Here is a 57,671-nt window from a genome sequence, read left to right as displayed (position 1 = left end):
AATACCTTGACTTGTCCAATAACCGGCGGTCGCGTTCTTCCTGCCGATTGAGTTGATACGCCTCGACCTGTTCGGCCACCCATTCCTCGAGCAGCCGGTCCTGCAGCGCGAACATCTCGCGTTCCTCGGCGGGTTCGCCGTGGTCGTAGCCGAGCAGGTGCAGCACGCCGTGAATGGTGAGCAGCGCCAGTTCGTGTCCGAGACTGTGGCCCGCAGCGGCCGCCTGCTTGGCTGCGAATTCCGGGCACAACACGATGTCACCGAGCATGGCCGGTCCCGGGTCGGGCGCGTCGGGCCGTCCACCCGGTTCGAGCTCGTCCATCGGGAAGCTCATCACGTCGGTTGGCCCGGGCAGATCCATCCAGCGCATGTGCAGGTCGGCCATGGCCGCGGTGTCCAGCAGCACCATGGACAGTTCGGCGGCCGGGTGGACGTCCATCTGCGCGATGACGAACCGCGCGACGCTGACCAGCTCGACTTCCGAGACGTCGATGCCGGACTCGTTGGAGACTTCGATGCTCATATGACGTTCACGCACTCATCATCGACGATTGCGACCGCCGGATGCCCGCCGAGCCGCCCGGTTCATGCCGTTTCCAGGCTCCTCGTACCGCGCGTAGGCGTCGACGATTTCCCCGACGAGCCGATGGCGGACCACATCCTGGCTGGTCAACTCGGCGATGTGGATGTCGTCGATGTCGTCGAGGATGTCGACCGCCGCCCGCAGGCCTGATCGCGCGCCGCCGGGCAGGTCGACCTGGGTGACGTCACCGGTGACCACGACCTTGGACCCGAAGCCGAGCCGGGTGAGGAACATCTTCATCTGCTCGGCGGTGGTGTTCTGCGCCTCGTCGAGGACGATGAACGCGTCGTTCAACGTGTTATGGGTGAGCAGGAAATCCTCGGTCACGTACAACGAGTCCGCCGCCGCGACCTGGATGCACACTGCTTCTTCAGTTCCGGCTGGCTCGATGCTGTCCACGAATCGCATCGGATGACCGCCGCTGTCGGCTTCGTACTTGACCGCTTTCCGAGTCGACCGGAACGGAACGAGGCCGGCAGGCAGACGAATGCTCACAGTGTTGGCGTCCGATCGGTAATAGACCGCTCGGCCTCCAGCGAGTCCTGGTTTCCGTCCCCCGGCAGGCCGGGTGCGCTGGTAAACGACACCGCCGAGTGACTGAACAAGGAAGGTCACGTCATCGCGCAACCGGTCGGAGACCGTCGTCATCTGAATACGACACCTGCGGCCCTGCTGACTGACGAGACCTCCGTCACTGTCGAGCAAACCCTGCAGGACCGCCAGCCGTACATCAGGCGAGTTGAGCAGGTAATCCTTCGGAATGAACTTGGTATCCGATGTCGTGCCCGCCAGGTTGAGCTGGCGCAGTGCAACCGTGACCGGGTTCGGCATCGACCCGCGGGGACGACCGGCGCGGTTGAGCTCGTACTCCAATTCTGACGTTTGCCGCATCTCGATGCCGGGAATCAGCCGGGCCAACGCTGCGGCCAGTTCGGGATCGGCGGTCGAAAAGGTTGGTGTCGTCGCACATGTGATGCACCCGTCGCCCAGCAGCAAGCCCAGCGCGTACGGATCGAGCGGGACTGGCCGCGGCGCAAAGCTGACCGGCGCACTCAGTAGCGGCAGTTCGTAGCGGTGGTAGTGCGCCGCCCGCAGGTTGCCGATCATCTCTTTGGTCTGCAGCACACGAGCGGGCTTGCCCCGACGCCGATCAGATCGCGTGTAGACCGACCAGAGGTGATCCCCGGACGCCAATGTCGACGAGCCGTCCTGGGTCGAGACGCGATAGATTTCCTTGAAACCTTGCGGATAGACCCCTAATACCTTCGTCGGGTGGCCGTCCGAGCCGATGACGAAGTCTCCGACTTCGAGGTCGCCGATCGGCCGGAACCCTTCCGGCGTAAGGACTTTCGTGGACAACGGCTGCGCCCTACCACGCATGTACGCCAGCGGCGCCACTTCGATCACCCCGGCCGACATCAGCTTCGGGATCAGCTCGGAATCCATCATGTCGTAGAGCGCGTCGTACAGCGGCCGCAGATAGGGGTCGATCTTCTCGCTGAGCGTGCCGGGCAGAAAGCCAAGGCGCTCACCGGCTTCCACCGCCGGGCGGGTCAGGATGATCCGGGTCACCTGCTTGGTCTGCAACGCGTGCACGGCCTTAGCCATGGCCAGATACGTCTTGCCGGTGCCGGCCGGGCCGATCCCGAACACGATGGTGTGGTTGTCGATCGCGTCCACGTAGTGCTTCTGGTTGAGCGTCTTGGGCCGGATCGTCTTGCCGCGCCGCGACAGGATGTCCAACGTGAGGACCTCGGCCGGCGATTCGTTGCCGGTGCCGACGAGCATGGCGACGCTGCGACGCACCACTTCCGGTGTCAGCGACTGGCCGCGACCGGCAATGGCCACCAACTCGGCAACCGCGCGTTCGGCGAGCGCCACGTCGGCGGGCTCGCCGGAGATGCTGACGGTATTGCCGCGCACATGCAGCCCCGCACTGAGGTCGCGCTCGAGAGCACGCAGATTCTCGTCGGCCGAGCCGAGCAGGCCCACGACGAGGTCGGGCGGAACGTCGATGCTGCTGCGCACTTGAGAGTTGGGCTGACGAGCAGCCTCAGCAGCGCGGGTCTCGCGGGGCGTCACGTGGTCTCTGCTACCTGATTTCTGGCCTGTCGGACGGGGCACCTCAGTCTAGCGAAGCCGCACTGCCGCTTCCCAATGATTCAACGCCCGCCAGCAAGATCTGCAGACCACGTTCGAAGTCCTGTGCCGCCGTCGATTTGCGGCTGACCTGCGCCAGAGCGGCGATGTGCGGATGCTGGATGCCGGCGAGCGCGCCCATCCGCGCCGCCACGTCACCCTGTTCGCGGTCCCGCCCGGCGCCGGCCAGCGGTCCGGCCAGCTCCGCCTGCGCGGTGCCCATTACCAGTCCGAGCACGGCCCGGAAGCCGGCCAACAGGTCGACGTCGGTGAGCCCGGCGCGCGCGAGGGCGCCGATCAGCCGATCCGCCGCCAGATAGCTCGAGGCCGACACGGTGCGCCGGGTCAGCACCAGCGGGACGGCGTTGGGGTGTCGACGCACCGTCTCCCACATCGCGATCGCGATCGCGCGCACATCCGCACTCCAATCCTCGGTGGGCGCCGGGATGACGATTTCCGCGATGACCGCCTCGGCGACCAGCTCCTCGAGTTCACCCCGGTCCTTGACGTAGTTATAGAGCGTCATCGGGCCGGTGCCCAGGGACCCGGCCAACGACCGCATGCTCAGCCCGCCCAGTCCGTCGCGGTCGACGATGTCCAGCGCGGCCCTGGCGATCTCGGAGACGGTGAAGCGCGCCCGCACGAACTTCTCCTTCCGGTTGACACGTACAACGTACGCATAGTACAACACGTACACCGTACTTATCAGGAGGAGCTCATGACCACCCGCACCGCATTCGTTTCGCACGGCACTCATTGCGCCGCCTGGCTCACCCGACCGGACGGCGCCGGACCGCACCCCTGCGTGGTCCTTGCGCACGGCCTGGGCGCCAACCACACCATGGCGCTGGCCCGCTACGAACGGCACTTCGCCGCCGCCGGCCTGGCCACCCTGGCTTTCGACTACCGCAACCTCGGCGACTCCGAGGGCACCCCGCGGCAGCGACTCAGCCTGCGCCGCCATCGCCAGGACATCGTGGCCGCGGTGCGGCACGTGCGCGCACTGCCCGAGGTCGACGCCACCCGCGTCGCCCTGTGGGGCACCAGCTTGGGCGCCATGCATGTGCTGCGGGTCGCCGCGGCAGACACCGGGCTGGCCGCCGTGGTGGTGCAGTGCCCCATCGTCGACGGGCCCGCCGTCCTCGCCAGGTTGGGTCCGTCGGCGGTGCTGCGGATCGGGCCGGCCATTGTCGCCGATGCCGGCCGCGCGGCCCTGCGACGGCGCCGCCACTACGTCCCGATCGTCGGGCAGCCGGGCACCCTGGCAGCGGTCACCGTAGCGGGCGCCGCAGACGGGTGGGACTCGACAGTGGATCCGGGCGGCACCTTCGACAACCGCATCGCCGCCTGCAACGTGGTCGAGATCGCCGTCACCAGCGCCAAGCGAGCGGCCCGCCGGATCGCCGCACCATTGCTGGTGTGCGTGTCGGACCGGGAGACGCTGATGGATCCGCGCCACGCCGAAGACGTGGCCCGGCAGGCACCGCGCGGAGTCGCACGCCACTACGACGGCGACCATTTCCAGATCTACCACCCGCCGCTGCTGGCCGACCTGCTCGCCGACCAGACCGAATTCCTGCGGGAGCACCTCCGTGTTGCGTAACCTGTTGCATACCAACGATATTCGTTTCGTCCAGTTCGCCAAGAGCCGGACGGACGCGGACTGGGCCCAGCCCAGCCTGTGCGCCGAATGGACCAACCACGAGGTGCTGGCTCACCTCGTCATCGGCTACGGATCGTCGCCGGTCACCGTGGCCGTGGCCATGGCTGCCCACCGCGGCTCGTTCGACCGCGCCAACACCGCGCTGGCCGTTGACTGTGCGCAGCGGCGCAGCCCCGTCGAACTCGTCGACGATTTCGCAGCCCTGACCGAGCGGCCCCGTGGCCTCGGCCGCCTCTTTCCGCGCCGACTCCTGTTGGGCGATCACGTGATTCACGAGCTCGACATCGCTTTCGCACTCGGCCGGCAACCAGAGGTGGCACCGGAATGCTTGGTCGCAGTGCTCGACACCCAGGTGCGAGTGCCCAATCCGTTCGTGCCGGCCGCCGCGCGGGCACGCGGCCTGAATCTGCATGCCACCGACACAGATTGGACGCACGGGAGCGGCGAACTGCGGGTCAGCGGTGGGGCCGCGCAACTCGCCTCGGTGCTGGCCGGACGCCCGTGGGCGCTCGATCAGCTCAGCGGCGACGGCGTCGGCGAGCTACGCGCCCGCATCTGAGCGTTCACTGTGGATCCTGCGACGGGTCATCGGCGTGTCCCGTCGTCAACTTCACAGTCGGCCGGCGAATCCCAGCGCGGGGTGAGCACGCCCAGCGCGCCCAACGCCACGGCCGCCGCGGTGGAGGTGCGCAGCACGGTCGGGCCGAGCCGCACACTGATCGCCCCGGCGCCGGTCAGCGCCTGGATCTCGTCGGGCGTGATGCCGCCCTCCGGGCCGATCACGAGCAGCACCGAATCAGCTTGCGCCACAACAACATCAGCAAGACGATCGGACGCCGACTCGTGCAACACGAGCACCAGGGTGCCGGCGGCTCGATCGCGCACTCTCGCGACCAGCGCCTTAGTGGACAACACCCCCTCGACCTGCGGGATGTATGCCCGACGGGACTGACGGGCCGCCGCACGCGTCACCGCGCGCCACCGCCGCAACCCCTTCTCCACCCGCGCCCCCTCCCAGGAGGCGACACACCGCGCCGACTGCCAGGCCAGAAAAGCATCGGCACCGGCTTCGGTGGCCAGTTCGACGGCCAACTCGGAGCGCTCGGATTTGGGCAGCGCCTGCACCACCGTCACCGCCGGCGCCGCGGCGGCGGCGGTCCAGCGCTGCAGCACCCGGGCCCGCAACCCGTCGCGTCCGGCGTGTTCCACCACGCTGTGGGCCAGCCCGCCGCAACCGTCGCCAAGCACCAACTCCTCGCCGGGGCGGATCCGTCGCACGGTGGCGGCGTGGAAGCCCTCGTCACCGTCCACGACCACCAGCGAACCGGCGTCGGGCAGCGCGTCGACGTAGAACAGCGTGGCCACCATATGAGCCCCGGAAAGCTAGCGGCCGGTGAACGTCTCGCGCAGCCTGCTGAACAGGCCGCCACCACCGGCGTGCGCCGAGCGAACCTCTGCGACGTCCCGGTTGCGGCGGCTCTTCAACTCACGCAGCAATTCGGTGTCATGGTGGTCCAGGCGGGTGGGTACCACCACCTCGACGTGCACGTGCAGATCCCCGCGGGCGCCGGATCGCAACTGCGGCATCCCTTTGCCGCGCAGCGTGATGGTGGACCCCGGCTGGGTGCCCGGCGGGATCACGATCTCGCTGGGGCCGTCCAGAATGGCATCCAGCGTCACCGTGGCGCCGAGGGCGGCGTCGACCATCGGCACCGAGACCGAGCAGTGCAGGTCGTCGCCCTCCCGGGCGAAGATGTCGTGAGCCTGCTCGTGGACCTCGACGTACAGGTCGCCGGCCGGCCCACCGCCCGGGCCCACCTCGCCCTGCGCGGCGAGCCGCACCCGCATCCCCTCGGCGACGCCGGCCGGGATCTTGACGGTGATGTCGCGCCGGGCGCGCACCCGGCCGTCGCCCATGCACTGGTAGCAGGGATCGGGGATGACGACGCCCACGCCGCGGCAGGTGGGGCACGGCCGCGAGGTCAACATCTGGCCCAGCAGCGAGCGCTGCACGCTCTGCACCTCCCCGCGACCAGCGCAGGTGTCGCAGGGAACCGGCGCCGAATCGCCGTTGGTGCCCTTGCCCTGGCAGCGGTCACACAACACCGCGGTGTCGACGGCGACCTGCTTGGTGACGCCGTTCGCGCACTCCTCGAGATCAAGGCGCATCCGCAACAGCGAGTCCGAACCGGGCCGTACCCGGCCGACCGGTCCGCGGGAGCCGCCACCGCTGAAACCTCCGCCGAAGAACGCCTCGAAGACATCGCCCAGCCCACCGAAGCCGCCGAAGCCGTTACCGGCACCGGCGCTTTCCAGCGGGTCACCGCCCAGGTCGACGATCCGGCGCTTCTCCGGGTCGCTCAGCACCTCGTAGGCGGCACTGATCTCCTGGAATTTCGCTTGCGCCGCCTGGTCTGGGTTGACGTCGGGGTGCAGCTCGCGCGCCAGCTTTCGATAGGCGCGTTTGATCTCGGCGTCGTTGGCGCCTTTGTTCACGCCGAGCAACCCGTAGTAATCGCGTGCCACGATCAGCCCTTTCTAGGCCCCCTCGCGGGGGCGGTTCACAAACTCCGGAGCCGGGTCAACGAGCACCCAGCACTTCGCCGATATACATGGCAACCGCTGCGACACTCGCCATGGTTCCCGGATAGTCCATCCGGGTGGGACCCAACACGCCCATGCCGCCGTAGACGGTGTCGTGGCTGCCGTAGACGGTGGACACCATCGAGGTGCCGGCTATCTGCTCGGCTTCGGTCTCGTGGCCGATGCGCACCGTGACCTTGCCCGCTTCCTGCTGCGCGGCCAGCAGCCGCAGCACCACCACCTGTTCCTCGAGGGCTTCCAGGATGGGCCGCAGCGAACCGCCGAAATCCGCCGCGTTACGGGTCAAATTGGCGGTGCCGCCCAACAACAGGCGCTCCTCGGTGTGCTCGACGAGCGATTCCAGCAACACCGTCGCCGAGCGGCCGACCGCATCGCCCAGTCCGTCGCCGCCGTGCAGCCGGCCGGCGAGGTCGGCCACCGCCACCGAGGCCGCGGACAGCCGCTTGCCGATCAATGCCTGGCCCAGCATCTCGCGCAACTGGGTGAGCTGGTGGTCGTCGATGACGTCACCGAGTTCGACGATGCGCTGGTCCACCCGGCCGGAGTCGGTGATGACCACCATCAGCAGCCGGGCCGGGGTCAGCGCAATCACTTCCAGGTGGCGCACGGTCGACGTGGACAGCGTCGGATACTGCACCACGGCCACCTGCCGGGTCAGCTGAGCCAGCAGGCGCACCGCCCGCCGCAGCACGTCGTCGAGGTCGACACCGGATTCCAGGAAAGCCTGGATGGCGCGGCGTTCGGCCGAGGACAGCGGCTTGACGTCGTCGAGGCGATCGACGAATTCGCGGTAACCCTTTTCCGTAGGCACCCGCCCGGAACTGGTGTGCGGCTGGGTGATGTACCCCTCGGCCTCGAGCACCGCCATGTCGTTGCGGACGGTGGCACTGGAGACGCCGAGATTGTGCCGTTCCACCAGAGACTTCGAGCCGATCGGTTCGTGGGTGGCGACGAAGTCGGCAACGATGGCGTGCAACACCTGAAAGCGACGTTCGTCCGCGCTGGCCATTGACTCTTCACCTCCTGGGTACCTGAAACAGGCTTCATTTTACGGTCTCAGCTGCAGCGCACCCGACAACCGGGCGATCCGTGGCCAACGCCTCATCGGCGCGGTGCGGCGACTAGCCTTTGGCGGGTGATCTTCAAAGGCGTGCGCGAGGGCAAGCCCTACCCCGAACACGGGTTGACCTACCGGGACTGGTCCCAGATCCCACCGCAGCAGATCCGCCTCGACGAGTTGGTCACCACGACCAGGGTCCTGGAGCTGGACCGCCTGCTCTCGGAGGACTCCACCTTCTACGGCGATCTGTTTCCGCACGCGGTCAAGTGGCGGGGCGTCGTCTACCTGGAGGACGGCCTGCACCGAGCGGTGCGGGCGGCGCTGCGGAACCGCACCGTCCTGCATGCCCGGGTCTATGACATGGACATGGCTTCGCCGTAGCCGGGCCGAGCAGACGCAAAAGCACCCTTTTCACGTGGGAAAAGGGTGCTTTTGCGTCTGCTCGCGCCCGATCAGCGTGAGGCGGCCTTGAGCAGTTCCATCGCCGAGCTGCGCGCCAGCACCCAACCGCCCTGGTTGACGAATGTGACGCTCTGGGTGACCGGCGGGGAGAGCTTGGGACCGGAGACCGAGACGTCAGCAGTCGCTGATCCGCCGGGGGCGGGCGCGATGTTGGCAATGCTGAACGACAGGGGCAGCTGTCCGTTCTTTTCGGCCTTCTTCAGCTGGTGGTCGGCGAGGTGCGCCTCAGTCCCGCCGATTCCGCCTTCGACCAGGTTGCTCTTGTTGGTGAAGGACACGCTCGGGTCGGCAAGGCTGGTGAGGATGCCGTTGAGCTGCGCTGCGGTCGGGACCGCGGCGGTGGGCGCCGGGTCCTGCGGCAGCGGCGCACCGAAGGCGGCGGGCTGAACCTGGTAGCCGGGCTGCGCCGTGACCGAGGTGACACCGGCTGCGGCGCCGATGGTCGCCACCGCCGCCGCTCCGACGACGATGGATGTGATGAACTGCATGGAGGTCCCCCTGTTCGCACCCGGTCGGGTGTGGTCAATGTGACTGTTGTTTCGCTTGTGAGTCAAGTTGCGTTACATCACGCTAGCGCGCAACGGTCCGGCGAGGCTGTGGCTGAGCTGTGTAACCGGCATGAGTAGCTGAGTAGCCACTGCGCTGCGCCGGAAACTGTGGCAACGCCCACTCAGCCTTCGGCAAGCACCTCTTCGTCGGACAACGCCGCGACGTCGAGGTAGTGCCGCGCGATGACGCTCAACCGACCCGGTGTGCCGCGCTGCGCCTCCCGCTGCTGCAGCCGGTCGGCCAGCCCGGCGACGCTGCGGGTGGCGAACAGGTCGGAGACCACTGCGTGATCCACGTCGAGCCATTCGCGGATGCGGGCGACGACTGTGGTGGCCAGCACCGAGTCACCCCCCTGCGCGAAGAAATCGTCGTGCACCCCGACCGACTCGACGCCGAGTACCTCGGCGAAGATCTCGACGAGGGCGGCATCCAGATCGGTGCGCGGCTCGCTGGCGGGAATGCCCGAGGCCGCGACCGGTTCGAGTAGTGCCAGCACCGCGCGCCGGTCCAATTTGCCGTTGGAGGTCAACGGAATTCGATCCAGGTAGACGACCCGGGTCGGCACCATGTAACCGGGCAGCAGGTCGGCGACCGCCGCACTGACGACGTCGGTGTCAACCGGGTCGCCGGAGACCGCGGCGACGAGCTTGGGCGCGTTGGCCCCGACGACGGTTGCGACGGCGTGGCGCACGCCCGGCACCGTGCGAAGCGCGCTCTCGACCTCGCCGAGTTCGACTCGGTACCCGCGGATCTGCACCTGATGGTCGGCCCGGCCGAGGAACTCGATGGTGCCGTCCGGCCAGTACCGGGCCATGTCCCCCGTCTTGTACCAACGCAGACCGTCGTGCTCGACGAAGCGCTGCGCGGTGCGCTCGGCGTCGTTGCGATAGCCGGCGGCGACGTTGGCGCCACCCACCCAGAATTCACCGGGCACCCAGTCCAGGCAGTCGCGACCCGACGGCGACACCACCCGGCAGCGCACGTTGCGCAACGGCACACCGAACGGCACCGTGGTCCAGTGCGCCGGCGGTTCGCCCACCACTTCGCAGATGGTGTTGTGGATGGCGGTCTCCGTGGCTCCGCCCAGGCCGGAGAAACGGCAGCCCGGCACCTGCTTGGCCAACCTGCGCGCCAGGTCGGCTCCCACCCAGTCTCCGCCGAGGGTGACCGCGCGCAACGAGTCACCCAGCCGGTCGCCGCCGAGCTCCAGAATCATGTCGAGCATGCTCGGCACACAATTGAGGATCGAAACCCGGTGCCGGCGCAGCAATTCCACCCAGATGGTGGCCGCGGCCTTCTCCTGCGCGTCGACGGCTACCAGCGAACCGCCCACCGAGAACATGCCGAAGATGTCGTACACGGAGGCGTCGAACTCGAGTGCGGACAGCGCCAGCACCCGGTCGGCGCTGCCGACATCGAACCATTCGTTGACCGCGTCGATGGTGTTCATCGCCGCGCTGTGCGGGACGTCGACCCCCTTCGGCATTCCCGTCGAGCCGGAGGTGAAGATCACGTACGCGATTGCGGCGGTATCCGGAAATACGGGTTCCGGCAACGGTTTTGGAAACCGGCGTGCGGCAGCCATGGACAGACAGGTGATGCCCGGTCCGATATCGGTCCCGTCGGCGGTGAGCGCCGCCACGATATCGGCGGTCTGCAGGATCTTCGCACGGCGCACGTCCGGTTGATCGGATCCGATCGGCACATAGGTGGCTCCGGCGGCCAACACCCCGAGCACGGCAGGAATTTGATCGCGGCCCTTGGGCAACTGGACCGCAACGGTGTCACCCGGTCGGACGCCCTGCGCCCGGAGCGCCCCGGCCACCGAAAGCGCCTGCCGCGCGAGGTCACCGTAGGTCCAGCCGCCGGTTGACCCGTGCACCCCCCACACCACCGCTTGGGTGTCCGGTTCGGCCGCGGCGTGGTCGAAGAAACCCTGGTGCAGGCACCGTCCGCTGACCGGTCCGTCAGTCGCGTTGATCGCGGCGCGCACCGTCGCCTGTGTGCTGGGCAACCGCACCGCCGCTTCGGCGTCCCAGGCCGCTTCGCACTGGGCGAGGCGTTGCACCGTTTTGGTGAACCTGGTGAACATGGCGTCGATCAGGCCCGGTGGAAATGCCGATTGCCGGACATCCCAGTTGATCAGCAGTCCGCCTCGCAACTCGGTGATCTGGGCGTCGAGCAGCACCTGGGGACCTTGCGAGATGATCCATTCCGGCTCACCGAAAGTCTCGATCACCGTGTCGGCGAACAGTTCGCCGAGATCCAGCGCGCTGGTGAAGACCACGGGTGCCAGCACCGGCTCACCACGGTGCCGGCCCAGGTCTCTGAGCACCTCGAGGCCCGAATACGCCGAGTGCGCGCCACTTTCGTACATGCGGCGCTGAAGGTCGCGGGCCCGCTCGGCCACCGACACGTTATCGCTGACGTCGACCTCCAGCATGATCGACGAGGTGAAGTCGCCCACCACGCGGTCGATGTCGGGATGCACCGACTCACGTTGGAACAGTGGCACATTGAGCAGGAATCTATCCTGGGCGGACCAGCCGCCGATGGTGTCCGCGAAGACCGCCGCCAACACATTGGCCGGGGTGACCCCGCGCGCGTGGGCACCGGCCACCAAACGGGCCTTGGCTTCCGGCGCGAGCCAGTGGTCGTAACGGACAGTGCGTTGCGACGCAACGCGATCCGCCACCGCGACCGTGGGCAGTTCCGGTGCGCCCGGCAGCTCGGGCAGTCGCTGTTGCCACCATTGCCGATCCCGGTCCCGCGCCGCGGTGTCCGTCTGCCGCTCGGTGCGGTATCGCCGATAGGTGTAACCCGGGGCGGACGGCGTTGCGCCCTGGTACAACTCGGCCAGATCCGAGACCAGGATCCGGTAGCTCATCGCGTCGCCGGCCAGCATGTCGATGTCGAGGTGCAATCGGCTGCGGTCGCCGTCACGCAGGCTCAGCGTGACGTCGAGGACCTGGCCTTCCTCGATGGACAGCCGCTGGTGCGTGTTGCGCTCGCGTAGTTGCTCCAGCGCGGCTCGGCTGCTGCCGGGATCGTGTCCGCGAAGGTCGACCACGGTAAAGACCGGTTTGCCCGGCTGCGGCATGGTCTGCTGCGTCCCGTCCGGCAGGAACCGGGTACGCAGCATCGGGTGCGCCGCAACCAGATCGGCCACCGCCCGCTCGAGTCGTTGCGGATCTACTGCGGGACCGTCGAATTCGACGTAGAGGTGGGCCGCGACCCCGCCGAGCTCCTGTTCGTCGGACCGGCCGATCCAGTACGCATGCTGCATGGGCGCCAACGGGAACGGCTCGTCCACTGCGACGGTCTCGTCAACAGGTTCGGCGGTTGGGGCCGGCGTCGTTGCAGCGTGACCTGCGCTGAGCAGACCGTGCCAGGAATCGACGGTAGGGGCTGCCGCCAGCTCGGCGAAGGTGATGGCAGCACCGCGTTTACGCCAGCCCCCGGCCAGCGCCATCATGCGAATCGAATTCAGTCCCAACTGGATGAGGTCGTCGTGATCTGCCACATCGGCTGTCGGGCAGCCGAGTTGGGCCGCGATCACAGCCTTGATCTCGTCCCTGCTGATCCATTCATCGCCGGGCGGCGGCATCTGCCATCCTCTCTTACGCGGGGTATCTGTCCAGGGCCTCGGCCAGCGTCGCCACTGCGCGCTGCCAGAAGCCGGTCAGACAGTCGATATCGGAGCTGGTGAACAGGACATCGCTCCACAGCAGGTTGTTGATCAGTTCCCAGCCGTCGGGGGCGGCGCGCACCAGCACGTTCATGTTCAACGCAAACCGCAACGGTAGATCGGGTTCGGGATCGATCGGCACCGTTTCAATTTCAGCACCGCTGAGCAATGACCACGGTTCGTGTTCTGCATTGCGGAGGTCGAGCCGACCCAGGTAGTTGAACAGCAGTTGCGGCTCTCTGTCCTGCAATTCAGGAATACGGTCGATATACCGCAGCAGTCCGTAATCCAGTCCTTCGAATGGGACGTCATCGAGATAGGCCGTCACCGCGTCGAGTAGGACACGCACCGATTCGGGATCCGACTCGAGTCGCTCGATATCCACGGCGGCTCCCACGCCCAGCCGTACCGGATATGCGCTGGTGAACCACCCCACGGTGTTCGCTGTGTCGGCGCCCACGATGCCGTCGGCGCGGCCGTGACTGTCCAACGCGATGAGCGCACCGGGCGCCGGATCCTGGTTGCGCATGCGCCGCCAACTCGCGACCACGATGGCGGTGGCGCACAACAGGATTTCCCGCATGCGATCGTCGCGGTTGAGTGCGGCCAGCAGCCGCTCGGTGACATGCACGGGGGTGCGGATCGTATGCACCCTAAGGGTCGACCAGGTGTCGCGCGCGGGATCCGGGTGTCGCGCACCCAACGCGGGATCTGGCCCGGATACCTGTGCAGCCCAGTAATCGCGCTGGGCCAGCACCTGCGGCTGGCCCGCCCGGTCCCACATCAACTCACACCAGCGACGGTAGGAAGTGAACTCGGGCAGTGCTTTTGGGGTGGTACCAGCCTGCAGCGAACGCCACGCCTCCTTGATGTCGCTGACCAGGATGTGCCAGGACACCACGTCGACCACCAGGTGGTGAATGGTGAGCAGCAATGTCTGCCGGTCCTTGGTGCCGGCGAACCAGACTGCCCGCACCAGGGCACCGGTGCGCGGATCGATGCCATCCATGGCGGTGCGGGCCGTATCCGCGACGGCCGAAGCCAATTCGGCATCGGTCGGGGTGGGCATGTCCACCCGCGACAGCACGTCGGCGGCGTTGACCACGCCAGGTTCCCGGGTCAAAAGCCGAGATCCCTCAGGCGTCTCGGTCATGATCGAGCGCAGCACCTCGTGCCCGTCCAGGAGCAGCTGCAGCACGAGTTCGAGTTCCGCCCGCTCGATGTCGGAGGGCAGCCGCATCAAGATCGTATTCGTGAAGCGTCGGTAGTTGCCGTACTCGTTGACCCACGACACGATCGGCAGCGGGAGTACCTCGCCGTAGTCCGCGAGAGCCACCGCCCCGCCCGATTCGACTCTCGCGTCGACCGCGGCGGCCAATTCACGAATAGTCAGATGGGTCAACACCATCCGCGGAGTCAACGCAATATCCCGCCGCTGGGCCTTATGGACCAACGAAATGGCCGAGATGCTGTCGAGCCCGAGCGCAAAGAAGTCGTCGTCGACATGCGGTGTGATGCCGCTGAATTGCTCGGCGAAGATCTCACACAGCGCCCGCTCGGTGTCGGTGGACGCCGCAGCCGAGCCGCGTGCGGACACCTGCGACAGGGCGTCGCGGGCCACCTGTTCCAGCGCGCCGCTGTCCAGTTTGCCGTTGGCGTTCACGGGTAATTGGGTCATCGGCAGGATCCGGGCCGGAACCATGTAGGACGGAAGCTGCTCGGCCAGCGCTGCACGCAGCCGCACCGGGTCCGGTCCGACGTTCTCCTGCCAGACGACGAAGCCCACCAGTGTGGGACCGCTGTCGCGCTGCAACACCACCACGGCCGCGTCGTGTACCCCGGGCCGATTACGCAGCGCGGCCTCGATTTCCGCGATTTCGACGCGGTAGCCCCGGATCTTCACCTGGGTGTCGCCGCGACCCAGATAGGCGTAACCCCCGTGCGGCAGGCGGCGCACCAGGTCCCCGGTGCGATACATGCGTTGCCCGGGGCGGAACGGGTCGGCGACGAAGCGCGCGGCGGTCATCGCAGACTTGCCGACGTAACAGCGGGCCAACTGCGCCCCTGAGAGGTACAACTCCCCCACCGCGCCGTCAGGGACTGCGCGCAACGCCGAATCCAGCACGTAGCCGCAGGTTCCGATGTTCGCGGTGCCGATTGTCGGAGCCGGATAGTCGTTGACCGCGGCGACCACCGCCTCGACCGTCGCCTCGGTGGGTCCGTAGCAGTTGTAGACCTCGGTCGACGAAAGCGCCTGCAACTGGTGCCACAACGCGCTGTTGATCGCCTCACCCCCCAGCGCCAGCACGCACAGCGGGTGCTCGGACAGGCCGGCGGCACGTAATTGGACGAACATCGACGGGGTGGTGTCGATCATGTCGACCTGAAAGCTGATGAGGCCCTTCACCAAGCGGTCCGCGTCGCGCATCTCCTCGCCATCGAACAGGTGCAGACCGTGACCGTCGAGCAGGCCGACCATCGGCTGCCAAGAGGCATCGAAGCTGAACGACCAGGCGTGTGCGATACGCAGTGCTCGGCCCAGGCGCGCCACAGCCGGCTGGTAGACCCGCTCGCGGTGGTCGGCGAAGTAGCCGAGCAAGGCCGCATTGGTCCCGACCACACCCTTGGGTTCGCCAGTCGAACCGGAGGTGAAGATGATGTAGGCGCTCTGTTCGGGATGGCGGGGCACGCTCGGCGCCACCGCGGGCCGGGCGGCGATGCGTTCCAGCGCGACCTCGTCGTCGAGCAGCAGCACCGGCCCTTCCAGCAGGTCTGCATACTGGCATTCCGACAGGATGAGTACCGGATTAGCCTGCCGCAGGATAGATTTCACCCGTTTATCGGGAAGCGTGACATCGACCGGCACATAGGCGCCGCCGGCGGCCAGTACCGCGAGGATGGCTATCAGGAATCGGGATGACCGGGGCAGCATCAGCGCCACCGCCTGCTCGGGGCCCACCCCCCGGTCAGCGAGCTCGGCAGCCAGTTGAGTTGCCCGAGCGTGCAACTGATCGTAGCTATAGCGTTCACCAGCACCGGTGGTGAGAGCGATCGCCTCGGGTGTGGCGCGAACCTGCCGTTCGAACATCGCCCACACGGTTGCCTCTGGCGGCGGCGCGAACCGCGTAGCCACCGCACCGAGTGCGGCGCGCTCCGGCGGGGTGAGGATGTCCAGCGCGTCGGGTGTCCCGTCGTCGATGTCGGGCAGCTGTCGCAGCACCGCTACTATTCGTTCGCCGAGCGCTGTGGGCGAAAGATGTGGCAGCGCTTCGCGTATCGCCTCGATGACGATGACCAGCTCGTCACCCATCAGGTGCGCGACAACGGTCAGCGGGTAATGCGTGAGACTCTCGCCCGTCACCGGTTCGAATCGGGCGCCGTCGGCGGTTGTCACCGGCGCGATGGCGGCTTCGAACGGCGCGTTCTCAAACACGAACAGCGTGTCGAACAGACCGCCGTGGCCGTGCGCGCGCTGTAGTTCCGAGAGGCTGAGATAGCTGATGTCACGCAGCGCCGACGATTCGCGCTGTAGCCGCGAACACTGCTCGACAACCGAGTCGGCGCGGCTCAGGTCGTGCACCACCGGCACCGTGTTGATGAACATTCCGACCATGGTCTCCACACCGGGCAGCTGTTCGGGCCGGCCGGACACGACGGTCCCGAAGACGACGTCGGGCCGGTCCGTGAGCCGGCCCAGCACCACGACCCAGGCGAACAGCACCGCCGTATTGAGCGTGAACCCGTTGCGCCCCGCCCACTTTCGCAGGCGCATCGTATCTGCTGCAGGCAGCAGCAGCTTGGACTGCCCCGGCACCCCGTGGCTGGACGGCACGGCGCCGTCGGCAATCATGAGCGGTCCGGAGACGCAGCTCAGATACTCGGTCCACCGGGCCAGCGCGCGCGATCGGTCCTGTTGTGCCAGCCAGGCAATGTAGTCGCGATACGGGCGCGGATTCGGCAGCCCGTCAGTCGAACCACCCGCCTGATACACCGCGAGCATCTCGGTGAAGAACACCCCCAGACCCCACCCGTCCATCAGGATGTGGTGGGCGGTGAAGATCATTCGTCGCCTGGTCTCGCCGGGCACCGAGAGCAGCACGACGCGCAGTGCCGGACCGCGGCTCAGGTCGAATGGGCGGCGCCGCTCCGAGCGGGCGATCGAATCGAATTCGCTTGCCGTGGTGCTGCGTTGGGTCCAGGGCAGCTCCGCGTGGACGGGCACGATCTGGACGGGTCGGGGCACATTGCGGTCCCAGAAGGCGGCGCGCAGATTCGGGTGCCGATCCAGCAGGGCCTGGGCGCTGCGCCGCAGCAACGCGACGTCGAGCGGACCGTCGATATCGGCGACGAATTGCATGGTGTAGATGTCGAGGCTGTCCTCGGCGAGGCGGTACAGCGCGAACAGGCCCTCCTGCAGCGGAGTCAGCGCGAGCACGTCCTCGATCTGCTGCGGGGCGGTCGTCACGATCGCCTCACGGCTGCTCATTCCACGACGCCGTGAGAGCCGCCAGCGCGTCGGCATCCAGGCCCGACGCACTCATCGGCGCGGACGGCGCTGCGGGCTGGTCGGGCGCTGCCTGACCGGCGCCCGCGTCGACGGCCGCCGCAAGTTCGGCGATGGTCATGTTCTCGAACACCATCGCCGGTGTCATCGGCAGCCCCTGCGCGCTGGCCCGGGCTGACCACTGCACCGAGATGATGCTGTCGCCACCGAGCGCGAAGAAATTGTCCTCCCGGTCGATCTCGGTGATCTCGAGCAACTCCTCCAGCAGGGCGATCAAGGCCCGCTCGGTTTCCTCCGAACCACCGACCACCGGGTGCGAGCGCTGCGCTGCCGTCGGGGAAGCGGGTGCCAGCAGGCGCTGCTGGTCGGCTTCAGGCAGCAACTGCACACTGGACACCGCCGACTCGGGTGTGCTCGCAAACGCTTGCACTGCCGCCTCGAGCGCGTCGGCGATGAGTTGGACGGTGGCCGGTTCGTAGAGATCGGCGTTACCCACGACGCGGACTTTGACTTCCGAGTCCGGCGTGAGGGCGAAGACGACGTTGAGGTCCAGGATCGAGATCTCGAAGTCCATCGGAATCGGTGTGACCCGGGTCTGTCCGTCTCCGGTGAGGTCGCGTGCCAGCAACGCCCAGTCCTCGCCGTGGAAGTGGATCGAGGTCTGGAACAGCGGGTGGTTGCGGGACGGCGACCGCGGTGGGTTGAGCGCCTCGACGACACGTTCCACCGGAAGTTCCTGGTGCGCCAGGGCATCGAGCACCACGTCCCGGCTGCGAGCGACCATGCCGAGCAGCGTCGGATCGCCGGACAGGTCGTTGCGCAGCACCACGACATTGGCGCACGGTCCGTTGATCTCGTTGGTAGCCACGTCAACTCGTGCGGTGATCGGGCTGCCGATCGGGATGTCCGTACCGCCGCCCAGCTTGTGCAGCACCACCGCCGTAGCGGCCTGGTAGACCATGAATTCGCTGGCCTCGTGGCGCTCCGCCAGTTGTGTCAGCGCCGCGCGCAGATGGGGCGGCACAGTGAAGTTGACGACCTCGCCGCGCCGGCCCAGCACCGGTGGACGGGTGTGGTCGGCACCCAGGGAGATCTCGAAGGGCATGCCGTGCAGCACCTGCGACCAGTGCGCCAGTTCGGCCGTCCCCCATTCGTTCGAGGGGTTGAACGCATCTTGTTGCCAGAGTGCGAAATTGACGAACGGAACCGCAGGCGTCGGCCAGCGCGGCGCGCTCTGCTGCAGGCGGGCCCGGTACGCCGTCAACAGATCCTCGAAGAGGATGCCCAGCGAGCTGTGGTCGGTGACAATGTGATGCACGAGAAGCAGAAGCACGCTCGTGTCCGGGTCGAGGACCAACAGGGTAGCCCTGATCAACAGATCGGATTCCAGAGCGAACACATGCCCGCGCAGCTGCGCTACTGTCTCGTCGAAGTGTCCGGGTTCGACATTGCGGACGGCAAGTTCGACCTCGCGGGCCGGATGCACGAATTGATACGGAATATTCTCGTGCTCAACGAAATTCGTGCGAAGTGCCTCGTGCCGGGCCACGACGTCGTTCAACGCGGCGGCGAGTGCATCCCGGTCCAACGGTCCGTTGCAGCGCAGCGTGAGTGCCATGTTGAAGACGTCGTTGCCGCCGCGCATCCGGTACTGAAACCACATCGCGAACTGCGAGTAGGACAGCGGTGGCCGTTCCGGGCGGTCGAGCTCTACGGCCAGCTGCGGCCGACTCGAGTGCGGCGCCGGTATTTCGGCGTCCCCGTCGAGGTCAACCCCGAACTGGTCGCGGAACTGCTCGACCAGTCTGGTCGCCAGACCGGCGGGGGTCGGGGTGTCGAACACCGCCCGCACGGTGAGCTCCACGCCGAACTCGGCGCGGATCTGGGCGACCAGTCGCGCCGCGAGCAGTGAGTGTCCGCCCAACCCGAAGAACGAATCTTCCGCACCGACCTTTTCCCAGCCGAACAGCCGCGCGAAGATCGCACACAGCCGGCGTTCGGTTTCCGTGGCCGGTTCGCGGTAGCTGCGCACCGCGACCGGTGTCGGTGCCGGCAGCGCCCGCTTGTCCAGTTTCCCGCTGACCGTGAGCGGGATTTCGGGGATCACCGCAAAAGCGCTGGGCACCATGTATTCCGGCAGCGTCGCGGCCGCGTGCGTGCGGACGTCGTCCAGATCGAGGTCGAGATCCAACTCGGTGCTACCGGTCGCAGGTACCAGGTAGGCAGCGAGCATGGGCCCGGCCCCGGTGTCCTCGGCTACCACCAGACAGTGCCGCACCGCCGGGTGGGTGGCGATCACGGATTCGACTTCGCCGAGTTCGATGCGGTAGCCACGCACCTTGACCTGCTCGTCGGCACGTCCGATGAATTCCAGCTGTCCAGAGATGTTGCGGCGCACCAGGTCTCCGGTGCGGTACAGCCGGTTGCCGGGGTTGAACGGGTCGGCGACGAAACGGAGCGAGGTCAGTCCGGGCCGGCCCAGGTAGCAGCGGGCGAGTTGCACCCCGCCGAGGTACAGCTCCCCGATCACCTCCGCGGGCACCGGTTGCAGTTCCTCATCCAGCACGTAGGTGTAAACGTTGCGATTGGGCACGCCGATGGGGACGACGCGTACCCCGTGGGATCCGTCGACCACCAGGTGCGTCGAGCAGACGACGGCCTCGGTGGGTCCGTAGTGGTTGCGCAACTGCGCGTCGAAGTAGCCGGCGAACTTGTCGGCCACCTCACCGGCGAGCGCTTCGCCGCCGACGGGCACATGGCGCAGCTGTCGCCACTCCTTGACCTGCGGCAGCAGCAACAGTGTGCTCAGCATGGACGGCACCATGTGCAGCACGGTGATCCTGTGCCGGCTGATCAGGTCCGCGACATAGGATATGTCGCTGAAGACCCCGCCGAGTGGGGACGGTTTGGGGACCACCAGTTGCGCGCCCAGCGACAGGGTCACGAAGATGTCGAGCAGCGACGCGTCGAAACTGACCGAAGACGATTGCAGCAGGCGATCTTCGGCGGTCATACTCCACTCCGCCGCGAAACCCTGCACGTGTTCGGCGATCGCGTGGTGAGACACGGCCACGCCCTTGGGCTGGCCGGTGGAACCGGACGTGTAGATGACGTAGGCCAACTGCTCCGGGCGCAGCACGCCACGCCGATCGGCGTCGGTGAGCGGGCCGTCGGACAGCTGGTGGGCCTGCAGTTCTGCGCTCTCCAGTTCTGGGCGCCCCAGCACCAGCTGCGGGCCCGCGTCTCTGACCAGGTATTCGATGCGTTCGTCCGGGTAGGCCGGGTCAATCGGCAGGTAGGCCGCACCCGCTTTGAGCACCCCGAGCATCGCGATGATGAATTCGATCGATGTCGTCAGACGTAGACCAACGATGTCTTCTGCCCCCAGGCCCTGCCCGATGAGCCAGCGCGCCAAGCGATTTGCCCGGCCATGCAGTTCGGCATAGGTCAGCCGGGTGTGGTCGGAGATCAGCGCGACCGCGTCGGGACGGGCATCGGCGGCCGCTTCCAGCACCGCCACCATCGTGGTGGGCGGCATCGGCACCAGTTCGCCGTGCGACTGCTCCAGCACCGTTGCGCGTTCGGCGGCGTCGAGCATGTCCAGGCTGGTCAGCCGGCGGCCGGGCTGGCCAATCGCATTGTGTAACAACTGAAGGTAATGCGCCGCCATCTGTTCGACGAGGGCGGGGTTCAGCATGTCGGTCTGGTATTCGAACTCGGTCAGGACGCCTTCGGGATCCAGCACGATCGCCAGGGCGAGCGGCAGGTGGGCGGTGACCGCGCCGAGGTCGAGTTGCCGCACCTGCACGCCGTCCAACGCGAATCCGCTGACGCTCTTGCGCATGCTGAATCCCAGCCGCACCAGTTGGTCCATGCCGTCGTGGCCCATGCGCTCCGGATTCGCCTCGCGCACCACGCGGTCGATGCCGACCGACTGGTGAGCGAAGCCGTCCAGGCAGGTGTCGCGCACGGCGTCGACGTACGTGTTGAAGGTGTCGTTCGGCCGCGCGGTGAGGCGCAGCAACAGAGTGTTCCCGAAATAACCGATCACCTTCTCGGCGGCCGCTTTCCGGTCGGTCACCGGCACCGAGACCAGGAAGTCCGACGCCCCGGTGTAGCGGCGCACCAGCACCCCGTAGGCCGCGAGCAGCACCATGAATGGCGAGGCGGCGTGCTGTCGGGCGAATTGCTCGAGCCGGTCGAACAAGCCTTCCGGGAAGCCCCTGGTCACCCGCTCGGCCCGGCGCGTCGGGTGCGCCGCAGGAACTCCGGGCAGCTCGAGCGGTTCGGGCGCGGGGCGCAATCTGTCGGCCCAGTAACCGACGTCGCTCATGCTGGGTTCATCGGTTCCCCCCAGCACTTCGACCGCGACGAACTGCGCCGCCGGGTGGGCGGGGGATTCACCGTTATAGGCAGCGCTGAGCTCGGTGAAGAACACCTCCCACGCCTCGTCGTCCCAGCAGATGTGGTGGACGACGAGCAGCAGCACGAATTCGCCCGGGGCAGTACGGATCAGGGTGATCCGCAGCGGCGCATCGGCAGCGAGGTCGAACGGGCGACCGAATTCACCGCGGGCCAGGTCCGCCACCGACTGACCCGCTGAATCCAGTACCCGCCAAGGAGTTTCGACGTGCTCCTGGAAGACCTGGTAGGGCTCGCCTTCGCTGTCCACGCCGTAGGTGGTGCGCAGAATCGCGTGCCGCGCGATGACCTCGCCCACGGCGGTCCGCAATCGCGCCTCGTCCAGCGCACCGTTCAGTTGATAGGCCACACAGATGTTCAGGGTGGTGTCGTCGGCGTCCATGGCCTGCAGGAACCACATGCGGCGCTGCCCGGTCGACAGCCGGTAGCGCTCGCCCGTGCGCAGGTGTGCCGCCGGGGCCGTTTTCCCGGCCGCTACACCGCTTTCGGCGATTCGTCGGCGTAGCAGGTCGCGGCGACGTTCCTGCAGAGTCTTGGCATCGTCCGCCATGGGTGGTCTCAACTCCTGGGTTTCAGCTCGCCGTTATGCCGGATCGGCCAGACAACCGCCGCGCGAGAGGAGCTCGTGCCCGCGGAACGCGGCCCGACCACGCGTCGGCAGGACGCCTCTGGTGCCGCGGTAGCCCCCCGGACCGGACATCGCCGCGCCACCCCACTTTGGCACGATCACCTGACCCGGCGCACCACCGTACCGCGGCTCGAGCACTGCCATCGGCACCGTTCGCATCAGACGGACCCCCGTTCTGTCCTGGTAGGTGTGGTCGACCCGGTGTAGCTACAGCAGATTATGTTAGCCTTCGCTAAGTTACCCAGTTCCCGCGGCCGTCGCGCTGGCGCGATAATCAATGCGACCATCCGCGCACCCCGTCGGCTATTGCCCGCCCGGGAAAAACGGGTGGAACGTCCCTGAAACGGCGGAGGTACCGGCGTGAACGCGCGCGATCTGCACCAGCGTTGCGCCAAGGTGGATCTCGGCGCGCAGGTGGGTGAGTTCGCGCTGCGACGCCTCGAGGTCGACCGCGACCTCACCCTGATGCACGGCTGGATGAACGACCCTCCAGTGGCCCGGTACTGGCAGAAGGGGTGGGAGCGCGATCGGGTCCGGTCCTACCTGCTCGACCAGGATCACAGCGCGCACTCCACGCCGTACCTCGGGTTGTTGAACGGTACGCCGATGAGCTACTGGGAGCTCTACCGCGCCGACCTTGATCCACTCGCCGGGCACTACGCCGCCCGCGAGCACGACCTCGGCGTCCATCTACTGCTCGGACCGACCGAGCACCGCGGGCGGGGCCTGGCCGCGGAACTGTTACACACCGTCTCCAACTGGCAACTCGATGCCGACCCGCGGTCCCCGCGAGTGGTCGCCGAGCCCGACGTGGGCAATCTCAGGTCCATCCGGACGTTCGAGCGTGCCGGGTTTCATCGCGCCGGGGAGCTCGACCTGCCCGGTAAGCGGGCCGTCCTGATGGTCCGCGATCGGCCCGACGATCACCCCCAGCAGGTCGTCGACCTGCACCGAATGGATGTCGGCGGCGGGTCACCCCACGCTGGGGCCAGTTGAAATTATGTTAGCCTTCGCTAAGTTATGGCTCGCTGTCCGACTAGGCTCAAGCCGAATGCAGGCCCGGCAAAGCGCTGCGCACCCGCAGTGGGCGAATGAGTAGGCGAAAGGTCAGGTTGCATGCCGCGCACACTGGGGTGGATCAGGCAGTTTTACAAGCCGGGATCGCCCGAGAACCCCACCCTGTTGGTGTTCCCGCATGCCGGCGCCGGCGCATCCGCCTACCGCACCTTCGCTAAAGCCCTCAGCGACAAGTTCAGCGTGATCGTCTTCCAGTACCCCGGACGGCAGGACCGCGCCGCCGAACCAGCGCTGGGTTCACTGCCCGAGATCGCTGCCGGAGCATTCAAGGAGTTCGCACGTTCGGATCACAACCGCGGCGTGCCGGTCATCGCGTTCGGGCACAGCATGGGGGGCTGGGTGGCGTTCGAGTTCGTCCGGATCGCCGAAGCCAACGGCGTCGACGTCGGACAACTCAACGTCTCGGCGGCGGTCGCCCCGTGCAACGCGGCGAACAAGCCGGCCCACCCCGAGACCGACGAGGAGATCCTCGACCATCTCGCTGCGCTGGAGGGCACCAATTCCGACGTCTTCGGGAACCGGGACCTGATGCGACTGGCGTTGCCGGTGATCAAAGCCGATTACCGAGCCTGCGACGCCTATGCCTGCGACGAAGGCACCAAGGTTCGGGCCCCGATCCACGCGATCGGCGGTGACCAGGATCCGATTGTGACGCTGGGCGACCTCTACGGGTGGGGCAAGCACTCCGACACCGTCGAGGTGACGATGTTCGACGGCGGGCACTTCTTCCTCGACACACACATCGACGCCATCGTGGAACTGTTGGCCGGCGACCTGCGGCAGTCCGGGCAGACCTCATGACCTACGGCGGTCCCGACCACATCGTCATCTCCGGACTGGCCGTCGAGGCGCCCGGCGGCATCGACACCCCCGCAGCGCTGTGGCAGGCCCTGACCGAGGCCAAGGAGCTGATCGGTCCCTTTCCGCGCGATCGCGGATGGCCGCTCGAGGATCTGTTCTCGGTCAGCGAGATGGACGGCTGGGGTCCGGTCCACGATGCGGGCGGATTCCTGGACAAGGCAACGGCATTCGACCCGACGCTGTTCGGCATCACCCACCGCGAGGCGCTGGTCATGCACCCCCAGCAACGTGTTGCGATGCGACTTGCATGGAAAGCGTTGGAGAACACCGGCATCAATCCCGCGGCGCTGGAAGGCGAATTCGTGGGCTGCTTCGTCGGCATGTCGCCGATGGAGTACGGACCGCGCGCATCGGTGGCCGACGCGTTGACCGGACATCGGATCGCCAGCTTGGGCCAATTAGGAGGCGCCGCAAGGATTTCGCACAGCCTCGGACTCACCGGCCCCTCGGTCAGCGTCGACACCGCCTGCGCGTCGTCGCTCACCGCGCTACACCTGGCCGCGTCGGCGGTGGCCTCCGATGAGTGCGACTGGGCACTGGCCGGTGGGGTCTGCGTGATGGGCTCCCCCGGTGCGTTCTACGAATTCTCCAGGCTGAACGCGCTTTCCGACGACGGGCATTGTCGCGCCTACAGCAATGACGCCAGCGGCACCGTGTGGGGCGAAGCCGCGGGCATGGTGATCGTTGAACGCGAGTCGCGCGCACGGCAATTAGGGCACCCGGTGTACGGACGCATCCTGGCGATCCGTACCAACCACAACGGCAAAGGCAAGCCGATCCTGGTCCCGCGGGTACGAGCGCAGGAACAAGTGGTCCGAAAGACGCTGGACGCGGCCGGAATCGACCCGGCCGTCGTGGGCATGATCGAAGGGCACGGGACCGCGACCCCGGCCGGTGACCCGGTGGAACTTCTCGCGTTGTTCAAGACCTACGGTGCCGCCGGATCCGAGGCCCTGCTGGGTTCGATCAAGTCCAACATCGGGCATCCCCAGTCGGCATCGGGAATTCTCGGCCTGATCAAGCTGCTGCTGGCGGGCCACCACGGCCAGATTCCGCCAACTCTCTACGCGGACAATCCGACCAAGATGCTGGACTGGGATCTGGTCGGGATCCGGCTGGCCACCAAAGTGCACGAGTGGGCACCCACCAACGGCGTCCGCTACGGCGCGACATCATCCTTCGGCGCGGGAGGCGCCAACGCGCACGCCATCCTCGAAATGCCCGCGCCGGCAGGAAGTGAATAAGTGACCGTGGCCAATTGCGGGGTTTCCTACCGACTTCCGGACGGCTCGGTGCCGGTACTGCTGGCCTCCGACACCGCAGACCTGCTGCGCGGCGAGGCCACTGCGCTGCATGCGTACGCCTCGATGCATCCGGAGGTGACACCTCAGGCGATCACGCAGATGTTGTTTCGCACCCGGGCCGCGCGCAAGCACCGCGCGTTGGCCGTGGTCGCCACCCGTGACGAGTTGCTGGCGGCATTGCGGGCCATCGGCGACGGCCGCGAGCATCTTGCGGTGCACCGCACCGTGTCGCCGGCGGTTGCCCGTCGGCTCGCGTTCGTATTCCCCGGCCAGGGCAGTCAGCGCCCCGGAATGGGACGGCTCTATTACGAGAGGATCCCGGCCTACCGCGGCGAAGTGGATCGGTGCGCGGCGGCCTTCGCCGAGCTTTCCGGTCGGTCACCGCTGAATTACCTGCTCGACGAAGAATTCACGGTCGACGGCAACGCCAGCACCGTTCAGCCGGCGTTGTTCACCCAGATGGCCGGTCTGGCCGCGGCCTGGCAGTCCGTCGGGATCACGCCGCACGTGGCCGTCGGGCACAGCCAGGGCGAGATCGCTGCGGCCTACGTATCGGGTCTGATCACGTTGGCAGATGCCGTGCGCATCATCGGAATTCGCGCGCAGGCTGCCGAGCAGATCGAGTCCGGTGACTACGCGATGGCGGTCGTCGCCACCGACCGGGAGAGCTGTGCTGATCTGCTGGCCCGCTGCTCGGACTTCGCCGAACTGTCGGTTGTCAACTCGCCCAACATGTCCGGTATCTCGGGTGATCGCGACACGGTGCAGGACATCGTGGATGCGCTGACCGAGCGGGGGGTTTTCGCCCGGGTCATCGGCGTCCAGTATCCCGCGCACACCAGCCTGATCAACGCGCTCGGCGACAAGGTCCGCACCGCATCGCAAGACCAGCTGGAGAATCCGAAGTTCCTGGACAGCGAGATCGACTGCGTCGGTTCCACTCTCGGCGTCCCGATCACCCCGGACCTTCCGGTCGATCAGTACTGGTTCTGGAACCTGCGCAATACCGTCCGGTTCGACAAAGCGATGACCGCCGCCGCCGGACTGGGCGCCGATACGTTCGTCGAGCTGGCCGAGCACCCGACCCTGCAGTTGGCCATCCAGGAAAATCTCGCCGGTCAGGACACCGACCTCCGGGTGGTGGGCACGTCCACTCGTTCTGCCGCCGACCTCGCCGAGTTCACCCGTAACCTGGCACAACTGGCGGTACACGACCTGGACTTCCCGTGGGATCGACTGCGTGTCGACGACGACGGGCCGGTAGCGCTGCCGCTGCCCGACTTCCCCAACTCCCTGATGAATGACGTCCCGCTGTGGCTGCCCTACGACGAGGTGTTGCCGCGCCGCACCCGCACGAAGACGGCGCCCGAGCCCGAGCCGGCCCGGGGCCCGGCCGCGAGACTGCTCACCGAAGAGTGGGTTCGACTGAGCCGGCTTTCCCTCACCCGCCCGCGGACCATCGGCATCATCGACCACACCGGTGACTGCGCACAGTTGGCCAACGAGTTGCGCACGGCAGCAGCCGAACTCGGCGCGACCGCCGTCCCGATCGGGCCTGATTCCACCGTCGGTGATGTCGACACCCAGGTCATCCTGTTACCGCAATCGCCGGAGCTGGGTCCCGCCGCCGCGACCGATCAGGTCGCAGCCTTCTTCGCCGAGCGCACCTGGTGGCACGGGGTCCCCGCGCCGGTCGCCCACTGCTGGTTGGTGACCGTGGGCGGCGAGGCCGTCATCGACGCAGATGGGCCGCCGGATCTGGTTCACGCCGCGGCCAGTGCCGGATTTCGCAGCGTCGGCGCCAAGTACCCCGGTGTGCATTTCCGCCACCTCGACCTGCCGGTCGACGCGGCGCCGACTGATGCGGCGCGCTCGTTGCTCAAAGCCCTGCACACCGACGGGGAGTCGGAGCTGGCGTTGCGCAACGGCGGCCTGTACGCGAAGCGAATCGTGGCGGCCGGAGAAGGCATTGCGGAGCCGACTGCCGCCGTCCCCGGACACGTGCTGATCGTCGGAGGCACCGGCAAGCTCGGACTCGAATTCGGCGCGTACTTCGCCCAGCAGGGTGTCCAGCGCATCACCCTGGTCAACAGGTCCGGTGAGACCCCGGCGGTCACGGACCGGCTACGTCTGATCCGGTCGGCCAGCGCCACCCGAATCGATGTCGCGGCGTGCGACCTCAGCGACGAAGCCGCGGTCTCCCGGTTGGCCGACCAGCATCAGGACGCCCCGGCCGATCTGATAATTCATGCCGCAGTGGAATATTCGGGTGTGGAACTCGAGGACATCACCGCCGAACAGGTGACCACGGCACTGGGCGCCAAGGTCGTCGGTATCTCGCGTGTCCTCAGCGTTTTCCCGCGGGCCGAAGACTGCCGGGTGCTGCTGTGCTCCTCGGTGTCGGCGACGGTGGGCGGGCGTGGACTGGCACTGTATGCCGCCGGCAACCGCATGCTCGATGCGTTGGCACAGCAGCTGCGGGCCGGCGGGCTGGACTGTGTTTCGGTGCAGTGGGGGCATTGGCAAGTTCATCTCGACGAGTCCGGCCTGGCGATGCTGGCCGGTATCGGCGTCGTACCGATGCAGCCGGCTGACGCACTGGCCGTCGGGATGCGGAGGCTGACCAGGAATGCCGCCGTCGCGGCATTCGACCTGGACCGGGCGCGGTCGGTGCTGGAGACCTGCGGGCGCGCTTCGCTGTTGTCGCAGTTGACCAATGCGGCCCCGGCAGATCCCACCGTCAGCGCCGTCGCCGCATCGACTGCACCGACCGGCGTCTCGCACCGCTTGCTCAGCCTGTTGGCCGGGGCTATCGGTGTCGACAACGTCGCCAGCATCGACACCAGCACTCCGATGGTGGCGATCGGCCTGGATTCGTTGCAGGCCTTGGAGTTCCGGCGCCGCGTCAAGATGGAGTTCGATCACGACCTCGAGGTCGGGGAGCTGCTCGGCGGGGCATCCATCGCCGACGTGCTGGCGAAGCTGGACGCCTAGAAATCACACCTGGGTCTCAGTCCTGGGCCATCGCTTCGCGAAGTGTCCTGGGACGCATGTCGGTCCAGTTGTCCTCGACATAGGCCAGGCAGTTCGCCCGGGTGTCCGCGCCGAACACCACCTGCCATCCGGCGGGCTTCTCGATCGCCGTCGGCCACAAGCTGTGCTGATCTTCGTCGTTGGTCAGCACGTAGAACGTGCCCAGCTCGTCGTCAAACGGATTGATACTCATCGCTTCTCCCACGGTCGGTCGACCGGGCGACCCCGATCTCGGCACCCAGCACCCGGTCGGAGAGCAATCCCAGACAGCTCAGATTCGGGAAACCAGGGCCTTCGTTCACACCAGACAGATTGGGCAGGAAGAACTTCGGAGTGATACCGGAGAGGGCCAGGTCGGGTCCGATGGCCTCTTCGAGGCGTTCCCCGTTGAGCGGCGCACCCACCTCCGCTTCCAGCAGGCGCACGGTGTCGGGGTGCAGTACCGGCAGGAACCAGAGCGGGTCGGCACCGGACCCGTCGATGACGAGCTCGAAACGGTGCAGTGTCTCCTGCGGTTCACCACAGTTGTCGGTGCGCAAGGTGATCCAGATCTTGTTGTCGCTGTCCACAACTCGAGCCACCCGCCCACGCATGTGCTTGATGCGTTCGTCGGCCAGCAGTGACTCCTGGACCCGCGCGGAGAACACCCCGCGATCGGTTCGGGCGATGCAATTGCGTCGTTCGGCATGGCTGAGGTTGCGCCACCCGGCGGGATCGGAAAACAGTGAATTCTCGAAGAAACCCTCGCCGCGGGTGAACAGCGTCGCCTGCGGTGAGATCGCCGTGATCGCCGAAACCCGGTGGTGGAAAAGCTCGTTGAGGATCGAGGCCGCGGTCTCGCCACCTCCGACGACAGCGACGCTGTCCGCCACGATGCGGTCGTGCTGCCCGGCGCGCTCCCAGAACTGCGCGATGGACAACACTCGCGGATCACCGGAGAGCATCGACCGCTCCGGCTGGCCCGGGCCGGTCATCATCAGCGAGTCGGCCGTCACGGTGGAATCGGCCGTGCCGATCGCCCAGCGCGATCCGTCAATGGAGATCTTGCGTACTTCGCCGGCAACGACTTTCAGGCCGGCCACTTCGGCGACCCAACGCAGGTAGCGTGCCCACGTGTCGTGCGCCGGCGCCGGCCTGCCGCGATCGATCCACCCGACGAACTGGTCCGTCGCAACCAGGTAGGACTGCCAGCTGAATCGCATCATCTGCTCGTCGATCTCGGAGTCCCGCCCCGGCACCAGGGCCGACCGGTACGGGAAGCCGACATCTTTTTCCGGACTGGTGCCCAACCGTTGCCGACCGTCTGTCCAGCCGCCGCCGGGCAGCCAGTTCGCCGCCACCCCGGTGCGTTCGATCGCCACGATGTCCGGCGTGTCGATGCCCATTTCGCGCAGCACCGCCGCCTTGGCCGCCACGGCCACCGCTTTGGCGCCCGCGCCGACGATTGCCAGCGTCGAGGTCACCGCGCACCGGCCTCGGGGGCGGCCCGCAGCGCCTGGTGAGTTGTCGGCTGGCCGTGCCGGTTCGCTGACGTATCAGCGAATGACGCGCCGCCCACGACCCACCTCCGAATTAGCTCAGGCTGCCCTAACTTTTGAGTACGCTACCTTATATTCGATGGGCTGACACGCTCACCCCAAGGGAGCTGCCGAGTGCCTACACGTCCTTTCCGTTCGTCCCAGACCAGCGCCCCGGACGGTTTCATCCCGTTTCCCCCGGACCGGGCCGCCGCGTATCGAGCGGCCGGCTACTGGACCGGCCAGACGGTGCCCGGCCTGCTGCGCCAGGTCGCGGCGACGCGGCCCGACCACCTCGCAGTCGTCGACTCGCTCGCTGGCCATACCTACTCAGAACTGGACGAACTTGCCGACCGTGCGGCGGCCGGGTTGGCGTCGCTGGGAATCGCCCCCGGCGATCGGGTGCTTCTCGCACTGCCCAATTCGTGTCGATTCGCGGTCGCCCTGTTCGGCGTACTGCGCGCCGGTGCCATCCCGGTGATGTGTCTGCCGGGGCACCGGGCAGCGGAGCTGACTCATTTCGCCGAAGTCAGCGGCGCCGTCGGACTGATCGTCGCCGCACAGGCCGGGGATTTCGACTACCGTCCGATGGCCGAACAACTGGTCGCCAGGCACCCCCGGTTGCGGCACGTCGTCGTCGACGGTGACCCCGGACCGTTCCTGTCGTGGTCGGCACTGCCGGACGGCGCTGTCCCGGACATCGCGGTGGACACCGCGGGCCCGGCGTTGTTGCTGGTGTCCGGCGGCACCACCGGGACGCCCAAACTGATCCCCCGCACACACGACGACTACGTCTACAACGCCACCGCGAGCGCCGCGCTGTGCCGCCTGACCGAGGACGACAGGTATCTGGCGATACTGCCGGCCGCGCACAACTTTCCGCTCGCCTGCCCCGGCATCCTCGGCGCTATCAGCGTCGGCGCCACCGTCGTTTTCGGCACCGACCCCAGCCCCGAGGCCGCATTCGCCACCATCGACCGCCATAGCGTCACCGTCACCGCCTTGGTACCGGCCCTGGCCAATCTGTGGGCGCAGGCTTGCGATTGGGAACCAGTGACACCAAAGACGCTGCGGCTGCTGCAAGTTGGTGGCGCCAAGCTCGAATCCGTGGACGCTGCTGCCATTCGCGCGGCACTCACACCGGGCCTGCAGCAGGTATTCGGCATGGCCGAGGGACTGCTGAACTTCACCCGCCTCGACGACGCACCGGAGGTGCTGGAGCACACCCAGGGCCGACCGCTGAGCCCGGCCGACGAGATACGCATCGTCGATGCCGACGGCGCACCGGTCGCACCCGGCGCCGACGGTGAACTGCTGGTGCGGGGGCCCTACACCCTCAACGGCTATTTCCGTGCCGAGCGCGACAACGAGCGCAGCTTCGATCCGCACGGGTTCTACCGCAGCGGCGACCTGGTCCGGTTGCGCGACGACGGCAACCTGGTGGTCACCGGCCGGGTCAAGGATGTCATCTGCCGCGCCGGTGAGACGATCTCCGCCCGGGACCTCGAAGAGCATCTGTTGGGCCACCCGTCGGTCCGGTCGGTCGCCGCTGTGCCGGTACCTGACGCCGGTCTTGGTGAAAAGATCTGTGCTGCTGTGGTTTTCGCCGGCAAACCGGTGACGATCACGGAGTTGAACTCCTACCTGGACCAGCGCGGTGCGGCTACCCACGTCCGCCTCGACCAACTGGTCGCGTTGCCGACGCTGCCTACCACCCCGATCGGCAAGGTCGATAAGAAAGCGATCGTCGCGCAAGTCTGCGGTCAAGCGGAACAGCCGTGACTTTCGCCATGAATTTCCGCCTCATCTGACACCGATCCAATTAGGATCCCCGGTAACGCCTACCGAAAAAGGGGACAGTCGATGACGTTTGTGATGGTGGCACCCGAGATAGTGGCAACGGCGGCAACGGAATTAGCCGGCATCGGCGCCTCCATCGACGCAGCCGGCGCCGCCGCGGCGGCGCCCACCACCAATGTCCTGGCCGCGGCCCGGGACGAGATATCGGAGGCCGTTGCCGCGCTGTTCGGCTCCCACGCGCGACAGTTCCAGGCACTGAACACTCAATTGGCGGCATCGCAGGAGCAGTTTGCCCGCCTGCTGGCCGCGACGACGGTCAGCTACGCGCAGGCAGAAGCCGCCGGTGCGGCGCCGTTGCAAGAACTGCTGAACCTCATCAACGCACCGACCCAGGCACTGCTGGGCCGTCCGCTGATCGGTGACGGGACGGCCGGGCTGCCCGGCCAGGACGGCGGGGCCGGCGGGTTGCTGTACGGCAACGGTGGTCAGGGCGGGACTGCCGTCGCCGGGCATGCGGGGGGCAACGGCGGGGCGGCCGGCTTGATCGGTAACGGTGGCGCCGGCGGGGCGGGGATTCCAGGCCAGGCCGGTGGCGCCGGCGGTGCCGGCGGCTGGCTGTACGGCAACGGCGGCCTCGGAGGCGCCGGCGGGGCAGGGGCGGCCGGAGGCAACGGCGGCGCCGGCGGCTGGTTGTTCGGCAACGGAGGCAGGGGTGGCGACGGTGGCAACGCCACGGCAGCCGGACTCGACGGAGGCGACGGTGGTAGCGGCGGGACCGCGGGGTACCTGTCCGGCAACGGTGGTGCGGGCGGAAAGGGCGGGGCGGGTGCGCAGGGCGCGCCGGGCGTCAACGCCACTGCGCTGAATCCGTCCGACTATGCCGACAGCGGCATCCCCGGCAAGGGCGGGAACCCTGTCGGCAGTCCCGGCACCACCGGCGCCGACGGCGCCACCCCCACGCAGGCCGGCGGCCAGGGTGGTGCCGGCGGTGAGGGCAGCGCGAACACGGGCGCCGCCGGCACCGGGGGCCACGGCGGTCACGGCGGTAACGGCGGCACCGATGCGGTGGCCGGCACGGTGGGCGGTCTGGGTGGCAGCGGTGGCGACGCCGTCGGTGGCGCCTCGTCCGGACCCGGTAACTCCGGCGGTACCGGCACCGGTGGTATCGGCGGCACCGGCGGCACCGGCGGCACGGGCGCAGCTGGTGGTGACGGCGGAACAGGTGGAATCGGATACGGCGGTTTGGGTGCGGGACCGGGCGGCCCCGCTGGCCTCGGCCAAGGCGGCAAGGGCGGCCTGGGCGGAACGGGCGGGATCAGTGGCGGGACCGGGGGAACCGGCGGGATGGGCGGGACAGGCTACGGCGGTGCCAACAGCGGCAACGTGATCGGTGGGTTCGGCGGCAACGGTGGCGACGGTGGCACCGGGGGGATCGGCGCATCCGGTGGCGCGGGCGGCCAGGGCGGCAGCGGTGGCGCCGGCGGTCGAGGCGGACTGCTGTTCGGGACCGGTGGTGACGGCGGCCTGGGCGGGGCCGGCGGGTCCGGCGGTCAGGGCGCTGTAGGAGGAGACGGCGGCAAAGGTGGTCAGGGCGGCACCGGCGTGGGCTCTATCAGTAAGGACAGCGGCAGCGGCAGTGGCAGCGGCGGCAACGGAGGCACCGGCGGTGACGGTGGCACCGGTGGTGACGGCGGCCAGGGCGGTAGTGGGGGGAACGGCGGCAACGCCGGCGCGGGCGGTTTGTTCGGTTCGGCCGGTAGTCCGGGCGGCGGAGGTGGCGGTGCGGACGGTGGCGGCGGGGGTGCCGGCGGTGGCTACGGCGCGGGCGGGGACCCAGGTGTCGGTGTAGGAACCAAGGGCGGCTTCAGTATTCCGGGGCAAGCTGGTGCGCACGGCCTGCACCAGGGCGCGGTCGGTGCCGACGGCGCCGATGGATTCGACGGCTCGTCCGGGCGTCCTGCCTAGACGTCAGGTCGCCACCCACGCAACGTATTCCGAAGTAGTCGGACACCTGGGTGCAGCGTGTTTCCGAATGGATCGGCCAGAACCTGCCATTGACTAATGTCACCATTTGATATTGACTCCGTGACATGAACGACGGCGCTCCGAGGTGCGGGACACTGCGCTCGTGCGGTGCGATCGCGGTCAGCTACGTTCGATTCCCCGGGGACTCACCCCGGCCAAGCACAGTGGCAGAGGCGGTTTGATGTTTGGTCCCCTGGACAAGCTCCTGAACAGGAAATGCACCAGCCGCGATGCGCTGGCGGTCGTCACCGGTGCCGGCAGCGGCATCGGCGCCGCCTTCGCCGTCGAACTCGCTCGCCGGGGCGGCGCAGTGGTGTGCAGCGACATCGACCTGGAAGCCGCCCAACAAACCGTCGACGCGCTCACCGACCTGGGCGCCAAAGCCGTCGCGGTGCGCTGTGATGTCTCGGTATTCGACGAGGTCGTCGCCCTGGCCAAGGAGGCACAAGCGTGGTTCGGGGCACCGCCGACTCTGGTGATCAACAACGCCGGCGTGGGCGCCGGCGGGGCACCCATCGGCGAGATTGCGCTCGATGACTGGACCTGGGTGCTGGGCATCAACCTCTGGGGTCCGATTCACGGTTGCCAGGTGTTCACCCCGATCCTGCGCGAGGCCGGACCCGCCCACGCGGACCGCGGCATCATCAACGTCGCGTCGGCGGCGGCGTTCGGTGCGGCTCCGGGCATGGGCGCCTACAACGTCAGTAAAGCCGGGGTGCTCTCCCTGTCGGAAACGCTGGCGGCCGAATTGTCAGGCAGCGCAGTCAAAGTCACTGTGTTGTGTCCCACCTTCGTCAAGACCAACATCGTCGGCTCCGGTCGCATCAGTGAAGAGTCCAGCCAGCTGGCCACCAAGCTGATGAGCTGGACCGGCTACACCGCGGAGAAAGTCGCGCGCGTCTGTCTGGACGCCCACGATCGCGGCGACCTCTACTGCATGCCACAACTGGAGGCCAAGATCGGTTGGAATATCAAACGGCTGGCGCCGGGCGCATATACGCGCACGGCCGGTCTGATATCGCGGGTGGCCAGCCGCTGATACACGCGGCGGAAGGGAAATCCGGTGGACCCGAACAAGCTAGCTATGCACACGTGACGCTGACGGTGCGCCGCTCACATCGTTGCCGGACAACGTAACCGGGGATCTGTTGGCAACGCAACGGCCGGCACGACCTGAACCGGGCACGATCGCCGGGGTGCTCTACAACCTGCGGCGCGCTCCGCACCGCGTGCGCCGGCAATCGCGTGACTTCGTCGAGGCGGCCGTCGCCCAGCTCTTCGACGCCGCGGTCGGGCATCCCTCCGGAATCGGAACGTCCGGGGAGTACCGGATCGACGAGTTGGCGCGGCTGGCCGGTACCACCACCCGCAACATTCGGGTGTACCGCGACCGCGACCTGTTGCCGCCGCCGTTGCGCGTCGGGCGGATAGCACTGTTCAACGACACCCACCTCACCCGGCTCCGACTCATCACCTCGATGCTCGACCGCGGCTACAACATCGCCCATGTGCGCGAGATGCTCAGCGCCTGGGAGGAGGGCAAAAACCTCGGCGACGTGCTCGGACTGGAATCGGCCATCGTGGGCACCTGGACCACCGAGCGGCCACAGACCATGTCACTGGCCGCGGCGCGCGAACTCGTCGGTGACGCAGGCGCTTTCGATCGAATGGTCGGGTTGCAGGTGATCCGAGTGGACGGCGATCAGGCCACCATCACCCGGCCCAAGCTGATCGACGCCTTCAACGAAGTGCGCGGCTACGGCGTGAGCGCGGACAAACTCATCGACCTGCACGAGCAGATTCTGCCGAAGATCGACGAAATCAGTGACCTGCTGGTGCAGGCCGGTTTCGAGCACGTCGCCAACCGCATCAAGCCCGGCGAAGCGCTGCCCGCCGACGCCGAAGTCGCCGAGTTGATCACCATGCTGGTCCGATTCCGCACGCAGGCGGTCGCGACTGTCACCGCAACGCTGGCGTCGTCCATCGAGTCGACCATCGAATCTCTGGTCAGCCAGCTGCTCGCGGATTACCTCAAGCAACCCGCCGAATTCGAGCAGCCACACTGATGTCAGGTCAACGGCGTTCGACCAGATAGGGCGCCAACGTCGACAACTTCTCGCAGGTCTCCTCGAACTCCCGCTCGGGGTCGGACGCCTCGATGATGCCTGCGCCGGCCCGCAGCCAGGTGCGGCCGTCACGTTCGTAAGCCGCCCGCAGCGCCAGCGCCGCATCGAGCCCGCCGTCGGCCGAGAACATCACCACCGCACCGGAATACAATCCACGAGCCTCGTCCAGGCGCAGGATTGCTTCCACGCCACCCGCTTTCGGGATACCCGAGGCGGTGACCGCCGGGAAGAGCGCTTCCAGCGCATCCATCCGGTCGCTGGCCGGGTCCAGGCGCCCGGTCACTGTCGAGCCGAGGTGCTGCACACTGCCGCGTTCGCGCACCGCCATGAAGTCGATGACGGCCGCGGTCCCCGGCTCAGCGATCTCGGCGACCTCCTGAAGCGAGGTGCGGACCGAAATGGCATGCTCGACAATCTCTTTGGAGTTCGACTCCAAATCGTACCGTGCCTGCAGGTCGTGTGCGGGTCCGCGACCGAGGGCGCGGGTGCCGGCCAGCGGCTCGGTGACCACCACACCGTCGGGCGCAACGGCAGCGACGAGTTCGGGGCTGTAGCCCAACGCGCGAGTACCGGCAAGCCGCAACAGAAACGAGCGCACCGGCGTGTTGTGGCGTCGGCCCAGCCGGTAGGTCTCGGGGAAGTCGAGCGCGAACGGCACTTCCAGGCAGCGGGACAGGATCACCTTGTCGTAGCGCCCCGACGCGATCTCGCCGACCGCGCGACTCACCCGCTCGCGGTAGGCAGAAGGGTCATCGGACAGTTGGACCGCCCGGGTCGGCGGCTCGCGGCGCGGACCCGCGCTGAGCAACCGGTGCACCGCCGCCCGTTCGTCCGGCCCCGCACCATGGAGTCGGATCTCGTCTCGAGCCAGCACGATGCGGGTCCTCGGCCAGAAGACCCGGGCAAGCGGGGTGTGCGGGGCCAGTCGCTGCTGCAGCCCGAAACGGTAGACGCCGAATTCGAAGGCCACCCAGCCGAAGAGTTGGTCGGTCTCCAGCAACAGCCGGTCGACGGCTTCGCCCAGCACCGCGCCGGGACGTCCGGTCCACTGCTGTCGCTGCGTCACGCCGTCGCGGATGACCCGCAGTTCGTCGCTGTCCAGCTCCACCATCGCCTGCACACCGCAGGCCAGCACCCACTGCCCGTCCTGCTCGTAGAGCAGGTACTGCTCCCCGGTCGGCTCGATGAGCTCGGCGACGAGCCCGGCCGCCAAGTCGGCGGGATCAATGTCCGGGGGTAACGGTATGGCCAGTGATGCAGTGCTGGCAGAATTCGTCTCGACGCTGGCCTCCATCACGCAAGTAAATGTAGCCTAACCTATGCCCTGGGCGCGCGCCGCCCCGACGGTGCTACCTCCCGTTGTGGTTGGCAGGCACACCCATCATCAGAGCACCGATCATCTGTGACGGCACGAAGGTCGCGACACTCGCACTCCCAGTGAGTTGACAGCACATTCGTACGTCACCCACACCGCCGTGAAACACAACGCGTCAGCCAGCGCAGTTGCCCGATGCGATCGTTACCAGCGCGTTTCGCGGGCGGCGTAATCGTCAAATATTGCCCCAGCCAGCGTCTTTCAATCCGTTGGTGAGTGGCAGCCACACCGGAGCCCGGCTAGATTCTCAGCGTCAACTCGGATGTAGTTGGTCGCCGCGAAAGCTCCGCGGTCAGTACTTCCTTGTCTCGCCCGCCCCTCGGAGGTGCTCATGCTGCACGAGTTCTGGGACAACTTCACGCACAACTTGTTCAAGCCACTGTTGTTGTTCTTCTACTTCGGCTTCCTGATCCCGATCCTCAAAGTCCGGTTCGAGTTCCCCTACGTCCTCTACCAGGGCCTCACGCTGTACCTGCTGCTGGCCATCGGCTGGCACGGCGGTGAAGAACTCGCGCAGATCAACACCGCCAGCATCGGGGCCGTGGTGGGTTTCATGGCCTTGGGTTTCGTGCTGAACTTCGCCATCGGCGGGTTGGCCTACCTGATGCTGAGCCGTCTGAAGTCCTTGCGACGAATTGATATGGCCACCGTCGCCGGCTACTACGGATCGGACTCGGCAGGAACATTCGCGACCTGTGTAGCGGTTCTGACCGCCACGAACATCGCCTTCAACGCCTACATGCCCGTGATGCTGGCGGTCATGGAGATCCCCGGATGCCTGGCCGCGCTGTTTTTCGTTGCGCGGCTGCGGCATAACGGACTCGACGCGGCGGGGAACATGCCCGGCGAGCCCGGGTACACGCTCAAAGCGGGGATCGGCCCCGGCACCGCCGCCCGCCCGGCGCCGGGCGACAGCCTGAACCTGGAAAGCGAACTCGCAGCCGAACGGGCAACAGCACTCGAACAAATCGACCACCCGGGCCGGGAGGAAAAGCAGTCCGCACCGGGTCCGTCGGGCAAGCGCATCCTGACCCGCGAGCTTCTCCAAGAGGTATTCCTCAACCCGGGACTCGTGCTGCTGATCGGCGGCATCGTCATCGGTCTGATCAGCGGGCTGCAGGGACAGAAGGTCGTCGCCGACGATGACAGGTTCTTCGTGCTGGCCTTCCAGGGCGTGCTCTGCCTGTTCCTGCTGGAAATGGGTATGACGGCAGCACGCAAACTCAAGGACCTCCGGCAGGCCGGCCCGGGCTTCATCCTGTTCGGCCTGTTGGCCCCCAATGTCTTTGCGACACTGGGGATTATCGTCGCTTGCAGCTACGCGTCCCTGACCCACACCGACTTCAAGGCCGGAACCTACGTGTTGTTCGCGGTGCTGTGCGGCGCGGCGTCCTACATCGCAGTGCCGGCCGTGCAGCGCCTGGCGATCCCCGAAGCCAGTCCGACGCTGCCGTTGGCCGCGTCACTGGGGTTGACGTTCTCCTACAACGTGACGATCGGGATTCCGCTGTACATCGAGATCGCCCGCGCCTTCCAGCACCTGTTCGGCGTCTAGGGGCGGTCAGTCCAGCAGGGTCCGCACCACCGCGTCGGCAAGCAACCGCCCCCGGTCGGTCAGGACCAGATTCGCGCCGTCCCGCACCAACAACCCGTCCGACACCGCGACGTCGGCGCGCAGGCGTTCGGCCGGTCCGAGCCGGTCCAGCGGAAGCCCCTGACGCAACCGGATCTGCAACATCACCTCTTCGGTGTGCAGGGCGGCCGCGTCCAGCTCCTCGAAGTCGGCCACCGGCAATGCCCCGCCGGCGAGCATTTCACCATAAGCGTTGGGATGCTTGACATTCCACCACCGCGTTGCACCCAGGTAACCATGTGCGCCCGGTCCCGCGCCCCACCACTGGCCACCGCTCCAATAACCGAGATTGTGCCGGCACTCACCACCGGGCCGGGACCAGTTCGACACCTCGTACCAGGCCAACCCGGCAGCGTTCAGCCGTGCGTCGACCAGCTCATAGCGGTGCGCCAGCACGTCGTTGTCGGGCGCGGCCAGCTCCCCACTGCGGACCCGGCGGGCCATCGCGGTACCCTCCTCGACCACCAGCGCGTACGCGGACACGTGATCCACGCCGGTGTCGATCGCCGTGTCCACCGAGCGGAGCAGATCGTCGTCGGTCTCACCCGGGGTGCCGTAGATGAGGTCCAGGCTGACGTGTTCGAAGCCCAGCGCCAGTGCCTCGCGCGCCGCAGCGGCCGAGCGGTTGGGTGTGTGCACCCGGTCGAGCACCCCCAATACCTGCGGAACCACCGACTGCATGCCCAGCGACACCCGGTTGTAGCCGGCCGCCCGGATCTCTTCGAAGAATTCCGGCCAGGTCGACTCCGGGTTGGCCTCGGTGGTGATCTCGGCGTCCGGCGCCAGCGTGAAATGCTCGCGCACCATGCTCAACAGGCTGGTCAGACGTGCACCGCCCAGCAGCGAGGGCGTCCCGCCGCCGACGAACACCGTGTCGACCGTCACCTCCGGCAGCCGGGCCGCCGCCAGCTCGAGCTCGGTACGTAGCGCCGCGAGCCACGCATCCGGGTTGACCCCGCCCAGTTCGGCCGGCGTGTAGGTGTTGAAGTCGCAGTAGCCGCACCGGGTGATGCAGAACGGAACGTGCAGGTAGAGCCCGAACGGACGCCCCGCAACGGGCTGGGTGGCCGGCAGTTCTGCCGGCGCGGCGCGAGAAGCCATGCCAAATCTTGACACGGCGGCGCAGCTCGGGCGTTATTCCCAGCTCAATCCAGGTTTTCCTGATCTGAACACCCAGGTTGCGACGTGGTTTTAATCACCGTGAAATCAAATTTGTCCTGGTGGCACGGCGGGTGCCAATTCATGGCAGAATGGCACCCGTGTCCGCCGCCAACTCGAGCCTGCGTGTAGCGCTGGTAGCGCGGCGGCATATCGACCTCAAGCGCGTTTGCAGCTGTTGCTGTCAGCCTTGACGTCGTAGACCCAGCCCACCCGTACCACCTGCCTGGCTGCCGGATCTGCGCCGCCGGAATCTTCGGTGAGCTGCGCGTGTTCCAGTCGGCATGTCCGCGAAGGAGATCCCCGCATGACCACAGCACGTCCCGCCAAGGCCCCCCGCAACGAGGGTCAGTGGGCGCTGGGTAATCGCGAGCCGCTCAATCCCAACGAAGAGATGAAGCAGGCCGGCGCGCCGCTGGACGTGCGGGAGCGCATCGAGACCATCTACGCCAAAGAGGGCTTCGACAGCATCGACATCAGCGATCTGCGGGGCCGTTTTCGCTGGTGGGGGCTCTACACCCAGCGCGAACAGGGCTACGACGGCTCCTACACCGGCGACGACAACACGGACATGCTCGAGGCCCGGTACTTCATGATGCGGGTGCGCTGCGACGGGGGCGCCCTGTCGACGGCCGCGCTGCGCACGCTGGGCCAGATTTCGACCGAGTTCGCCCGCGACACCGCCGACATTTCCGACCGCGAGAACATCCAGTACCACTGGATCGAGGTGGAGAACGTCCCGGAGATCTGGCGGCGCCTGGACGAGGTCGGACTGAAGACCACTGAGGCGTGCGGCGACTGCCCCCGGGTGATTCTGGGCTCACCGCTGGCCGGCGAGTCACTGGACGAGGTGCTCGACCCGACATGGGCGATCGAAGAGATCGCGCGCCGCTACATCGGCCAGCCCGAGTACGCCGACCTGCCGCGCAAGTACAAGACCGCCATCTCCGGGCTGCAGGATGTGGTGCACGAGGTCAATGACATCTCGTTCATCGGTGTCAACCACCCCGAGCACGGGCCAGGCCTGGACCTGTGGGTGGGCGGCGGCCTGTCCACCAATCCGATGCTGGGTCAGCGGGTGGGCGCCTGGGTGCCGCTGCAGGAGGTGCCCGAAGTATGGGAAGCGGTGACATCGATCTTCCGCGACTACGGCTACCGGCGGATGCGGGCCAAGGCGCGGTTGAAGTTCCTGATCAAGGACTGGGGCATCGACAAGTTCCGGGAGGTTCTCGAGACCGAGTACCTCAAGCGCCCACTGATCGACGGCCCGGCCCCCGAACCGGTGCCGCACCCGATCGACCACGTCGGCGTGCAACGAACCAAGAACGGGCTCAACGCCATTGGCGCCTCTCCGATCGCCGGGCGGGTCTCGGGCACCATCCTGACGGCGGTCGCCGATCTGGCCGAGCGTGCCGGGTCCAACCGCGTCCGGTTCACCCCCTACCAGAAGCTGGTCATCCTCGACATCCCCGACGACAAGGTCGACGAGACGATCGCCGGTCTCGAGAAGCTCGATCTGCAGACCCGGCCGTCCCACTGGCGCCGTAACCTCATGGCGTGCACCGGTATTGAGTACTGCAAGTTGTCGTTCGCCGAGACCCGGGTGCGGGCGCAGACGCTGGCCCCGGAACTGGAAGCACGACTGGACGACGTCAACTCCCAGCTCGACGTGCCGATCACCATCAACATCAACGGCTGCCCCAACTCGTGTGCCCGAATTCAGGTCGCTGACATCGGTTTCAAGGGTCAGATGGTCGACGACGGCGACGGCAACCCGGTCGAGGGTTTCCAAGTGCATCTGGGCGGCAGTCTGGGACTGGACAGCGGGTTCGGGCGAAAGTTGCGGCAGCACAAGGTGACCAGCGCGGAGCTGGGTGACTACATCGACCGGGTGACGCGCAACTTCCTCAAGCATCGCAACGACGGTGAACGGTTCGCCCAGTGGGCCATTCGAGCCGAGGAGGACGACCTGCGATGACGGAGGCCACCAAGCGGACCGAGGATGAACTGCGCAGGGTGGCGGCGCGCGGAGCGGCCGAGCTCGAGGGCGCCAACGCCACCGAACTGCTGCAGTGGACCGAGGAAAACTTCGGCGGAGTCAACGGACCACGCGGAGGGGCCACCTGCCAGTACGTGGTGGCCTCCAACATGCAGGACGCCGTGCTGGTCGATCTGGCCGCCAAGGTCCGGCCCGGCGTGCCGGTGCTTTTCCTGGACACCGGATATCACTTCGTGGAGACCATCGGCACCCGCGACGCGATCGAATCCGTCTACGACATCCGCGTCCTGAATGTCTCCGCCGAGCACTCGGTGCCCGAGCAGGACAAGCTGTATGGCAAAGATCTGTTCGCCCGCGACCCTGGTGAATGCTGCCGGATGCGCAAGGTGGTCCCGCTGGGTAAGTCGCTGCGCGGCTACTCCGCCTGGGTGACCGGCATCCGTCGAGTCGAGGCGCCGACCCGCGCCAACGCCCCGCTGATCAGCTTTGACGAAGCATTCAAGCTGGTGAAGATCAATCCGCTGGCGGCCTGGTCGGACCAGGACATGCAGGACTACATCGACGAGCACGACGTGTTGGTCAATCCCCTTGTCTACGAAGGCTATCCGTCGATCGGTTGCGCTCCCTGCACGGCCAAACCGGTGGCGGGCGCCGACCCGCGCAGCGGACGCTGGCAGGGGCTGGCCAAGACCGAATGCGGGCTGCACGCGTCGTGACCACCCTTGTACTGACCGCGCACGGCAGCGCTGACCCGCGATCGGCGGCCAACGCGCGCGCCGTCGCGGGACGGCTGACCCGGCTGCGGCCCTTGCTCGACGTCCGAGTCGCGTTCTGCGAGCACAACACTCCCGGCTTGATCGACGTGCTCAACTCCTGCCCGCAGGACTCGATCGTCACTCCCCTGCTGCTGGCCGATGCCTACCACGCGCGGGTGGACATTCCAGCCCAGATCGCGTCCAGCGCTGTCGGTGACCGGGTACGCCAAGCCGGTGTGCTCGGCGAAGACGACAGGCTGGTGTCGGTGCTGCGCCAGCGGATCGCGGAGCTGGGGGTATCTCGACTCGACCCTGCCGTCGGCGTGCTCGTGGTGGCCATCGGCTCGTCGAACGCGGCGGCGAATGCTCGCACCGCCCAGGTGGCACCCAAGCTGATGGCAGGAACCCGTTGGGCCGCAGCGCAAACCGCGTTTGCCACTCGCCCGGAACTGCCGATGGCCGAATCGCTGGCAGGATTGCGGCGCCGCGGTGCACAGCGGGTCGTCATCGCGCCGTGGTTCCTGGCGCCGGGGCGCATCCCGGATCGGGTCGAGCGCTTCGCACACGATGCCGGTGTCCAGATGGCGGCGCCGTTGGGGGCGCACCGGCTGGTCGCTGCCACCGTGCTGGATCGCTTCGATCAAGCCGCGGCGCAGCGCGTCGCAGCCTGATCGGGTAGTCCCTGGCGGAGCTCGAGCCTGCACTGGTGGCGCCGAGCCTGCACTCAGGCCGTCCTGAAGCCCAGAATCCCGCCCTCACTACAGGCTCGGCGAGGTAGTCGACCGTGGCCGGGCCGATGCCCTACGCGGAGGCGAGCTCCTTGTCGTCCTCGTCGTCAACCGCCGCGTCGACGATCGGCGGCACCCGGGTAGCCCGCACGTAGACCGTGTCGCCCTCTCTCAGCGCCAGCGCCTCGGCGTCACCACGGGTGATCTGCGCGGTGAACGGCCCGCCGCTCGCCGCGCTGGTCAGCTCGACCCGGACCTCGAAGCCCAGCGTGACCACCCGGTCAACGGTCGCTTTCACCACGCCAATCGATTCCGCTGATCCGTCGCCGCCGGCGATCGCCATGTCGGGGTTGCGGCCCACCCGGATGTCGTGCGGCCGGACAAGTGCCCCGTTCAGCGCCGACACCGCGCCCAAAAAGGACATCACGAATGCGTTCGCCGGGGTGTCGTAGACATCGGTCGGGGAACCGACCTGCTCGATGCGTCCCTTGTTGAGCACGGCAATCCGGTCGGCCACGTCCAGCGCCTCGGCCTGGTCGTGGGTGACCAGCACCGTCGTGACATGGACTTCGTCGTGCAGCCGACGCAGCCAGGACCGCAGGTCCTCCCGCACCTTGGCGTCCAGCGCACCGAACGGCTCGTCGAGCAGCAGCACCTGCGGATCGACGGCGAGCGCCCGGGCCAGCGCCATGCGCTGACGCTGCCCGCCGGAAAGCTGGTTGGGATAACGGTTCTGGAAGCCGCTCAGGCCCACCACCTCCAACAGGTGGTCGACCTTCTCAGCGATCTCGGCCTTGGGCCGCTTGCGGATCTTCAGCCCGTAGGCGACGTTGTTGCGCACCGTCAGATGCTTGAACGCCGCGTAGTGCTGAAAGACGAACCCGATGCCGCGACGCTGTGGCGGCACCCGGGTGACGTCGCGGCCGTCGATCGTCACGGTGCCGGAGTCCGGTTGGTCCAGGCCGGCGATGGTGCGCAGCAACGTCGACTTGCCGGAGCCACTGGGGCCCAGCAGCGCCGTCAATGAACCTTTGGGCACCACGAAGTCCACATGGTCGAGCGCGACGAAGTTGCCATAGTTCTTATAGGCGTCCCGCACCACGATCGCGTGGCCGGCCTGGTTGTCACCGGTGTTGGTCATTTTCGAATCTCCTTGTCCGGCCTACTTGATTGCCCGTGCCCGCCGCGCATCCAGCGCCACTTGGACGATGAGGACGAGCACGGCAACTGCCATCAACAGAGTCGACAACGCGTAGGCGCCGTACTCTGCGCCCCGGTTGTAGCGGTCGGAAACCAACAGCGTCAGGGTCTGCGACTGCCCCGGCAGGTTGGACGACACCATGATGACCGCACCGTACTCACCGAGGGTGCGGGCAACGGTCAGCACGATGCCGTACGTCAGGCCCCACCGGATCGATGGCAGGGTGATCCGCCAGAACGTCTGCCACCAGCTGGAACCCAATGTCGCGGCGGCCTGTTCCTGGTCGGTGCCCAGTTCGTGCAACACCGGTTCGACCTCCCGCACCACGAACGGCAGGGTGACGAAGATGCTGGCCAGCACGATGCCGGGCAGCCCGAAAATGATCTTCACCCCGAGGTCACGCTCGATGAAACCCAGTGCGCCGCTGGCGCCCCAGAGCACGATCAGGGAGACGCCCACGATCACCGGTGAGACCGCGAAGGGTAGGTCGATGATTGCCTGCAGGACACCTTTGCCGCGAAAACGGTTGCGCGCCAGCACCAATGCCGTCGGGATGCCGAACACCACGTTCAGTGGCACCACGATGGCGACCACCAACAACGACAGATTCAGTGCCGACACCGCCGCCGGGGTGCTGATCCAGTCGAAGAACTGGCCCAGGCCCGGCCGGAAGGTGCGCCACAGGATCAGCGTCACCGGAATGATCAGCAGCACCGCGATATAGGCCAGCGCGGTGTAGCGCAACAGGTAACGCACACTCCGTGATTGATTCACCGGACCGTATCCTCACGCTTTGCCGCCCGACCGCCGACGATGCGCAGCACGAGCAGCACCACGAACGAAATCGAGAGCAGCACAATCGATATTGCTGCCGCACCGGTGCGGTCGTCGTTCTCGATCAGCGTCCGAATCCACTGCGAGGACACTTCGGTCTTGCCTGGCACGGCACCGCCGATCAACACCACCGAACCGAACTCTCCGATGGCCCGGGAGAACGCCAGACCCGCTCCGGACAGCAATGCAGGCAGCAGCGAGGGCAGCACGACCGAGGTGAAGATCTTCGGGCCGTTGGCACCCAGGGATGCCGCGGCCTCCTCGACCTCCCGATCGACCTCCAGCAGCACCGGTTGGACCGCGCGCACTACGAAAGGCAAGGTCACGAAAGCCAACGCCACCCCGACGCCCCATTCGGTGTGCTGCAGATGCAGACCGACAGGGCTGTGGTTGCCGTAGAGCGCCAGCATCACCAGGCTGGCGACGATCGTCGGCAACGCGAACGGCAGATCGATGATCGCGTCCACCAACCGCTTTCCGAAGAAGTTGTCGCGCACCAGCACCCACGCGATGAGCAGGCCGAACACCGTGTTGAGCAGGGTCACTCCGATAGAAATCGTGAGGGTCACCCGCAACGACTCCAACGCGGCGTTGGAGGTGACGGCGAATTGGAAAGCCCGCCACCCCCCGCCGACCGCCTGCCAGACAATCGCTGCCAACGGCAGCAGCACGATCACCGAAAGCCACAGTGTCGCAACACCGACGCGAAGTGACGTCGTCGGGAGACGGCCGCCGGACCGCACGGGGTCGGGGGCTTCGGCGCCGGGCTGATCGAGCTCGGGTCGGAGCGCCTCGGGGTCAGGAGTAACAGTCACGGTCATCCGGTGACCTGTGTGTAGATCTTGGTGATGAGTCCGGCGCTCTTGTCGAACAGCTTGGGATCTACCGTGCCCCAGCCGCCCAGATCGGCGATGGTCCACAGCTTGGCCGGCAGGGGGAACTCGTTGCGGAACGCCGCGGCGACGGACGGATCGACCGGTCGGAACCCGGCCTGCGCCCATAGTTGTTGCGCCGTCGCGGTGTACTGGAAGTTCTTGAACGCGGTGGCCGCCGGCAGATGCGTGCTGGCGGTGATCACCGCGATCGGATTCTCGATCTTGAAGGTCTGCGGCGGCGTGACGTATTCAACCGGCTTGCCCGCCCGGGCGGCGGCGATGGCCTCGTTCTCGTAGCTGATCAGAACGTCACCGCTGCCCTGGACGAAAACGTCGGTGGCTTCTCGCCCCGATCCCGGACGCAACTTCACGTGCTCCCGCACCAGTCGGTTGATGTAATCGATGCCCCCCTGGTTGTTGCGGCCGCCTTCACTCTTGACGGCGTACGGCGCCAACAGATTCCACTTGGCCGATCCGGAACTGAGCGGACTCGGGGTGATGACTTCGACACCCGGACGCAACAGATCGTCCCAATCTCTAATGTTCTTCGGGTTTCCTTTGCGCACCACGAAAGTTACCAACGAGCCGAACGGAATGCCTTTGGTGGCATCGGTATTCCAGTCCTTGGAAACCTTGCCGCTTTTGATCAGCCGGGTGATGTCGGGCTCCACCGAGAAATTGACGACATCGGCCGGCTTTCCTTCACCCACCCCGCGCGACTGGTCACCGGAGGCCCCGAAGGAACTGATCACCTGCACGCCGCGGCCCTCTTCAGAAGCGTTGAAGGCCGGAATCACCTTGCTCCAACCAGGTTCGGCGACGGAATAGGCGACCAGGGTGATGCTGGATTTCGCGTTGCCGAGTCCGCCGCCGCCGACGACATCGCTGGGACCGCCGCGGCAGGCCGCGACAAGTCCGACCAGTAGCACCACCGCAACCAGACGTTGGCGGCGCGGGGCGCTCATCATGCTGTTGAACATCTACCGTTGGTGACCTTCCGGTGGGGACTTCGGTTTGCGGTCCCGGGACTGCGGATAGGCGATCAGTCAGAATCGGATAGATTCACGAACTCCATACCAGGCCGCGCACGGGGTTGGGAGTCAGCGACAACAGCGCACGCCCGCCGCGGCGTGGGCCACGGCAGAGATAACGCAACCGGACGCGACCAGGTCGCGTCGCAGAAAGCCGGCTGCTGCGTGCATGTGGCGAGCCTAACAGAGTTCGCGCCGGCGGCAATTCGGCAGCCGAATTACCGGGTGACCAGCCATGCGACGATCACCAGCAGCACCAGAGCGACCAGAACCAGCGTGACGTGCGAACGCGGCATCGAAACTATCCGCGCGTCTCGTCGGTGTGGCGCAGCCGGTGCTGCAGTTGGATTCCCCTGCCCAGCACCGCATCCAGCAACGCAGCGGTGAAGTAGGCCAGCGAGAGCACGATCGGCATCACCCCCAGCGCCTGAAGTACGAAGGGCAGCCCGGAAAGCCACAGCTCCACGCCGTCCCACCAATTCAGGAACCCGGTCACCGGGCCCACCCTAGGCGTCGTGGCCCGCGAAACCAACGCACCCACCGGCCGGGTAACACCTCGGTCGCGAAGGTGGACGACTGACCGGTGAACAGTCGATGATGTCGGGATGGTCCTGCACGCCGATCCCGCAGATTCAGCTGACGACCACCCGGGACCACTCGACGAACCGTCCACCGAACTCGCCACGCTCGACGCAGTGGCCACCGAACTCGAACCCACCGCCCCGTATGTGTCCAGTTCGCCGTCCCGCAACCCGTTCCCGCCGATCGCGGATTACGCCTTCCTGTCCGACTGGGAGACGACGTGCCTGATCTCCCCCGCCGGTTCGGTGGAATGGCTGTGTGTGCCGCGGCCGGACTCGCCAAGCGTGTTCGGGGCGATCCTGGACCGCAGCGCCGGCCATTTCCGGCTCGGTCCCTACGGTGTCTCGGTGCCTTCGGCGCGACGCTACCTACCCGGCAGTCTGATCATGGAGACCACCTGGCAGACCCACACCGGATGGCTGATCGTGCGCGACGCCCTGGTGATGGGCCCCTGGCACGACATCGAACGCCGTTCCCGGACGCACCGCCGGACCCCGATGGACTGGGACGCCGAGCACATCCTGCTGCGCACCGTGCGCTGCGTCAGCGGCACCGTCGAGCTGATGATGAGCTGCGAACCGGCCTTCGACTACCACCGCCTCGGCGCCACCTGGGAGTATTCGGCGAAGGCGTACAACGAAGCGATCGCCCGTGCGACCAAGCAACCCGATGCGCATCCGACGCTGCGCCTGACCACGAACCTGAACATCGGCCTGGAAGGCCGCGAAGCCCGCGCCCGCACCCGGATGAAAGAAGGCGACGACGTGTTCGTCGCGCTGAGCTGGACCAAGCATCCCGCGCCGCAGACCTATGAAGAAGCTGCCCACAAGATGTGGCAAACCACCGAATGCTGGCGGCAATGGATCAACATCGGCAACTTCCCCGACCATCCGTGGCGGGCCTACCTGCAGCGCAGTGCGCTCACCCTGAAAGGGTTGACGTATTCGCCGACGGGTGCGTTGCTGGCGGCCAGCACCACGTCACTGCCGGAAACGCCGCAGGGCGAACGCAACTGGGACTACCGCTACTCCTGGATCCGGGACTCGACGTTTGCGCTGTGGGGGCTCTACACCATCGGATTGGACCGCGAGGCCGACGATTTCTTCGCGTTCATCGCCGACGTGTCCGGCGCCAACAGCGACGAACGTCATCCGCTGCAGGTCATGTACGGCGTCGGCGGCGAGCGCAGCCTGGTCGAAGAAGAACTGAACCATCTCTCCGGCTATGACCACGCCCGTCCGGTGCGCATCGGCAACGGTGCCTACGACCAGGTCCAGCACGATATCTGGGGCTCGGTGCTGGACTCCTTCTACCTGCACGCGAAGTCGCGCGAGCAGGTGCCGGAGACGTTGTGGCCGGTACTCAAGCGGCAGGTCGAGGAGGCGATCAAGCACTGGCGGGAGCCCGACCGCGGCATCTGGGAGGTGCGCGGCGAACCGCAGCACTTCACCTCCTCGAAGGTGATGTGCTGGGTGGCGCTGGACCGGGGTGCGAAGCTGGCCGAACGCCAGGGCGAGAAGACCTATGCCCACCAGTGGCGGGAGATCGCCGAGGAGATCAGGGCCGACATCCTGCACCACGGAGTCGATTCCCGGGGCGTGTTCACCCAGCGCTACGGAGACGACGCGCTGGACGCGTCGTTGCTGCTGGTGGTGTTGACCCGGTTCCTGCCGCCCGACGACCCGCGGGTGCGCGCCACCGTGCTGGCCATCGCCGATGAACTCACCGAGGAAGGCCTGGTGCTGCGCTACCGGGTGCACGAGACCGACGACGGGCTGTCCGGTGAGGAGGGCACGTTCACCATCTGCTCGTTCTGGCTGGTGTCGGCGCTGGTGGAGATCGGTGAGGTGGCCCGCGCCAAACGGTTGTGCGAGCGGTTGCTGGCCTATGCCAGCCCGCTGCACCTCTACGCCGAGGAGATCGAGCCGCGCACCGGCCGGCACCTGGGCAACTTCCCGCAGGCGTTCACCCACCTGGCGCTGATCAACGCGGTGGTGCATGTGATCAGGGCCGAGGAGGAAGCCGACGGCTCGGGCGCCTTCCAGCCCGCCAACGCCCCCGTTTGACGGCGCGGGATCAGACCAGGGCGCTGATCTTGTCCATCACGGCGCGGGCGATCTGAATCGCGCTGCTGCTCAGGGTCGCCGTGCCCTGATCCGATGAGTTGTCGGTGCTGAAGAAAGCGATCTCCACCTCGACCAGGCAGTTGGCCCGCACCCCGATGGCGCGCGCCATCGGCATCGGGGTGGCGTCCGACAAACTGGCCTGCTCGGAGATGTCAGCTGCCAGCACAGAATCGGCCACCCGGACGTTGCTGATCGTGTCGACGAAGCTGAGTGTGGAACCGGACAGCTGCACCGAGGTCCCCGCGCACTTCTTCCACTGGGTGGTGAACTGCTCGAAGAGCGCGCTCGCGTCGGTGACGGCGGGAAACGTCACCACGCCTTCGGTCACGCTGATGACCTTGACGGAATCAGTTGCGTGCCACCACACCTGGCGTGCCATGTCCTGAACCGGGGCGGATTCGTAGGAGCCTTTCTCCATCTGGGTCACGACGCCGACGCAGGAGGGCGGCGAGGCGGGTCCATACGAGCGCGGCAACTTGTCGCGGCCGCCGTAGCGGGGCGGGAAATCCGAGTCGACCTTGAACGGCTGACCCAGCATGGCAGCCAGCGCGGCATCGTCGAGCAGCACCTCTTTGACGGTTTCGTTCAGCAGTGGGCGCGGTTTGAGTCCCGGTGCGGCGTGCATGGTGCCGGGCACCACATTCGTACATCCCGCCAGTCCCACGACAAGCGACGAAAGACCCACTAGCCAGCGGTATTTCATGTGTCCGGGCCTCTCTGCCGTCGCTACTTCTTGCCCTTGTCTCCCGCGCTGTCGGTGGAAAGCGCTGCGACAAAGGCTTCCTGGGGCACGTCGACGCGTCCGATGGTCTTCATCCGCTTCTTGCCCTCCTTCTGCTTCTCCAGCAGCTTGCGCTTGCGGGTGATGTCACCGCCGTAGCATTTGGACAACACGTCCTTCCGGATGGCCCGGATGTTCTCGCGCGCAATGATTTTGGAGCCGATCGCGGCCTGAACCGGAACTTCGAACTGCTGACGCGGGATCAGTTCCTTGAGTTTGGTGGTCATCTTGGTGCCGTAGGCCGCTGCGCCGTCCTTGTGGACGATCGCCGAGAACGCGTCGACGGCTTCGCCCTGCAACAGAATGTCGACCTTGACCAACTGGGCTTCCTGTTCGCCCGCCTCTTCGTAGTCGAGGCTGGCGTAACCGCGGGTGCGTGACTTCAACGAGTCGAAGAAGTCAAAGATGATCTCGCCCAACGGCATTGTGTACCGCAGTTCGACCCGCTCGGGCGACAGATAATCCATGCCACCCAGTTCGCCGCGCCGCGACTGGCACAACTCCATGATGGTGCCGATGAATTCGCTGGGCGTGATGATGGTGGTCTTGACGACGGGTTCGTAGACGGTGCGGACCTTGCCTTCAGGCCAGTCCGACGGGTTGGTGACCACGATCTCGGTGTTGTCTTCCTTTTCCACCCGATACACCACGTTGGGCGAGGTGGAGATCAGGTCCAGGTCGAACTCGCGCTCGAGCCGCTCCCGGGTGATTTCCATGTGCAACAGTCCCAGGAAGCCACACCGGAATCCGAAGCCCAGCGCCACCGAGGTCTCCGGTTCGTAGGTCAGGGCGGCGTCGTTGAGCTGCAGCTTGTCCAGGGCGTCGCGCAGATTCGGGTAGTCGCTGCCGTCGACCGGATACAGACCCGAGTAGACCATCGGCCTGGGCTCCCGGTAGCCCGTCAGCGCGTCCTTGGCCCCGTTGCGGGCCGTCGTGACGGTGTCCCCGACCTTGGACTGCCGGACGTCCTTCACCCCGGTGATCAGGTAACCCACCTCACCAACGCCCAGGCCGACGCTGGGCTTCGGCTCCGGCGAGACAATGCCGACCTCGAGCAGTTCGTGGGTGGCGCCGGTGGACATCATTGAGATGCGTTCGCGCGGAGTGATCTTGCCGTCGACCACCCGGACATAGGTGACCACGCCCCGGTAGATGTCGTAAACGGAGTCGAAAATCATTGCGCGGGTGGGGGCCTCGGCGTCACCCTGCGGCGGCGGCACCTCTCGCACCACATGGTCGAGCAGATCGGCGACGCCCTCGCCGGTCTTGCCCGACACCCGCAGCACGTCGCCGGGTTCACAACCGATGATGTGGGCGATCTCACCGGCGTAGCGGTCCGGGTCAGCGGCGGGCAGGTCGATTTTATTGAGCACCGGGATGATGTGCAGATCGCGGTCCAGCGCCAGATAGAGGTTGGCCAGGGTCTGGGCCTCGATGCCCTGGGCGGCGTCGACCAGCAGCACCGCTCCTTCACAGGCCTCCAGCGCGCGGGACACCTCGTAGGTGAAGTCGACGTGGCCGGGGGTGTCGATCAGGTGCAGGACGTAGTCGCCTGCGTCGGGCCCATCCTTCAACGCCCAGGGCAACCGGACATTCTGCGCCTTGATGGTGATGCCGCGTTCCCGTTCGATGTCCATCCGGTCCAGGTACTGAGCGCGCATGGAGCGCTCGTCGACCACTCCGGTGAGCTGCAGCATCCGGTCGGCCAGCGTCGATTTGCCGTGGTCGATGTGAGCGATGATGCAGAAATTCCTGATCTGCGCCGGCGCGGTGAACGTCTTGTCGGCGAAACTGCTGATGGGAATCTCCTGGTCGGGCGGATTATGGGTATGCCCAGCGTATCCGTGCAGAACAGCCGGGACACAATCACGCGTCTATGCTGCGAGCATGGCACCGGGTAAGAAGTCGTCCGGCAAGTCACAGTGGAGGACGTTCCAACGATTTGCGGAGAATCTCGTCAACGAGGCTCCGAGGGTGGTGCAGCGCCTGCAGAACACGCAGGAGACGCTGCGGACCATCCAGCAGGCCGTAAAGATCACCGCGAACGTGATGGCGATGGGTCTGCCGGGCCCGCCGGCGGAGATCACCGCGGGTCGACCCGTGACGAACACGAGCTTTCCCACCGCGCACCGGGCCCGCAGGGTGAGTTATGCGCCCAACCTCGACGGTCGCGCCGATCCCGGCGAAATCGTGTGGACGTGGGTGGTCTACGAAGACGACCCCACCCGCGGGAAGGATCGGCCGGTGCTGGTCGTGGGTCGGGATCGCAGCGTGCTGCTCGGTCTGATGCTGTCCAGCCAGGAACAGCACGCCGACGATCGGGACTGGGTCGCCATCGGGTCCGGCGCGTGGGATTACGAGGGCCGGCAGAGCTGGGTGCGGCTAGACCGGGTGCTCGACGTGCCCGAGGAGGGCATTCGCCGCGAGGGGGCCATCCTGGACCGCGAGATCTTCGATGTGGTGGCGGCGCGGCTGCGCAGTGAATACTCCTGGCGCTGAGGTTTGCGCCCTTGCTGCGCTGACTCTGCGTCAGCGGCAGGGACGTGCGGGAAGGCACCACCCTCAGCGCAGCGTCAACGCCAGCGCCCCCGGGCCGGAGGTGAGCTCGCTCAACCCTGGGTGATGTAGGACTGCAACTGTTGCTGCTCGGCCTCGAGTTCGCCCATCCGCGTCTTGACCACGTCGCCGATGCTGACGATGCCGATCAGCTTCCGACCGTCGAGCACCGGCACGTGGCGTACCCGGTTCTCGGTCATCAGCACGCTGATCTCGTCGACCGTGTCCGACTTCGTGCAGGTGGCGACGGCGCTGGTCATGATCTTGGACACGGGCCGTGACAGCACGCTGGCGCCGTGTGTGTGCAGTTGACGTACCACGTCGCGCTCGGAGACGATGCCGACCACACCCTGGTCGCCGACCACCACCATGGCGCCGATGTTCTGCTCTGCCAGACCGGCCAGCAGTTCCCGGACCGTCGCGTCGGGGTTGATCGTGGTCACCGCCGCCCCCTTGTTCCGCAAGACATCCGAGATCCGCATCTAACCTCCCGTGGGTTGTGATCCGATTCACACAGGCTACGACTTCCTGGCGTAGCGGAAAAGCCGCTGTCCGAAGCTGTGATCCGATGCAGCGAAACCGTCACTGCATCTTGACTGCGGCGATCGCGGGACTACTGCTCAGCGCACCGGCTTGCAAGGATGGAGCCATGATCGAGGTCACCCTGCTCGGCACCGGCAGCCCCATTCCCGACCCGAACCGCGCCGGACCCGCCACCCTGGTCCGGGCCGGCGGCCAGGTATTCCTGATCGATTGCGGGCGCGGGGTGTTGCAGCGCGCAGCGGCGGTCGGGGTCGGTGCCGCGGGTTTGACGGCGCTGCTACTCACCCACCTGCACAGTGACCACATCGCCGACCTCGGCGACGTGCTGATCACCGGCTGGGTCAGCAACTTCGCACCCGATCCGGCGCCGCTGCAGATCATCGGTCCGCCGGGCACAGCGCCGGTGGTGGACGCCACCCTGCAAGCCTTCGGTCACGACATCGGCTACCGGATTGCACATCACGCCGATCTGAACGCGTCACCGCCGATAGAGGTCCACGAGCACACCGCGGGCCGGGTATGGGACCGCGACGGCGTGACCATCGACGTGGCACCCACCGACCACCGTCCGGTGGCGCCGACGATCGCATTCCGAGTCGAATACGACGGCGCCGCGGTGGTTCTGGCGGGCGACACCGTCCCGTGCGGCACCCTGGACGAATTGGCCAGTGGTGCAGACGCATTGGTGCACACGGTGGTCCGCAAAGACATCCTCTCCCAGGTCCCGCAGCAGCGGATCCGGGATGTCTGCGACTACCATTCCTCAGTGCCGGAGGCGGCCGCGACGGCGGCGCGCGCCGGGGTCGCGACCTTGATTCTGACGCACTACGTGCCGGGTCTGGTGCCGGGCCAAGAGGGGCAGTGGCGGGACCTGGCGGCCGGCGAGTTCACCGGACGGATCGAGCTGGGTGACGACCTGCACCGGGTCGAGGTACACGCACGATGAGCACAAGACCCGAAATGGGTGTCCAGGGGCTCGCCGCGAGGTACGATCCGCTCCTGCCGTTGTTGAAATTAGGTGCGCGATGTCATGGTTTGCCGCGGAGCCGGAGGCGATAGCCGCTGCGACCAGCAGCCTGGCCGAGATCGGTTCGACGCTCGATGCGGCCAACGTCAGCGCGGCGTCGCCTACCACCGGTGTTCCCGCGGCCGCCGCTGATCAGGTCTCCGCGGCCGTCGCGTCGTTCTGGGGCACGCACGCGCAGGGATACCAGCAGATCAGCGCCCAGATGGCGGCGTGTCACGACCAGATCATGCAGGGACTGGCCGCCGCGGGCGAGTCGTACGCCGGCACCGAGGCGGCCGTAGCCCAGCCGCTGCAGGGCATCAACGCCCCCGCCAGACATCTGCTGGGCGGCCGCTGATCAACTCGGTCGGCTAAGCGAGTCTGGTGATCTCGACTTCCACGTCGAGGTCCGTCGCGCCCAGGCCGGAGTAGATACCCTTCAGCGGCGACACGTCGGCGTAGTCACGGCCCACTCCCACACTGATGTACTGCTCGGTGATTTCGGTGTCGTTGGTGGGGTCCCAGTTGCACCAGCCACCCGTCCAGGCCTGGATCCAGGCGTGGCTGCGACCCTCGATCGCCTTACCGACGGCGGCATCCCGCTTGGGGTGCAGGTAACCGGATACGTACCGGCCGGGAATTCCCATGCTGCGCAACACAATCAACGTCAGATGAGCGAAATCCTGACAGACGCCCTTGCCCTGCGCCAGCGCATCCAGGCCGGAGGATCGCACCCCGGTGGTGCCGGGTAGATAGTCCAGTTCGCTGCGCGCCCAGCGGGCTGCTGCGACCACGGCGTCGGCCGGCTCGTGGTTCTTCATGATCCGCTTGCCCACCGCGGCGACCCGCTTGCTGAACGGGGTGTAGTCGGTGGGGCGCAGTACCTCGTCGAACCGGTCGATCACCGCCAACGACTGCAGTTCCTTCCAGCTTGTCTTGTCCGTTGGCACCTCGGGGCGTTCGGTTTCCACCACCGACGACGACGTCACCGTGAGCTCGGTGTGCGGGGCGTGCAGGTCGAAAGCCGTGACGGCGGTGCCCCAGTAGTCGATGTAGCGGTAGGAGCGGGTCGCCGGGATGGTCTCGACCCGGTTCAGGACGACGTTCTGCCGCGTGTTGGACCGCGGTGTCAGCCGCGCCTCGTTGTACGACGCAGTCACCGGCGACTGGTACGCATACCCGGTGGTGTGCACCACCCGCATCCGCCACATCAGGATTCTCCTTGACTCTGCACGAGCTCACCACGCTGTCGGGCATCCGTCCACGCCACCCACGGCGCGGCGTGAAAGTACTGCAGCGCCAACGCTTCTCCCACGTCATGGCATGTCTTCTGCAGGCCGCCCAGCCGGTTTTCCAGGGTCTCCAGCAGCACGCCGGGCTGCAGGAATTCCAACTCACTGCGCGCCTGACCGAGCAGTCGCTGCGCCTCGGAGGTGGCGCCGACACGGCTCTGCGGATTGTGCAGCAACTCTTCGAGGTTGTGTTCGGCGAGCTTCAGTGAGTAGAAGACCGAACGCGGGAAAAGCCGGTCCAGCAACATGAATTCGACGACCCGGCCCGCGTCCAGCGCCCCCCGGTAGGTGCGCAGGTACGTGTCGTGCGCACCGGCTGAGCGCAGCAGCGTGACCCAGGCCGGCGACGAGGCACTGTCCCCCACCCGCGAGAGCAGCAGTCGCACCGTCATGTCGACCCGCTCGATCGCACGGCCGACCACCATGAAGCGGTACCCGTCATCGCGGGACAGGGTGGAGTCGGCCAGACCGGCGAACATGGCCGCCCGGCCCTCGATGAACGACAGAAACTCGTGTGGCCCAAGGCGTTTGGCCGCCCGCTCCCGTTCCGGCAGGGCATGGTAGGTGGTGTTGATGCACTCCCATGTCTCGCTGGACGTGACTTCCCTTGCCGACCTGGCGTTTTCACGAGCCGCCGAGATGGCGTCGACGATTGAACAACCGCCTTCGGTATTGGGACTGAACGCCACCAAATCGGTCAACGACCAGACGTCGAGCCGGTGTTGGGGAGGTTCGATTCCCAGCACCTTGAGCAATAGCCGGGAAGACCGGTCCGGATCGACGCTGGATTCTTCGAGCAGGTGGTGTACGGCCACGTCCAGGATTCGCGCGGTGTCATCGGCGCGTTCCACATAGCGCCCGATCCAGTACAGGGCTTCGGCGTTGCGGGCAAGCATCAGTCGATCGCTTTCTGTTGCTGCTGTTGCTGTTGCTGTTCGTCCATCGGCTGCTGGATCGGTTGGGATTTCGTCCTCGCGGGGCGCGCGACCTCGGAGTTCTGCTCGGGCACGGCCCGCGGCAGCGAGCGCACCACCTGCGCGCGGCCCAGCTCGCGGGCGGCCACCGACGTGCGTGGCGCCAGCACCCAGGTGTCCTTGGAGCCGCCGCCCTGGCTGGAGTTCACCACCCGGGATCCTTCGACCAGCGCCGTG

At 66.9% G+C, this 57,671-nt stretch carries 41 protein-coding genes and 7 pseudogenes (1 of these 48 running past the window's edge); 20 read left to right on the top strand and 28 right to left on the bottom strand.

Annotated features, from left to right (window positions below):
- The 5 genes and pseudogenes from ybeY to AC5Y5Z_RS22900 all read right to left on the bottom strand — a co-directional run.
- Positions 1-523, bottom strand: partial view of an rRNA maturation RNase YbeY gene (ybeY, locus tag AC5Y5Z_RS22920; RefSeq protein ID WP_463824781.1) — the 5' portion only. 11 nt of this gene lie to the left of the window's left edge; the window shows 523 of its 534 coding nt (coding positions 1-523); the start codon lies at positions 521-523; its stop codon lies off the left edge, out of view.
- Positions 524-541: 18 nt separating this feature from the next.
- Positions 542-880: pseudogene (locus AC5Y5Z_RS22915) on the bottom strand (PhoH family protein); the annotation flags it as partial.
- Positions 881-1,144: 264 nt separating this feature from the next.
- A pseudogene (locus tag AC5Y5Z_RS22910) lies at positions 1,145-1,414 on the bottom strand (LAGLIDADG family homing endonuclease); the annotation flags it as partial.
- 537 nt (positions 1,415-1,951) lie between these two features.
- Positions 1,952-2,665: pseudogene (locus tag AC5Y5Z_RS22905) on the bottom strand (PhoH family protein); the annotation flags it as partial.
- Positions 2,666-2,708: 43 nt separating this feature from the next.
- The gene (locus tag AC5Y5Z_RS22900) at positions 2,709-3,365 is read right to left on the bottom strand and encodes a TetR/AcrR family transcriptional regulator C-terminal domain-containing protein (RefSeq protein ID WP_499927736.1); all 657 of its coding nucleotides are present in this window, start codon (positions 3,363-3,365) and stop codon (positions 2,709-2,711) included.
- A gap of 75 nt (positions 3,366-3,440) precedes the next feature.
- Here AC5Y5Z_RS22900 and AC5Y5Z_RS22895 point away from each other — a divergent pair, with 75 nt between their 5' ends.
- Both AC5Y5Z_RS22895 and AC5Y5Z_RS22890 read left to right on the top strand, forming a co-directional pair.
- Positions 3,441-4,325 (top strand): alpha/beta hydrolase, encoded by an 885-nt coding sequence (locus tag AC5Y5Z_RS22895; RefSeq protein ID WP_463824783.1) that lies wholly within the window; start codon positions 3,441-3,443, stop codon positions 4,323-4,325.
- A gap of 4 nt (positions 4,326-4,329) precedes the next feature.
- Positions 4,330-4,944, top strand: coding sequence for a maleylpyruvate isomerase family mycothiol-dependent enzyme (locus tag AC5Y5Z_RS22890; protein ID WP_463824784.1), 615 nt, complete (start codon positions 4,330-4,332; stop codon positions 4,942-4,944).
- A gap of 26 nt (positions 4,945-4,970) precedes the next feature.
- Here the strand turns inward: AC5Y5Z_RS22890 and AC5Y5Z_RS22885 are convergent, their stop codons facing one another.
- From AC5Y5Z_RS22885 to hrcA, 3 genes are read right to left on the bottom strand one after another with little or no spacing between them, the layout of a single operon-like run.
- Complete coding sequence (locus tag AC5Y5Z_RS22885) at positions 4,971-5,753, bottom strand: 16S rRNA (uracil(1498)-N(3))-methyltransferase (RefSeq protein WP_499927733.1); 783 nt, start codon at positions 5,751-5,753, stop codon at positions 4,971-4,973.
- 15 nt (positions 5,754-5,768) lie between these two features.
- Complete coding sequence (dnaJ, locus tag AC5Y5Z_RS22880) at positions 5,769-6,911, bottom strand: molecular chaperone DnaJ (RefSeq protein ID WP_463824786.1); 1,143 nt, start codon at positions 6,909-6,911, stop codon at positions 5,769-5,771.
- A 55-nt stretch (positions 6,912-6,966) separates the two neighbouring features.
- Positions 6,967-7,998, bottom strand: a complete 1,032-nt coding sequence (gene hrcA, locus AC5Y5Z_RS22875; RefSeq protein WP_463824787.1) for a heat-inducible transcriptional repressor HrcA — start codon at positions 7,996-7,998, stop codon at positions 6,967-6,969.
- 126 nt (positions 7,999-8,124) lie between these two features.
- Here hrcA and AC5Y5Z_RS22870 point away from each other — a divergent pair, with 126 nt between their 5' ends.
- A complete protein-coding gene (locus AC5Y5Z_RS22870; protein ID WP_499927730.1) occupies positions 8,125-8,430 on the top strand; it encodes a type II toxin-antitoxin system VapB family antitoxin in 306 nt (101 codons plus the stop codon).
- Positions 8,431-8,501: 71 nt separating this feature from the next.
- Here the strand turns inward: AC5Y5Z_RS22870 and AC5Y5Z_RS22865 are convergent, their stop codons facing one another.
- The 5 genes from AC5Y5Z_RS22865 to AC5Y5Z_RS22845 form a co-directional block, all read right to left on the bottom strand.
- Positions 8,502-8,999 carry an MTB12 family secreted protein gene (locus AC5Y5Z_RS22865; RefSeq protein WP_499927728.1) on the bottom strand — a complete coding sequence of 166 codons (498 nt, stop codon included), beginning with the start codon at positions 8,997-8,999 and terminating at the stop codon, positions 8,502-8,504.
- 182 nt (positions 9,000-9,181) lie between these two features.
- Entirely contained in the window at positions 9,182-12,667 is a 3,486-nt protein-coding gene (locus AC5Y5Z_RS22860; protein WP_499927726.1) for a non-ribosomal peptide synthetase, read from the bottom strand.
- Between the two features lie 13 nt (positions 12,668-12,680).
- Entirely contained in the window at positions 12,681-17,234 is a 4,554-nt protein-coding gene (locus AC5Y5Z_RS22855; RefSeq protein ID WP_499927724.1) for an amino acid adenylation domain-containing protein, read from the bottom strand.
- Positions 17,221-22,224 carry an amino acid adenylation domain-containing protein gene (locus AC5Y5Z_RS22850; protein ID WP_499927722.1) on the bottom strand — a complete coding sequence of 1,668 codons (5,004 nt, stop codon included), beginning with the start codon at positions 22,222-22,224 and terminating at the stop codon, positions 17,221-17,223. Before AC5Y5Z_RS22850 ends, AC5Y5Z_RS22855 begins: the two co-directional genes overlap by 14 nt.
- Positions 22,225-22,257: 33 nt before the next feature.
- On the bottom strand, positions 22,258-22,446 hold the full coding sequence (locus tag AC5Y5Z_RS22845) for a hypothetical protein (RefSeq protein WP_499927720.1): 189 nt from the start codon (positions 22,444-22,446) through the stop codon (positions 22,258-22,260).
- Positions 22,447-22,662: 216 nt separating this feature from the next.
- Between AC5Y5Z_RS22845 and AC5Y5Z_RS22840 the strand changes: the two genes are divergently transcribed.
- The 4 genes from AC5Y5Z_RS22840 to nbtC all read left to right on the top strand — a co-directional run bounded on the left by AC5Y5Z_RS22840 (position 22,663) and on the right by nbtC (position 28,538).
- Positions 22,663-23,298, top strand: coding sequence for a GNAT family N-acetyltransferase (locus AC5Y5Z_RS22840; RefSeq protein ID WP_499927718.1), 636 nt, complete (start codon positions 22,663-22,665; stop codon positions 23,296-23,298).
- A gap of 120 nt (positions 23,299-23,418) precedes the next feature.
- A complete protein-coding gene (locus AC5Y5Z_RS22835) occupies positions 23,419-24,180 on the top strand; it encodes a thioesterase II family protein (protein WP_499927716.1) in 762 nt (253 codons plus the stop codon).
- Entirely contained in the window at positions 24,177-25,484 is a 1,308-nt protein-coding gene (locus AC5Y5Z_RS22830; protein WP_499927714.1) for a beta-ketoacyl [acyl carrier protein] synthase domain-containing protein, read from the top strand. The genes AC5Y5Z_RS22835 and AC5Y5Z_RS22830 overlap by 4 nt, the downstream gene beginning before the upstream one ends.
- Positions 25,485-28,538 (top strand): nocobactin polyketide synthase NbtC, encoded by a 3,054-nt coding sequence (gene nbtC, locus AC5Y5Z_RS22825; RefSeq protein WP_499927712.1) that lies wholly within the window; start codon positions 25,485-25,487, stop codon positions 28,536-28,538.
- Positions 28,539-28,554: 16 nt separating this feature from the next.
- Here the strand turns inward: nbtC and AC5Y5Z_RS22820 are convergent, their stop codons facing one another.
- Positions 28,555-28,770 carry an MbtH family protein gene (locus AC5Y5Z_RS22820; protein WP_499927710.1) on the bottom strand — a complete coding sequence of 72 codons (216 nt, stop codon included), beginning with the start codon at positions 28,768-28,770 and terminating at the stop codon, positions 28,555-28,557.
- A complete protein-coding gene (gene mbtG, locus AC5Y5Z_RS22815) occupies positions 28,751-30,040 on the bottom strand; it encodes an NADPH-dependent L-lysine N(6)-monooxygenase MbtG (RefSeq protein ID WP_499927708.1) in 1,290 nt (429 codons plus the stop codon). The genes AC5Y5Z_RS22820 and mbtG overlap by 20 nt, the downstream gene beginning before the upstream one ends.
- Before the next feature lie 189 nt (positions 30,041-30,229).
- On the opposite strand from mbtG, the gene AC5Y5Z_RS22810 reads away from it, so the two are divergent.
- From AC5Y5Z_RS22810 to AC5Y5Z_RS22795, 4 genes are all read left to right on the top strand, one after another.
- Positions 30,230-31,876: a (2,3-dihydroxybenzoyl)adenylate synthase gene (locus AC5Y5Z_RS22810; protein WP_499927706.1), complete on the top strand. Its 1,647-nt coding sequence runs from the start codon at positions 30,230-30,232 to the stop codon at positions 31,874-31,876.
- A gap of 81 nt (positions 31,877-31,957) precedes the next feature.
- On the top strand, positions 31,958-33,859 hold the full coding sequence (locus AC5Y5Z_RS22805; protein ID WP_463824800.1) for a PE family protein: 1,902 nt from the start codon (positions 31,958-31,960) through the stop codon (positions 33,857-33,859).
- A gap of 241 nt (positions 33,860-34,100) precedes the next feature.
- Positions 34,101-34,958, top strand: coding sequence for an SDR family NAD(P)-dependent oxidoreductase (locus AC5Y5Z_RS22800; protein ID WP_499927704.1), 858 nt, complete (start codon positions 34,101-34,103; stop codon positions 34,956-34,958).
- 109 nt (positions 34,959-35,067) lie between these two features.
- Positions 35,068-35,985 (top strand): MerR family transcriptional regulator, encoded by a 918-nt coding sequence (locus AC5Y5Z_RS22795; protein ID WP_463824941.1) that lies wholly within the window; start codon positions 35,068-35,070, stop codon positions 35,983-35,985.
- Between the two features lie 7 nt (positions 35,986-35,992).
- Here the strand turns inward: AC5Y5Z_RS22795 and AC5Y5Z_RS22790 are convergent, their stop codons facing one another.
- A complete protein-coding gene (locus tag AC5Y5Z_RS22790; RefSeq protein WP_463824802.1) occupies positions 35,993-37,342 on the bottom strand; it encodes a salicylate synthase in 1,350 nt (449 codons plus the stop codon).
- A 409-nt stretch (positions 37,343-37,751) separates the two neighbouring features.
- Between AC5Y5Z_RS22790 and AC5Y5Z_RS22785 the strand changes: the two genes are divergently transcribed.
- Positions 37,752-38,975 carry a sodium-dependent bicarbonate transport family permease gene (locus AC5Y5Z_RS22785; protein ID WP_499927702.1) on the top strand — a complete coding sequence of 408 codons (1,224 nt, stop codon included), beginning with the start codon at positions 37,752-37,754 and terminating at the stop codon, positions 38,973-38,975.
- A 6-nt stretch (positions 38,976-38,981) separates the two neighbouring features.
- On the opposite strand, the gene hemW is transcribed toward AC5Y5Z_RS22785, so the two are convergent.
- The gene (gene hemW / locus AC5Y5Z_RS22780; RefSeq protein WP_499927700.1) at positions 38,982-40,154 is read right to left on the bottom strand and encodes a radical SAM family heme chaperone HemW; all 1,173 of its coding nucleotides are present in this window, start codon (positions 40,152-40,154) and stop codon (positions 38,982-38,984) included.
- Positions 40,155-40,303: 149 nt separating this feature from the next.
- On the opposite strand from hemW, the gene AC5Y5Z_RS22775 reads away from it, so the two are divergent.
- The 4 genes from AC5Y5Z_RS22775 (at position 40,304) to AC5Y5Z_RS22760 (ending at position 43,636) form a co-directional block, all read left to right on the top strand.
- Positions 40,304-40,405, top strand: a complete 102-nt coding sequence (locus AC5Y5Z_RS22775; RefSeq protein WP_463824805.1) for an Ms4527A family Cys-rich leader peptide — start codon at positions 40,304-40,306, stop codon at positions 40,403-40,405.
- 113 nt (positions 40,406-40,518) lie between these two features.
- Complete coding sequence (locus AC5Y5Z_RS22770; protein ID WP_499927697.1) at positions 40,519-42,189, top strand: nitrite/sulfite reductase; 1,671 nt, start codon at positions 40,519-40,521, stop codon at positions 42,187-42,189.
- Positions 42,186-42,926: a phosphoadenylyl-sulfate reductase gene (locus AC5Y5Z_RS22765; RefSeq protein WP_463824807.1), complete on the top strand. Its 741-nt coding sequence runs from the start codon at positions 42,186-42,188 to the stop codon at positions 42,924-42,926. The genes AC5Y5Z_RS22770 and AC5Y5Z_RS22765 overlap by 4 nt, the downstream gene beginning before the upstream one ends.
- Complete coding sequence (locus tag AC5Y5Z_RS22760) at positions 42,905-43,636, top strand: sirohydrochlorin chelatase (RefSeq protein ID WP_499927695.1); 732 nt, start codon at positions 42,905-42,907, stop codon at positions 43,634-43,636. Before AC5Y5Z_RS22765 ends, AC5Y5Z_RS22760 begins: the two co-directional genes overlap by 22 nt.
- Positions 43,637-43,766: 130 nt before the next feature.
- Here AC5Y5Z_RS22760 and AC5Y5Z_RS22755 read toward each other — a convergent pair whose 3' ends face one another.
- The 5 genes and pseudogenes from AC5Y5Z_RS22755 to AC5Y5Z_RS22735 form a co-directional block, all read right to left on the bottom strand.
- Positions 43,767-44,834: a sulfate/molybdate ABC transporter ATP-binding protein gene (locus AC5Y5Z_RS22755; protein WP_463824809.1), complete on the bottom strand. Its 1,068-nt coding sequence runs from the start codon at positions 44,832-44,834 to the stop codon at positions 43,767-43,769.
- Between the two features lie 21 nt (positions 44,835-44,855).
- Positions 44,856-45,668: a sulfate ABC transporter permease subunit CysW gene (gene cysW / locus AC5Y5Z_RS22750; RefSeq protein WP_499927693.1), complete on the bottom strand. Its 813-nt coding sequence runs from the start codon at positions 45,666-45,668 to the stop codon at positions 44,856-44,858.
- A pseudogene (cysT, locus tag AC5Y5Z_RS22745) lies at positions 45,665-46,490 on the bottom strand (sulfate ABC transporter permease subunit CysT); the annotation flags it as partial. The pseudogene cysT and the gene cysW, both read right to left, overlap by 4 nt.
- 55 nt (positions 46,491-46,545) lie before the next feature.
- A complete protein-coding gene (locus AC5Y5Z_RS22740; RefSeq protein ID WP_463824811.1) occupies positions 46,546-47,583 on the bottom strand; it encodes a sulfate ABC transporter substrate-binding protein in 1,038 nt (345 codons plus the stop codon).
- A gap of 352 nt (positions 47,584-47,935) precedes the next feature.
- On the bottom strand, positions 47,936-48,139 hold the full coding sequence (locus AC5Y5Z_RS22735; RefSeq protein ID WP_463824812.1) for a hypothetical protein: 204 nt from the start codon (positions 48,137-48,139) through the stop codon (positions 47,936-47,938).
- A 238-nt stretch (positions 48,140-48,377) separates the two neighbouring features.
- Between AC5Y5Z_RS22735 and AC5Y5Z_RS22730 the strand changes: the two are divergent.
- Positions 48,378-50,282 (top strand): annotated as a pseudogene (locus AC5Y5Z_RS22730) (glycoside hydrolase family 15 protein); the annotation flags it as partial.
- Positions 50,283-50,292: 10 nt separating this feature from the next.
- On the opposite strand, the gene AC5Y5Z_RS22725 reads toward AC5Y5Z_RS22730, so the two are convergent.
- Complete coding sequence (locus AC5Y5Z_RS22725) at positions 50,293-51,027, bottom strand: sensor domain-containing protein (protein ID WP_499927691.1); 735 nt, start codon at positions 51,025-51,027, stop codon at positions 50,293-50,295.
- 41 nt (positions 51,028-51,068) lie between these two features.
- Positions 51,069-53,017, bottom strand: a pseudogene (lepA, locus tag AC5Y5Z_RS22720) (translation elongation factor 4).
- Between lepA and AC5Y5Z_RS22715 the strand changes: the two are divergent.
- Positions 53,011-53,622 carry a type II toxin-antitoxin system PemK/MazF family toxin gene (locus tag AC5Y5Z_RS22715; protein WP_463824814.1) on the top strand — a complete coding sequence of 204 codons (612 nt, stop codon included), beginning with the start codon at positions 53,011-53,013 and terminating at the stop codon, positions 53,620-53,622. The pseudogene lepA and the gene AC5Y5Z_RS22715 sit on opposite strands and share 7 nt — an antisense overlap.
- A gap of 110 nt (positions 53,623-53,732) precedes the next feature.
- On the opposite strand, the gene AC5Y5Z_RS22710 is transcribed toward AC5Y5Z_RS22715, so the two are convergent.
- The gene (locus tag AC5Y5Z_RS22710; RefSeq protein WP_463824815.1) at positions 53,733-54,161 is read right to left on the bottom strand and encodes a CBS domain-containing protein; all 429 of its coding nucleotides are present in this window, start codon (positions 54,159-54,161) and stop codon (positions 53,733-53,735) included.
- Between the two features lie 167 nt (positions 54,162-54,328).
- Here AC5Y5Z_RS22710 and AC5Y5Z_RS22705 point away from each other — a divergent pair, with 167 nt between their 5' ends.
- Both AC5Y5Z_RS22705 and AC5Y5Z_RS22700 read left to right on the top strand, forming a co-directional pair.
- A complete protein-coding gene (locus AC5Y5Z_RS22705; RefSeq protein ID WP_499927688.1) occupies positions 54,329-55,168 on the top strand; it encodes a ribonuclease Z in 840 nt (279 codons plus the stop codon).
- A gap of 79 nt (positions 55,169-55,247) precedes the next feature.
- On the top strand, positions 55,248-55,586 hold the full coding sequence (locus tag AC5Y5Z_RS22700) for a PE family protein (protein ID WP_463824817.1): 339 nt from the start codon (positions 55,248-55,250) through the stop codon (positions 55,584-55,586).
- Positions 55,587-55,599: 13 nt separating this feature from the next.
- Here the strand turns inward: AC5Y5Z_RS22700 and AC5Y5Z_RS22695 are convergent, their stop codons facing one another.
- From AC5Y5Z_RS22695 to AC5Y5Z_RS22685, 3 genes and pseudogenes are all read right to left on the bottom strand, one after another.
- Positions 55,600-56,439 carry a transglutaminase family protein gene (locus AC5Y5Z_RS22695; protein ID WP_499927686.1) on the bottom strand — a complete coding sequence of 280 codons (840 nt, stop codon included), beginning with the start codon at positions 56,437-56,439 and terminating at the stop codon, positions 55,600-55,602.
- Positions 56,439-57,416, bottom strand: coding sequence for an alpha-E domain-containing protein (locus tag AC5Y5Z_RS22690; protein ID WP_463824819.1), 978 nt, complete (start codon positions 57,414-57,416; stop codon positions 56,439-56,441). Before AC5Y5Z_RS22690 ends, AC5Y5Z_RS22695 begins: the two co-directional genes overlap by 1 nt.
- Positions 57,416-57,671 (bottom strand): annotated as a pseudogene (locus AC5Y5Z_RS22685) (circularly permuted type 2 ATP-grasp protein); the annotation flags it as partial. The pseudogene AC5Y5Z_RS22685 and the gene AC5Y5Z_RS22690, both read right to left, overlap by 1 nt.

This window comes from Mycobacterium sp. NGS29 (assembly GCF_059812965.1).
This window is presented reverse-complemented; position numbering and strand designations above follow the sequence as displayed.

What these genes read in the sequence shown, in the direction of transcription:
- AC5Y5Z_RS22775 (WP_463824805.1), top strand. Translation starts at nt 40,304, where the DNA reads ATGGCACCCGTGTCCGCCGCCAACTCGAGCCTGCGTGTAGCGCTGGTA.
- AC5Y5Z_RS22760 (WP_499927695.1), top strand. Translation starts at nt 42,905, where the DNA reads ATGCGGGCTGCACGCGTCGTGACCACCCTTGTACTGACCGCGCACGGC.
- AC5Y5Z_RS22850 (WP_499927722.1), bottom strand. Translation starts at nt 22,224, where the DNA reads ATGGCGGACGATGCCAAGACTCTGCAGGAACGTCGCCGCGACCTGCTA.
- hrcA (WP_463824787.1), bottom strand. Translation starts at nt 7,998, where the DNA reads ATGGCCAGCGCGGACGAACGTCGCTTTCAGGTGTTGCACGCCATCGTT.
- AC5Y5Z_RS22715 (WP_463824814.1), top strand. Translation starts at nt 53,011, where the DNA reads ATGGCACCGGGTAAGAAGTCGTCCGGCAAGTCACAGTGGAGGACGTTC.
- AC5Y5Z_RS22835 (WP_499927716.1), top strand. Translation starts at nt 23,419, where the DNA reads ATGCCGCGCACACTGGGGTGGATCAGGCAGTTTTACAAGCCGGGATCG.
- AC5Y5Z_RS22805 (WP_463824800.1), top strand. Translation starts at nt 31,958, where the DNA reads ATGACGTTTGTGATGGTGGCACCCGAGATAGTGGCAACGGCGGCAACG.
- AC5Y5Z_RS22820 (WP_499927710.1), bottom strand. Translation starts at nt 28,770, where the DNA reads ATGAGTATCAATCCGTTTGACGACGAGCTGGGCACGTTCTACGTGCTG.
- AC5Y5Z_RS22700 (WP_463824817.1), top strand. Translation starts at nt 55,248, where the DNA reads ATGTCATGGTTTGCCGCGGAGCCGGAGGCGATAGCCGCTGCGACCAGC.
- AC5Y5Z_RS22865 (WP_499927728.1), bottom strand. Translation starts at nt 8,999, where the DNA reads ATGCAGTTCATCACATCCATCGTCGTCGGAGCGGCGGCGGTGGCGACC.
- AC5Y5Z_RS22755 (WP_463824809.1), bottom strand. Translation starts at nt 44,834, where the DNA reads ATGACCAACACCGGTGACAACCAGGCCGGCCACGCGATCGTGGTGCGG.
- AC5Y5Z_RS22860 (WP_499927726.1), bottom strand. Translation starts at nt 12,667, where the DNA reads ATGCCGCCGCCCGGCGATGAATGGATCAGCAGGGACGAGATCAAGGCT.
- AC5Y5Z_RS22710 (WP_463824815.1), bottom strand. Translation starts at nt 54,161, where the DNA reads ATGCGGATCTCGGATGTCTTGCGGAACAAGGGGGCGGCGGTGACCACG.
- AC5Y5Z_RS22765 (WP_463824807.1), top strand. Translation starts at nt 42,186, where the DNA reads ATGACGGAGGCCACCAAGCGGACCGAGGATGAACTGCGCAGGGTGGCG.
- hemW (WP_499927700.1), bottom strand. Translation starts at nt 40,154, where the DNA reads ATGGCTTCTCGCGCCGCGCCGGCAGAACTGCCGGCCACCCAGCCCGTT.
- AC5Y5Z_RS22885 (WP_499927733.1), bottom strand. Translation starts at nt 5,753, where the DNA reads ATGGTGGCCACGCTGTTCTACGTCGACGCGCTGCCCGACGCCGGTTCG.
- AC5Y5Z_RS22800 (WP_499927704.1), top strand. Translation starts at nt 34,101, where the DNA reads ATGTTTGGTCCCCTGGACAAGCTCCTGAACAGGAAATGCACCAGCCGC.
- AC5Y5Z_RS22785 (WP_499927702.1), top strand. Translation starts at nt 37,752, where the DNA reads ATGCTGCACGAGTTCTGGGACAACTTCACGCACAACTTGTTCAAGCCA.
- AC5Y5Z_RS22690 (WP_463824819.1), bottom strand. Translation starts at nt 57,416, where the DNA reads ATGCTTGCCCGCAACGCCGAAGCCCTGTACTGGATCGGGCGCTATGTG.
- AC5Y5Z_RS22830 (WP_499927714.1), top strand. Translation starts at nt 24,177, where the DNA reads ATGACCTACGGCGGTCCCGACCACATCGTCATCTCCGGACTGGCCGTC.
- AC5Y5Z_RS22740 (WP_463824811.1), bottom strand. Translation starts at nt 47,583, where the DNA reads ATGTTCAACAGCATGATGAGCGCCCCGCGCCGCCAACGTCTGGTTGCG.
- AC5Y5Z_RS22855 (WP_499927724.1), bottom strand. Translation starts at nt 17,234, where the DNA reads ATGAGCAGCCGTGAGGCGATCGTGACGACCGCCCCGCAGCAGATCGAG.
- AC5Y5Z_RS22695 (WP_499927686.1), bottom strand. Translation starts at nt 56,439, where the DNA reads ATGTGGCGGATGCGGGTGGTGCACACCACCGGGTATGCGTACCAGTCG.
- AC5Y5Z_RS22895 (WP_463824783.1), top strand. Translation starts at nt 3,441, where the DNA reads ATGACCACCCGCACCGCATTCGTTTCGCACGGCACTCATTGCGCCGCC.
- AC5Y5Z_RS22845 (WP_499927720.1), bottom strand. Translation starts at nt 22,446, where the DNA reads ATGGCAGTGCTCGAGCCGCGGTACGGTGGTGCGCCGGGTCAGGTGATC.
- AC5Y5Z_RS22770 (WP_499927697.1), top strand. Translation starts at nt 40,519, where the DNA reads ATGACCACAGCACGTCCCGCCAAGGCCCCCCGCAACGAGGGTCAGTGG.
- AC5Y5Z_RS22705 (WP_499927688.1), top strand. Translation starts at nt 54,329, where the DNA reads ATGATCGAGGTCACCCTGCTCGGCACCGGCAGCCCCATTCCCGACCCG.